The sequence below is a fragment of the Marinospirillum celere genome, assembly GCF_900112235.1.
Taxonomy (GTDB): Bacteria; Pseudomonadota; Gammaproteobacteria; order Pseudomonadales; family Halomonadaceae; genus Marinospirillum; species Marinospirillum celere.
In genome coordinates, this window is record NZ_FOLH01000004.1 from 115,003 (window position 1) to 172,673 (window position 57,671).

General features: G+C 51.0%; 54 protein-coding genes (2 of these 54 only partly in view). 29 read left to right on the top strand and 25 right to left on the bottom strand.

Translation table 11 applies throughout. From position 1 onward, the window contains the following. Positions 1-110, top strand: the 3' end of a protein-coding gene (gene zapB / locus BM185_RS10165) for a cell division protein ZapB (RefSeq protein ID WP_091963051.1). It extends 151 nt beyond the left edge of the window; only the last 110 of its 261 coding nucleotides appear in the window; its start codon lies beyond the left edge, outside the window; the stop codon is at positions 108-110. On the opposite strand, the gene BM185_RS10170 is transcribed toward zapB, so the two are convergent. From BM185_RS10170 to BM185_RS10180, 3 genes are read right to left on the bottom strand one after another with little or no spacing between them, the layout of a single operon-like run. Further along, positions 111-569 carry a GNAT family N-acetyltransferase gene (locus BM185_RS10170; RefSeq protein WP_177203529.1) on the bottom strand — a complete coding sequence of 153 codons (459 nt, stop codon included), beginning with the start codon at positions 567-569 and terminating at the stop codon, positions 111-113. Between the two features lie 11 nt (positions 570-580). Continuing rightward, a complete protein-coding gene (locus tag BM185_RS10175; protein WP_091963055.1) occupies positions 581-1,297 on the bottom strand; it encodes a hypothetical protein in 717 nt (238 codons plus the stop codon). Between the two features lie 10 nt (positions 1,298-1,307). Next, entirely contained in the window at positions 1,308-2,855 is a 1,548-nt protein-coding gene (locus BM185_RS10180) for a 2-isopropylmalate synthase (RefSeq protein ID WP_091963058.1), read from the bottom strand. 372 nt (positions 2,856-3,227) lie between these two features. On the opposite strand from BM185_RS10180, the gene BM185_RS10185 reads away from it, so the two are divergent. The 7 genes from BM185_RS10185 (at position 3,228) to BM185_RS10215 (ending at position 10,237) form a co-directional block, all read left to right on the top strand. Continuing rightward, positions 3,228-3,440: a hypothetical protein gene (locus BM185_RS10185; RefSeq protein WP_091963061.1), complete on the top strand. Its 213-nt coding sequence runs from the start codon at positions 3,228-3,230 to the stop codon at positions 3,438-3,440. A gap of 24 nt (positions 3,441-3,464) precedes the next feature. Beyond that, positions 3,465-6,317, top strand: a complete 2,853-nt coding sequence (locus BM185_RS10190) for a molybdopterin-dependent oxidoreductase (protein ID WP_091963063.1) — start codon at positions 3,465-3,467, stop codon at positions 6,315-6,317. A gap of 17 nt (positions 6,318-6,334) precedes the next feature. Next, positions 6,335-6,973 (top strand): formate dehydrogenase FDH3 subunit beta, encoded by a 639-nt coding sequence (fdh3B, locus tag BM185_RS10195; protein ID WP_091963066.1) that lies wholly within the window; start codon positions 6,335-6,337, stop codon positions 6,971-6,973. Between the two features lie 2 nt (positions 6,974-6,975). Beyond that, positions 6,976-8,031: a formate dehydrogenase subunit gamma gene (locus BM185_RS10200; RefSeq protein WP_245751748.1), complete on the top strand. Its 1,056-nt coding sequence runs from the start codon at positions 6,976-6,978 to the stop codon at positions 8,029-8,031. Between the two features lie 155 nt (positions 8,032-8,186). After that, positions 8,187-8,510, top strand: coding sequence for a DUF1244 domain-containing protein (locus BM185_RS10205; RefSeq protein ID WP_091963068.1), 324 nt, complete (start codon positions 8,187-8,189; stop codon positions 8,508-8,510). Continuing rightward, positions 8,510-9,031: a molybdenum cofactor biosynthesis protein B gene (gene moaB, locus BM185_RS10210; protein ID WP_091963071.1), complete on the top strand. Its 522-nt coding sequence runs from the start codon at positions 8,510-8,512 to the stop codon at positions 9,029-9,031. The genes BM185_RS10205 and moaB overlap by 1 nt, the downstream gene beginning before the upstream one ends. A gap of 12 nt (positions 9,032-9,043) precedes the next feature. Beyond that, positions 9,044-10,237, top strand: a complete 1,194-nt coding sequence (locus tag BM185_RS10215; RefSeq protein WP_091963074.1) for a molybdopterin molybdotransferase MoeA — start codon at positions 9,044-9,046, stop codon at positions 10,235-10,237. Positions 10,238-10,309: 72 nt separating this feature from the next. Here the strand turns inward: BM185_RS10215 and BM185_RS10220 are convergent, their stop codons facing one another. Next, a complete protein-coding gene (locus BM185_RS10220) occupies positions 10,310-11,248 on the bottom strand; it encodes a LysR family transcriptional regulator (RefSeq protein ID WP_218149429.1) in 939 nt (312 codons plus the stop codon). A gap of 60 nt (positions 11,249-11,308) precedes the next feature. Here BM185_RS10220 and BM185_RS10225 point away from each other — a divergent pair, with 60 nt between their 5' ends. Further along, positions 11,309-11,875 (top strand): cytochrome b, encoded by a 567-nt coding sequence (locus BM185_RS10225; protein WP_091963079.1) that lies wholly within the window; start codon positions 11,309-11,311, stop codon positions 11,873-11,875. Positions 11,876-11,878: 3 nt separating this feature from the next. Beyond that, complete coding sequence (locus BM185_RS10230; protein WP_091963081.1) at positions 11,879-12,460, top strand: YceI family protein; 582 nt, start codon at positions 11,879-11,881, stop codon at positions 12,458-12,460. 34 nt (positions 12,461-12,494) lie between these two features. On the opposite strand, the gene BM185_RS10235 is transcribed toward BM185_RS10230, so the two are convergent. Both BM185_RS10235 and BM185_RS10240 read right to left on the bottom strand, forming a co-directional pair. Further along, positions 12,495-13,130: a metallophosphatase domain-containing protein gene (locus BM185_RS10235; RefSeq protein WP_091963084.1), complete on the bottom strand. Its 636-nt coding sequence runs from the start codon at positions 13,128-13,130 to the stop codon at positions 12,495-12,497. 9 nt (positions 13,131-13,139) lie between these two features. Next, positions 13,140-15,005: a methyl-accepting chemotaxis protein gene (locus BM185_RS10240; RefSeq protein ID WP_177203530.1), complete on the bottom strand. Its 1,866-nt coding sequence runs from the start codon at positions 15,003-15,005 to the stop codon at positions 13,140-13,142. 265 nt (positions 15,006-15,270) lie between these two features. On the opposite strand from BM185_RS10240, the gene rapA reads away from it, so the two are divergent. Then, positions 15,271-18,219, top strand: coding sequence for an RNA polymerase-associated protein RapA (gene rapA, locus BM185_RS10245; RefSeq protein WP_091963090.1), 2,949 nt, complete (start codon positions 15,271-15,273; stop codon positions 18,217-18,219). A gap of 79 nt (positions 18,220-18,298) precedes the next feature. Here rapA and BM185_RS15015 read toward each other — a convergent pair whose 3' ends face one another. From BM185_RS15015 to BM185_RS10270, 5 genes are all read right to left on the bottom strand, one after another. Further along, on the bottom strand, positions 18,299-19,663 hold the full coding sequence (locus BM185_RS15015) for an ATP-binding cassette domain-containing protein (protein WP_091963095.1): 1,365 nt from the start codon (positions 19,661-19,663) through the stop codon (positions 18,299-18,301). 17 nt (positions 19,664-19,680) lie between these two features. After that, complete coding sequence (locus BM185_RS10255) at positions 19,681-20,439, bottom strand: ABC transporter ATP-binding protein (RefSeq protein WP_091963098.1); 759 nt, start codon at positions 20,437-20,439, stop codon at positions 19,681-19,683. Further along, the gene (locus tag BM185_RS10260) at positions 20,436-21,443 is read right to left on the bottom strand and encodes a branched-chain amino acid ABC transporter permease (RefSeq protein ID WP_091963102.1); all 1,008 of its coding nucleotides are present in this window, start codon (positions 21,441-21,443) and stop codon (positions 20,436-20,438) included. Before BM185_RS10260 ends, BM185_RS10255 begins: the two co-directional genes overlap by 4 nt. Further along, positions 21,443-22,318: a branched-chain amino acid ABC transporter permease gene (locus tag BM185_RS10265; RefSeq protein ID WP_091963105.1), complete on the bottom strand. Its 876-nt coding sequence runs from the start codon at positions 22,316-22,318 to the stop codon at positions 21,443-21,445. The genes BM185_RS10260 and BM185_RS10265 overlap by 1 nt, the downstream gene beginning before the upstream one ends. 82 nt (positions 22,319-22,400) lie before the next feature. Then, a complete protein-coding gene (locus tag BM185_RS10270; RefSeq protein WP_091963108.1) occupies positions 22,401-23,555 on the bottom strand; it encodes an ABC transporter substrate-binding protein in 1,155 nt (384 codons plus the stop codon). Positions 23,556-23,950: 395 nt separating this feature from the next. Between BM185_RS10270 and paaX the strand changes: the two genes are divergently transcribed. Further along, positions 23,951-24,874 (top strand): phenylacetic acid degradation operon negative regulatory protein PaaX, encoded by a 924-nt coding sequence (gene paaX, locus BM185_RS10275; protein WP_091963111.1) that lies wholly within the window; start codon positions 23,951-23,953, stop codon positions 24,872-24,874. 141 nt (positions 24,875-25,015) lie between these two features. Continuing rightward, a complete protein-coding gene (locus BM185_RS10280; RefSeq protein ID WP_091963114.1) occupies positions 25,016-26,953 on the top strand; it encodes a methyl-accepting chemotaxis protein in 1,938 nt (645 codons plus the stop codon). 33 nt (positions 26,954-26,986) lie between these two features. On the opposite strand, the gene BM185_RS10285 is transcribed toward BM185_RS10280, so the two are convergent. The 10 genes from BM185_RS10285 to paaN form a co-directional block, all read right to left on the bottom strand. Beyond that, a complete protein-coding gene (locus BM185_RS10285) occupies positions 26,987-27,274 on the bottom strand; it encodes a hypothetical protein (protein WP_091963116.1) in 288 nt (95 codons plus the stop codon). Positions 27,275-27,308: 34 nt separating this feature from the next. Next, positions 27,309-27,611, bottom strand: coding sequence for a type II toxin-antitoxin system RelE/ParE family toxin (locus BM185_RS10290; protein ID WP_091963118.1), 303 nt, complete (start codon positions 27,609-27,611; stop codon positions 27,309-27,311). Next, a complete protein-coding gene (locus BM185_RS10295) occupies positions 27,599-27,856 on the bottom strand; it encodes a type II toxin-antitoxin system Phd/YefM family antitoxin (protein ID WP_022990189.1) in 258 nt (85 codons plus the stop codon). The genes BM185_RS10290 and BM185_RS10295 overlap by 13 nt, the downstream gene beginning before the upstream one ends. 216 nt (positions 27,857-28,072) lie before the next feature. Then, on the bottom strand, positions 28,073-29,536 hold the full coding sequence (locus BM185_RS10300; protein ID WP_091963120.1) for a hypothetical protein: 1,464 nt from the start codon (positions 29,534-29,536) through the stop codon (positions 28,073-28,075). A gap of 91 nt (positions 29,537-29,627) precedes the next feature. Continuing rightward, the gene (locus BM185_RS10305; protein ID WP_091963122.1) at positions 29,628-30,221 is read right to left on the bottom strand and encodes an MltR family transcriptional regulator; all 594 of its coding nucleotides are present in this window, start codon (positions 30,219-30,221) and stop codon (positions 29,628-29,630) included. Positions 30,222-31,247: 1,026 nt separating this feature from the next. Continuing rightward, positions 31,248-31,733 (bottom strand): potassium channel family protein, encoded by a 486-nt coding sequence (locus BM185_RS10320; protein ID WP_091963128.1) that lies wholly within the window; start codon positions 31,731-31,733, stop codon positions 31,248-31,250. Between the two features lie 325 nt (positions 31,734-32,058). Then, the gene (locus BM185_RS10325; protein WP_091963130.1) at positions 32,059-33,351 is read right to left on the bottom strand and encodes a methyl-accepting chemotaxis protein; all 1,293 of its coding nucleotides are present in this window, start codon (positions 33,349-33,351) and stop codon (positions 32,059-32,061) included. Between the two features lie 209 nt (positions 33,352-33,560). Then, the gene (locus BM185_RS10330; RefSeq protein ID WP_091963132.1) at positions 33,561-34,346 is read right to left on the bottom strand and encodes an enoyl-CoA hydratase-related protein; all 786 of its coding nucleotides are present in this window, start codon (positions 34,344-34,346) and stop codon (positions 33,561-33,563) included. A 10-nt stretch (positions 34,347-34,356) separates the two neighbouring features. After that, a complete protein-coding gene (gene paaY, locus BM185_RS10335) occupies positions 34,357-34,956 on the bottom strand; it encodes a phenylacetic acid degradation protein PaaY (RefSeq protein WP_091963134.1) in 600 nt (199 codons plus the stop codon). A 270-nt stretch (positions 34,957-35,226) separates the two neighbouring features. Beyond that, positions 35,227-36,897, bottom strand: a complete 1,671-nt coding sequence (gene paaN / locus BM185_RS10340; protein WP_091963137.1) for a phenylacetic acid degradation protein PaaN — start codon at positions 36,895-36,897, stop codon at positions 35,227-35,229. A 462-nt stretch (positions 36,898-37,359) separates the two neighbouring features. On the opposite strand from paaN, the gene paaF reads away from it, so the two are divergent. The 13 genes from paaF to paaE all read left to right on the top strand — a co-directional run bounded on the left by paaF (position 37,360) and on the right by paaE (position 50,158). Continuing rightward, complete coding sequence (gene paaF, locus BM185_RS10345; RefSeq protein WP_091963140.1) at positions 37,360-38,133, top strand: 2,3-dehydroadipyl-CoA hydratase PaaF; 774 nt, start codon at positions 37,360-37,362, stop codon at positions 38,131-38,133. Between the two features lie 34 nt (positions 38,134-38,167). Then, complete coding sequence (gene paaG / locus BM185_RS10350) at positions 38,168-38,959, top strand: 2-(1,2-epoxy-1,2-dihydrophenyl)acetyl-CoA isomerase PaaG (RefSeq protein ID WP_091963143.1); 792 nt, start codon at positions 38,168-38,170, stop codon at positions 38,957-38,959. Between the two features lie 2 nt (positions 38,960-38,961). Beyond that, entirely contained in the window at positions 38,962-40,488 is a 1,527-nt protein-coding gene (paaH, locus tag BM185_RS10355; protein ID WP_091963146.1) for a 3-hydroxyacyl-CoA dehydrogenase PaaH, read from the top strand. Positions 40,489-40,535: 47 nt separating this feature from the next. Further along, positions 40,536-40,985 (top strand): hydroxyphenylacetyl-CoA thioesterase PaaI, encoded by a 450-nt coding sequence (gene paaI / locus BM185_RS10360; RefSeq protein WP_091963149.1) that lies wholly within the window; start codon positions 40,536-40,538, stop codon positions 40,983-40,985. Beyond that, entirely contained in the window at positions 40,982-42,208 is a 1,227-nt protein-coding gene (gene pcaF / locus BM185_RS10365) for a 3-oxoadipyl-CoA thiolase (RefSeq protein WP_091963152.1), read from the top strand. The genes paaI and pcaF overlap by 4 nt, the downstream gene beginning before the upstream one ends. Positions 42,209-42,363: 155 nt before the next feature. Further along, on the top strand, positions 42,364-43,671 hold the full coding sequence (paaK, locus tag BM185_RS10370) for a phenylacetate--CoA ligase PaaK (protein ID WP_091963154.1): 1,308 nt from the start codon (positions 42,364-42,366) through the stop codon (positions 43,669-43,671). 221 nt (positions 43,672-43,892) lie between these two features. After that, the gene (locus tag BM185_RS10375; RefSeq protein WP_091963157.1) at positions 43,893-44,918 is read left to right on the top strand and encodes a hypothetical protein; all 1,026 of its coding nucleotides are present in this window, start codon (positions 43,893-43,895) and stop codon (positions 44,916-44,918) included. A gap of 104 nt (positions 44,919-45,022) precedes the next feature. Then, a complete protein-coding gene (locus BM185_RS10380; RefSeq protein ID WP_091963160.1) occupies positions 45,023-46,069 on the top strand; it encodes a 2Fe-2S iron-sulfur cluster-binding protein in 1,047 nt (348 codons plus the stop codon). A gap of 322 nt (positions 46,070-46,391) precedes the next feature. Beyond that, complete coding sequence (paaA, locus tag BM185_RS10385) at positions 46,392-47,384, top strand: 1,2-phenylacetyl-CoA epoxidase subunit PaaA (RefSeq protein WP_091963163.1); 993 nt, start codon at positions 46,392-46,394, stop codon at positions 47,382-47,384. A gap of 14 nt (positions 47,385-47,398) precedes the next feature. Further along, a complete protein-coding gene (gene paaB, locus BM185_RS10390) occupies positions 47,399-47,680 on the top strand; it encodes a 1,2-phenylacetyl-CoA epoxidase subunit PaaB (RefSeq protein ID WP_091963166.1) in 282 nt (93 codons plus the stop codon). Between the two features lie 10 nt (positions 47,681-47,690). Next, positions 47,691-48,455, top strand: coding sequence for a 1,2-phenylacetyl-CoA epoxidase subunit PaaC (gene paaC, locus BM185_RS10395; protein WP_091963170.1), 765 nt, complete (start codon positions 47,691-47,693; stop codon positions 48,453-48,455). Then, positions 48,439-49,020: a 1,2-phenylacetyl-CoA epoxidase subunit PaaD gene (paaD, locus tag BM185_RS10400; protein WP_091963173.1), complete on the top strand. Its 582-nt coding sequence runs from the start codon at positions 48,439-48,441 to the stop codon at positions 49,018-49,020. Before paaC ends, paaD begins: the two co-directional genes overlap by 17 nt. 61 nt (positions 49,021-49,081) lie before the next feature. Further along, on the top strand, positions 49,082-50,158 hold the full coding sequence (gene paaE, locus BM185_RS10405; RefSeq protein WP_091963176.1) for a 1,2-phenylacetyl-CoA epoxidase subunit PaaE: 1,077 nt from the start codon (positions 49,082-49,084) through the stop codon (positions 50,156-50,158). 37 nt (positions 50,159-50,195) lie between these two features. Here the strand turns inward: paaE and BM185_RS10410 are convergent, their stop codons facing one another. After that, complete coding sequence (locus BM185_RS10410) at positions 50,196-51,083, bottom strand: TIGR01777 family oxidoreductase (protein WP_091963179.1); 888 nt, start codon at positions 51,081-51,083, stop codon at positions 50,196-50,198. Positions 51,084-51,196: 113 nt separating this feature from the next. Here BM185_RS10410 and BM185_RS10415 point away from each other — a divergent pair, with 113 nt between their 5' ends. The 3 genes from BM185_RS10415 to phrB all read left to right on the top strand — a co-directional run bounded on the left by BM185_RS10415 (position 51,197) and on the right by phrB (position 54,552). Then, positions 51,197-52,153: an NAD(P)/FAD-dependent oxidoreductase gene (locus tag BM185_RS10415; protein ID WP_091963182.1), complete on the top strand. Its 957-nt coding sequence runs from the start codon at positions 51,197-51,199 to the stop codon at positions 52,151-52,153. A gap of 72 nt (positions 52,154-52,225) precedes the next feature. After that, positions 52,226-53,089, top strand: a complete 864-nt coding sequence (locus BM185_RS10420) for a MerR family transcriptional regulator (protein WP_177203531.1) — start codon at positions 52,226-52,228, stop codon at positions 53,087-53,089. Next, complete coding sequence (phrB, locus tag BM185_RS10425) at positions 53,089-54,552, top strand: deoxyribodipyrimidine photo-lyase (RefSeq protein ID WP_091963189.1); 1,464 nt, start codon at positions 53,089-53,091, stop codon at positions 54,550-54,552. The genes BM185_RS10420 and phrB overlap by 1 nt, the downstream gene beginning before the upstream one ends. On the opposite strand, the gene BM185_RS10430 is transcribed toward phrB, so the two are convergent. From BM185_RS10430 to BM185_RS10440, 3 genes are all read right to left on the bottom strand, one after another. Beyond that, a complete protein-coding gene (locus BM185_RS10430; RefSeq protein WP_091963192.1) occupies positions 54,542-55,906 on the bottom strand; it encodes a Fic family protein in 1,365 nt (454 codons plus the stop codon). The genes phrB and BM185_RS10430 overlap by 11 nt on opposite strands. A 104-nt stretch (positions 55,907-56,010) precedes the next feature. Next, complete coding sequence (locus BM185_RS10435; RefSeq protein ID WP_091963196.1) at positions 56,011-56,349, bottom strand: zinc ribbon domain-containing protein YjdM; 339 nt, start codon at positions 56,347-56,349, stop codon at positions 56,011-56,013. A gap of 25 nt (positions 56,350-56,374) precedes the next feature. Beyond that, positions 56,375-57,671, bottom strand: the 3' portion of a protein-coding gene (locus BM185_RS10440; protein WP_091963198.1) for a hypothetical protein. The gene runs 833 nt beyond the window's last position; 1,297 of the gene's 2,130 nt are visible here — the last part of the coding sequence; its start codon lies off the right edge, out of view — the gene reads right to left on this strand; the stop codon is at positions 56,375-56,377.

Below are 57,671 nucleotides of genomic sequence, written 5' to 3' on the forward strand. Positions count from 1 at the left end.
TATTGGGCAAATTCAGTGAGCTGGAAACAGCAGCCCAGCAAACCGAAAACTTCAGTGAAGAAACCCCAGCAGACGAAAATGAAGAACAGCGGGTTTCTAGCTGGTCCTGATCAAGTCTGCAGCTGCAAAGACATAAGCAGCGCATCCTCCCTGCCAGTCGGCGATGACTGGCAGGTGTAATAACCTTTACGCCGTCCATCCAAAGCAAAACCCAAGTGCTGATAAAGTAAGCAGGCCGCCTGATTACTGGCCCTGACTTCCAGGAGCAGCCTTTCCGCTTTTTCCTGTTGAGCTCTGAAAATTGCCTGTTTCAACAGTTGCTTTGCCAACCCCTGACGCCTGAACTGGGGAGCCACCAACACATAAAGCACTTCCGCTTCCAAATAACCCCAACCCAAAACCAGGGCGGCTTGCAGTTCACCAGCTGCTGCATGCAGCCCCCAGACTTCATCTTGCTGCAAACTGGCCAGCCAGCCCGTCTCCTGCCAAGCTTGGGGATCGCTGGCTGCCAACTCCAGCAAAGGAGCCAAGTCATCTTCATTCAAAACCCTTAGCCGAGAGTCACTCAAAAGCTGACCTCTCAAAGCAACAAGGGGCTACTGGCAAAACGGGCTCTCAGCCCATTTTCACCCGCCTGTTGCCAAAAGTGCTGTTTAGCTTCAGATCTGTTGATCAGGTCATCCAATGCTGGAGCCGCATAGACTTCTGGCAGGCTCAGGGCTGCTTCTCTGGTTAATAGGTCACTGGCGCGGGAACCAAAAACCAGCAGGCCCGAAAGCCGCTGTCGGAATTGAGCGCCAGTAAGGAAAGCACGCAGGCTCAGGTTAAGTTCTTCCTCATCACCCGCTTCAACAGGTACGCCTGGTAAAGGCCACTGAAAACGATGTTGAGACAAAATACCCAAACCACCGGGGTAGAAAGCCGTCAACAGACTTTGCAGCAGGGACAAGGTTTGCTGAGTCAGGGGCTGATTTGCTTGCCGCTCCATAACCAGCTGCCAACCATTGGCCAGCAGCCAGACATCAGCAACCAAAGGCAAGGCCTGCTGCTGGGGCGGAGACTCCAATACAGGAGCCAAGGGCACTTCCTGGGCAGTGATTTCGGGAGCCTTCTTAGGTTCGGGCTGCGGCTGAATTTCAGCACGTAACTTTTCCCTGGCACTGACCTGGGGCTCGGGCGCTGGCCAGTCACATAAGACACTGGGCTGTGCTCCCACTAAGCGCTTGCGGGCAACCCAGAGGGTCACCCCCAGGTTCTGAAGGGTGGCGTAGCGCTGATGAGCAGTTAGTTCCGGCATTGAATTAAGATCAAACCCCTTCTTTTTGTGGATGCGTCCGCTCAGTCTGATTGGTCAAGGCATTCAATGCATTGATGTAAGCCTTGGCCGAAGCAATCACTATATCCGTGTCGGCACCCAAGCCATTGACGATGCGCCCGCCTTTGGCAAGGCGAACCGTCACCTCACCCTGAGAATCCGTTCCCGAAGTAATGGCGTTAACTGAGTAAAGCTCCAAGGTGGCATGGCTTTGCACAACACTTTCAATGGCCTTATAGACAGCATCAACCGGGCCTGAGCCTTCGGACTCAGCTTTCAACTCTTCGCCTTCAACATTAAGCACCAACTGAGCAATCGGCGTTTCGCCCGTCTTGGACTGAACCTCCATCGCTACCAGCTGCACATGCTCGGCTGCCGCTGCGGCCCGGGTATCGGTGACCAGTGCCTGCAGGTCTTCGTCATAGATTTCATGCTTCTTATCAGCCAGCTGTTTGAAAAGCTGGAAGGCGGTATTCAGTTCCTGTTCGGTTCCAAAGTTGATACCCAACTCCTGCAAACGGGTACGGAAGGCGTTACGGCCTGAGTGCTTGCCCAACACGATAGAGTTGGTGTGCCAACCCACATCCTGAGCCTTCATAATTTCATAGGTTTCACGGTGTTTAAGAACGCCATCCTGATGAATCCCTGATTCATGGGCAAAGGCATTTTTACCGACAATGGCTTTATTGGGCTGCACCGGGAAGCCGGTTACTGTGGAAACCAGGCGTGAAGTCGGCACAATAAACTGAGGGTCGATACCCGTTTCCACTTCAAAAGCATCGGCACGGGTGCGTACTGCCATCACCAGTTCTTCCAGTGAAGCATTACCGGCACGTTCACCCAAACCATTAATGGTGCACTCAACCTGGCGGGCTCCAGCTTGCACAGCTGCCAGCGAGTTGGCCACGGCCAAACCCAAATCATTGTGGCAATGGACGGAAAAGATGGCTCTATCGCTGTTGGGCACCCGCTCAATCAGCTGGCGTATCTGTTCGGCATAGAGTTCGGGAATGGCATAGCCAACGGTATCGGGGATGTTAATGGTGCGGGCTCCGGCATCAATAGCAGCCTCAACAATACGACACAGGAAATCGATATCCGAACGCCCGGCATCCTCGCAGGAGAACTCAACATCATCAATAAGATTACGTGCTTGCTTGACGGCTCGCACCGCCTGTTCAACCACTTGATCCGGCTCCATTTGCAACTTGTATTTCATATGAATGGGGCTGGTGGCAATAAAGGTATGAATACGCCCCAAGGCTGCTGGCTTTAAGGCTTCAGCTGCTCGGTCGATATCGGCTGGCATGGCACGCGACAGGGAGCAAACACGTGATTCTTTAACGGCTTCAGCAACGGCTTTGACGGATTCAAAGTCACCCTGACTGGCAATTGCAAAGCCTGCTTCGATGACATCAACACGCATTTTTTCCAGCATCTTGGCAATACGTACCTTTTCATCCTTGGTCATGGAAGCACCGGGGCTTTGCTCACCATCGCGCAAAGTGGTGTCAAAAATAACTAAATGTTCTTTGCTCATGTTGGGTCTCCTCACAAGTGCTAACTCAACGATTAGCAGACGTGTTTTTATTCATAAATGACCAGTAAAAAGGCAGGACTGGCTGCTCGTTGCAACCAGCTAAAACGCTGGGCTGGAAGTTGATCAATATCAATTCTGACTATAACCAGCTTGAAGCCTTTTGCCAAGGGCGCGGGCCTGGCTGCTCTAGTGCGACAAAAAGCCATGCTAGTCATTAGGACTTAGACAAAATGACCCACCCTGATAAACAGGGCTTCTCTGAAATGGATTTTAAGGCACTTTTTCACCCATAAAGGAGTTTTCGTTTCTGGCCTCTTGCTTGCACTAATAACCAGGTACTCAGTTGTTCAACCAACAAGATGGACAAGAACCATGCAAAACAATAACTCCTCACCCACATCTCAAGCTGAGCGCCGCCGCTTTTTAAAAAGCATGGCTGGAGCGTCAGCTGCTGTAGGTCTGGCTGCTACGGCCGGTAATGCTCTGGCAGCAACGGATACCTCATCAGAAATAGATACTAAAGATCAGGCGCAGGGATACCGTGAAACTGATCATATTCGTGCCTACTACGCAAGCTGTCGCTAAGCCGAACACCAGGAGAACCTATCCATGCGTTTAACAAAAAAACAAACTGCTGCTGAACAGCAAAAAGAAGGTCTGGGTGTTAGTCGCCGCGGCTTTCTGAAGGGCACTAGTGTTGCTGCTGGTGGTCTGGCCGCTTCCGGCCTCTTGGGCAAAGGCATGATGCAAAAAGCCGAAGCTCAGACGCCCAAGTCTTCAGCACCTGTCGAAGTCAGTCGCACCATCTGTACTCACTGCTCGGTTGGCTGTGGTGTTTACGCCCACACCCAAAACGGTGTCTGGACTTACCAGGAGCCTGCTTTTGACCACCCCATTAACAAGGGTGCCCACTGTGCCAAGGGTGCTGCCCTGCGTCATCACGGCCACTCCAGCCGTCGCTTGAAGTACCCCATGAAACTGGTCGGTGGCAACTGGCAAAAAATGTCCTGGGATGATGCCATCAACGAAATTGGCGACAAGGTTCTGGCCATTCGTGAAGAGTCCGGCCCTGATTCGGTTTACTGGCTGGGCTCCGCCAAGTTCAACAATGAACAAGCCTACCTGTTCCGAAAATTTGGCTCTCTATGGGGCACCAACAATGTGGACCACCAGGCACGTATCTGCCACTCCACCACTGTAGCTGGCGTAGCCAACACCTGGGGCTATGGTGCCATGACCAACAGCTACAACGACATGCAAAACAGCAAGTCGATTCTGTTCATAGGTTCTAATGCTGCTGAAGCCCACCCGGTTTCCATGCAGCACACCCTGATTGCCAAAGAGCGCAATAATGCCCAGGTAGTCGTTGTTGATCCTCGCTTTACCCGTACTGCTGCTAAAGCCAACCACTACACACGTATTCGTCCTGGCTCTGATGTTGCCTATATCTGGGGTCTTTTGTGGCATATCTTTGAAAATGGTTGGGAAGATCAGCAGTTTATCAATCAGCGGGTTTACGGCATGGATGAAATTCGCCGTGAAGTTCGTGATTTCCCACCTGCGGTTGTTGAAGACATTACCGGTGTTCCCGAAGCTGAAGTTTACAAGGTCGCCAAAATTCTGGCCGAAAACACCCCGGGTTGTATTGTTTGGTGTATGGGTGGCACCCAGCACACGACTGGTAACAACAACACCCGCGCCTACTGTATTCTGGAGCTGGCTTTAGGCAATGTCGGTAAATCAGGTGGTGGTGCCAACATCTATCGTGGTCATGATAATGTTCAGGGCGCTACTGACTTTGGTGTCCTTTCCAACTCCCTACCCGGCTACTATGGTCTGGCTGAGGGCTCTTGGCGCCATTGGGCACGCGTCTGGGAAGTCGACTATGAGTGGATTGAAAACCGCTTTGACTCGGCAACCTATGGCGGCACCAAGCCCATGAATGCAACAGGTATCCCTGTTTCTCGCTGGGTTGATGGTGTTCTGGAGGATTCCAGCAAAATACAGCAGAACGACAATATTCGCGCCATGTTCTACTGGGGTCACGCGGTTAACTCCCAGACCCGTGGCCCTGATATGCGTGAAGCCATGAAAAAGCTGGATATGATGGTTATTGTTGACCCTTATCCCACAGTCGCTGCAGTTATGCACGATCGCAATGATGGCGTTTATCTGCTGCCTGCTTGCACCCAGTTTGAAACCTACGGCTCGGTTACCGCTTCCAACCGCTCCATCCAGTGGCGTGACAAGGTTATCGAACCCCATTTTGAAGCCAAGTCTGATCACGAAATCATGTACTTGTTTGCCAAAAAACTGGGCTTTGCCGACCAACTGGTTAAAAACATCCAGGTCAATGGCAACGAGCCGCTGATTGAAGACATCGTACGTGAGTACAACCGCGGCATGTGGACCATAGGTTACACCGGTCAAAGCCCTGAGCGTCTTAAATATCACCAGCAAAACTGGCATGCCTTTGACTTCACCAGCCTGCGCGGCGTAGGTACCGAAGCTGACGGTGAGTTTTATGGCCTGCCCTGGCCTTGCTGGGGAACCCCGGAAATGAAACATACCGGCACCCATGTTCTCTATGACCCCAGCATCCCGGTTAGCCGTGGTGGCACTGGCTTCCGTGCCAACTTTGGTGTGGAGCGCAATGGTGAGACTCTGCTAGCTGAAGGCTCGGCACCAGTTGGTAACGAGATTGGTGATGGTCACCCAGAGTTTACTGCTGATCTGCTTAAGCAGTTGGGCTGGTGGGATGACCTGACTGCTGAAGAAAAACAGGCTGCGGAAGGCCGTGACTGGAAAACCGACCTTTCTGGCGGTATCCAGCGCGTTGCCATCAAGCATGGCTGCGCACCCTTTGGTAACGGCAAGGCACGTACCGTGGTTTGGACCTTCCCGGATGCTATTCCCAAGCACCGTGAGCCGCTTTACACCACCCGTCGTGATCTGGTTGCCAAGTACCCAACCTTTGATGACTTCGACTCCTTGATGCGTCTGCCTACCCTGTATAAATCCGTACAGGAAAGAGACACCTCGGGCGAATTCCCCATTATCCTCACCTCTGGTCGTTTGGTGGAATACGAAGGTGGTGGTGATGAAACCCGCTCCAACCCCTGGCTGGCTGAACTTCAACAGCACATGTTTGTTGAGATCAACCCTTACAACGCCAACACCCTGCGTATTCGTGATGGTCAGGATGTTTGGGTTTACGGGCCAGAAGGCGGTCGAGCCAAGGTCAAAGCCAAAATTACCAACAGTGTCGGACGCAATGTGGCCTTCATGCCTTTCCACTTCGGTGGCGAGTTCCAGGGCGAAAACCTCAGGCATCGTTATCCAGAAGGCAGTCAGCCCTACATCTCCGGTGAAGCGGTCAACACAGTAACCACCTATGGTTATGACCCCGTCACCCTGATGCAGGAAACCAAGTGTACCGTTTGCCGTATTGAAGCAGCCTGATAACTGAGGAGATAACCATGGCTCGTATGAAATTTTTGTGTGACTCAGAGCGCTGCATCGACTGTAACGGCTGCGTCACTGCCTGTAAAAATGCCAATGAAGTTGAGTGGGGTATTCAGCGCCGTCGCGTTGTCACCCTGGATGATGGTGAAGTCGGCTCAGAAGTTTCCATTTCTGTCGCCTGCATGCACTGTTCAGACGCCCCTTGCATGGCCGTCTGCCCAACCGATTGCTTCTATCCAACCGAAGAAGGCTTGATCCTGCATAACAAGGACACCTGTATTGGTTGTGGCTACTGCCTCTATGCTTGTCCTTTTGGTGCCCCTCAGTTCCCCAAACAGGGAGCCTTTGGTGCCCGCGGCAAGATGGACAAGTGTACTTTCTGTGCCGGTGGTCCCGAGGAAGATCCAGCACTCGAAGAGCAGAAGTATGGTGCCAATCGTCTGAAAGACGGCAAGCTGCCACTCTGTGCTGAAATGTGCTCCACCAAGGCCCTACTGGCTGGTGATGCAACTGAAGTAGCGGATATCTTCCGTGAAAGGGTTGTTTACCGCGGTCACAAAAATGGTGCCTGGGGTTCCTTGAACCAAGAGCCTGGATTGACTGATCTGGCTCAACAGGCTGCTGAACTGGCAACTGATGCTGCGAGAAGCTAATCATGAAAACATGCAAGCGTAACCCTGGCTGGTTCGGCCTGGTTGCGCTGCTGCTGGCAGGCTGTTTGCTCAGCCTGCCCGTAGTGGCTCAATCGCAAGGGGGACCACCTGCTGATGCCAGACAGGAATTAATGCAGGCTCTGCCTGGTGTCACTTCTGACTATTGGCGTGATGTTAAAGGCGGCGTTTCAGGAACCACCTCTTCCACTAGTCCCGGTGCCGACACCCTAATCATGGTGGAAGGTGAAACCTGGCGCGAATGGCGTAACAACTGGATTTCCCCCGGTGGTTTGATTGCCTTGGGTGGCAGTGCTTCAGCCATTTTCCTGTTCTGGTTGCTGGTAGGGCAGGTCAAACTGGACAAGCCCCGCACCGGCCGGAAAATTGAACGCTGGTCGCGTATTGACCGCACCATCCATTGGTATGTGGCCAGTCTCTTCATTATTCTTGCCGTTACCGGCTTCTTGCTGCTCTATGCAAAATGGTTCCTTGCACCCATTTTGCCAAACAGTCTCTGGGCCGGTTTTATGATCGCCGCAAAAAATATTCACAATTATCTGGGTCCCTTGTTTGCTTTGGGGCTGCTGGTAATGATCATCAAGTGGATGCGTCACAATGTCTTTAATCGTGTCGACCTCAAATGGTTTGCAAAAGGCGGCGGGATTGTAGGCAAAGGCCATCCTTCAGCTGGTTTTTTGAATGGCGGTGAAAAGGTTTGGTATTGGCTGGTTACCTTCCTGGGCCTGACCGTAGTCATCAGTGGTCTGGTACTCGACTTCCCCAACTTTGGGCAAAGCCGTGAAACCATGCAAACCACACTGATCATTCATGCCATAGGTGCCTTGATTCTGATGGCAGCTTCCTTCGGCCATATCTATATAGGTACGGCTGGAACGGAAGGTGCTTTCGAAGGCATGAAAACAGGTTATGTTGATGAAGCCTGGGCTGAACAGCACCATGACCTCTGGTATGAAGCCGTTAAACATGAAGCGATCAGTGAAGAGGAGCTGGAAGCTCTAAAAGCTGGTCAACCTGCTGCAGCGGAAGCCAAAACCTGACCCCTCCAGAAGTTGGCTAACGCTTTTTCTTGGGAGGCCTAGCCTCCCTTTTTTCATCCTGTTACTTGATCCGAGTGATAGCTATTTCCAGGTAGTCTCGCTAGGATAGCAAGAAATTGACTGAACCCCTCTTCAAGTTTTCTGGAGACTTTGCAATGCAAACCCTAGACCCCCAACAACAAACTGAAATTGAAGCAGCTGCCTTTCGCCGACTCCTTAAGCATCTGGATGACAATAAAGATGTTCAGAATATTGATCTGATGATTTTGGCTGATTTCTGTCGTAACTGTCTGGCCAAATGGATGATGGCTGCAGCCAAAGAACAGGGCGTAGAGATGGATTACGATGAAGCCAGAGAGCGCGTCTATGGTATGCCCTATTCCGAGTGGAAAGAGCTTCATCAGCAACCGGCGACTCCTGAGCAGCTGGCCGCCTTTGAAGCTCGTGAAGCAGAACGCAAGGCACGGGGAGAAGCCTGATGAGCCAGGTCGAAACACCCCTGAATATTGCCGTACTCACCCTCTCAGACAGCCGCACTCTGGCTGAAGACAAGTCGGGCGATTACCTGGTGTCAGCTTTGGAAACAGCGGGCCATCAACTGGCAGACCGTCAACTGATTCCCGATGATGTTTATCAAATGCGTGCTGTGGTCAGCCAGTGGATTGCTGATCCAGCCATTCAGGTCATCCTGACCACTGGCGGTACTGGCTTTACTGGCCGGGACTCAACACCTGAAGCCCTGCGGCCACTGTTTGATACCGAAATCGAAGGCTTTGGCGAAACCTTTCGTCAGGTTTCCTATGCGGAAATAGGCTCTTCCACGGTTCAGTCACGCTGCCTGGCTGGCCTGGCCAACGCTACGGCCATTTTTTGTTTGCCTGGCTCCACCGGAGCCTGCCGAACCGGTTGGACAAAGATCCTGCATGAACAGTTGGACAGCCGCCATCGTCCCTGTAACTTTGTTGGTATTCTCTTGCATGGTAAGCAACTACATTCTTGATCGAGCTGCTTTATGAATTCCTTGCTGCCGCCACATCTGGCTCTGGAAAAAATGCTGGCCAGCATCCAGCCCATTACTGCCCAAGAAACACAACCTCTGGGCCGTCTGGTCGGTCGTATTCTGGCTGAAGATCAACTAGCTGCGGTTGATGTTCCTCCCGCAGACAATTCAGCCATGGATGGTTATGCTCTGCGCTTGGCCGATCAGGGGCAGCCTCTTGGCATTTCACAACGCATTGCTGCCGGTCAGGCGCCCCAGCCGCTAGAAGCAGGAAGCTGTGCACGCATCTTCACCGGCGCTGAAATTCCACCTGGGGCTGATTGTGTGGTGATGCAGGAAAAGGTCACTCTTGATGATCAGGGCAGGGCTGTATTTCCAGATCAGTTGCAAGCTGGTGACAATATTCGTCCTTGTGGTCAGGATATCCAGGCGGGCAGTCTCTTGCTAACCGAGGGAACCCAACTGGATTACCGCCATCTGGGCTTGCTGGCCAGTGTTGGTTTGGCTGAAGTACCGGTGTTCAGAAGGCCCCGCGTTGCCCTGCTGGCAACGGGTGATGAACTGGTCACCCCTGGACAACCTTTAAAACCAGGTCAAATCTACAATTCCAATCGCCCCTTGCTCACCGGCCTCTTGCAAAGCCTGGGCGCTGAAGTGATTGATTTAGGCCCGATTGCCGATACCCGCGAAGCAACAGAAGCAGCCTTAAGCCAGGCTGCCGAAGAAGCCGATCTTATTTTATCCACAGGGGGTGTTTCGGTTGGCGAAGAGGATCACATCAAACCTGCGGTGGAAAGCCTGGGAGAACTCAGCCTCTGGAAGCTGGCCATGAAACCTGGCAAACCCGTGGCCTTTGGTCAAATCGGTTCAGCGGCTTTCTTGGGGCTGCCCGGTAACCCTGTTTCTGTCTTTGTCGGCAGCCAGATATTTCTTCAGCCTTTGTTAATGCATTTATCAGGCAATCAGAAGGCTTGGCAGCCACGGCTCTTCACGGGACAGGCTGAATTTAGCGCCCGCACCCAAATTCGCCAGGAATACCTGCGTGTCCGTGCCGAAAAAACTGCAAAGGGCTGGCAACTAGCCTCTTTTGCCAATCAAAACTCCGGTGTTTTGAGTTCTGTCGTCTGGGCCAATGCTCTAGCTGTTATTCCTCCTGAAACTGAAATCCAACCCGGTGATCCAGTGGATTTTTGGTTCTACATTTAGCTTTTATCTAATAGCTACATTTATCGTTCTCACTACCAGTGCCGATGAAGCAATAATTAAAGCGGTTTTGTATCAGGGATGTTCCAAAGCAGCAAAAAACTGTTCACGAATCCACAGCATCTTGGGATCATGATGATGACGACTGTGCCAATACAAATAAAAGCTGACCGGTGAAGGCTGAAGGGTATCCGGCAACTCACGCAGGCAAAGCCGTCGGTTGCGTACCACCCTTTCAGCCAAGCGCTGGGGTAACGTAAAAACCAAGTCGGTATCTTCACAGAAATCGGCAACCGACATAAAACTGGACAAGCGCAGCATCACCTGACGCGTCAGCCCCAACTGAGCCAGAACCTTATCCATACTGCCCGGCCCTCGACCGGTAATGGAAACCAAGCCATGGGCGGCGGCTGCATAGCTGACCGGAGTCAGGGGCTGAGTCGCCAAAGGGTGGTTTTCAGCCATGACACAAAGCAAAGGCATGGTATCGATCACCCTTCGATGTAAACTGTTTTCAGCAGAAGCTGGCTGCAGACCACTCAGGCTGAAATGCACTTCATCCCGGTCCAACATGGAGAAGCTATCTTCTTCCTGGCGTACGGTTTCCAAGCGAAGCCCGGGAACCAGACGTCTTAGATGCTTCACCAGACGCGGGAAGTAGATCGCCAATTCCAGGTCCAATCCCGTCAAACGGATCAAGCTGGTATCTGTTGCCGGGTCAAACACAGGGGATTGAACCAAATCCGTCAGCTGCTGCAGTAGTGGGCTTAGCTGGGTTTGAATTTCCTGAGCCCGACTGCTTAGATCAAAACCGCGGGAGGTTCTTACCAATAGAGGATCACCCAGTTCGCGACGCAAACGTGCCAAGGCCCGACTCACTGCTGGCTGACTCATTTCCAACTGCTCTGCCGCTCTGGAAACATGGCGTTCTTGCAACAGCACTTGGAGAATCGGCAAAAGATTTAGGTCCAAGCCTTTTAAATTCATTTCACGCATAGCAATTATCACACTCATGCATTAGACGCATAGAGCTTAGTGCTACACAATCTGGAAAGCAATTCAGGAGAAAGAGAGATGGCACTTGTTAAGCGTTTGACCAATTCGCGCCAGCAGTATGGCTGGGTCAGCATTTTGCTGCATTGGCTGGTTGCGTTAACGGTAATAGGGATGTACCCGCTGGGTCTTTATATCGTCTCTCTGAGCTACTACGACCCAGGTTATCGTTTCTATCCAAATTTACACCGCAGCTTGGGTCTGCTCTTGGCTTTTGTGGTTCTGGTACGCCTGACTTGGAAGCTGGCTAACACCAGCCCTCAACTTCTCGTCGAGAAATCCTGGGAAAAGCTGGCTGCCAAAGCAGGGCATCTTTTTCTCTATCTGCTGCTGCTAACCGTTCTTATATCCGGCTACCTGTTGTCGACAGCCGATGGCCGCAGTATTCAGGTGTTTGACTGGTTCAGCGTGCCCGCCATTCCCTGGCTGGCTACCCGTCAAGAAGAACTGGCTGGCAGTATCCATTTTTATTCAGCAACAGCCTTGGCTGTACTGGCCGGCATCCATGCACTGGCTGCCTTAAAACATCACTTTATTGATCACAACTCAACGCTCAAGCGCATGCTGGGCATTCAATCGGAGAAATAAACCATGCAATTCAAATCAAGTTTAAAAGGCTTGGCGTTAGCTACTGCTTTTGCAGCAAGCCCTGTAATGGCCGCTGACTATGTCATCGATACTCAGGGCGCTCATGCCTCCATCAACTTTAAAATTGACCATCTGGGTTTCAGCTATGTTGTCGGCCGATTTAATGATTTTGAAGGCAGCTTTACCTGGGACTCTGAGCAACCCGAAAACTCCACAGCAGAAGTGACCATTCGCACCAACTCGATTGACAGTAATCATGCTGAAAGGGACCGCCATATTCGCAGTGATGATTTTTTGGATGTACGCCGCTTCAGCGAAGCCAACTTCACCAGCACCGGCTTTGAGTACCAGGGTGATGGCAAAGGGCTGCTAACCGGCGACCTGACCCTGATGGGCGAAACTCGCAGTATAGGTATTGAAGTAGAACACTATGGTGAAGGCGAAGACCCCTGGGGTGAGTACCGCGCTGGCTTTACCGGCACGACCGAGCTTCATCTTCCTGACTTTGGTATCAAGTTCAATCTGGGGCCAGCTGCTGAAACTGTCTACATGGATCTGCATGTCGAAGGTGTTCGCCAGCGGTAACGCGAAGGGGTAGATCCAGGTTTCTTTTTGAAAACTACCAATCCCAAACCAGGGGCGGGTTGAGTCCTGGATCTGCCCAGCGACAACTACTGGCGTTAATACTGGCATAGGCTCTTCGACCAGAGGCCGGAAAGCTGCCATAGCCTTCGTGAATATGCCCGAAAACATGCAGCTTCAATTCAGGCAAAAAGGGCAGGCGATCTGCCAGAGCCTCACACCCGGCATGGGTTCCCAGACTGGTAAGATCACCCAGACCCTGAGGTGGACCATGGGTAATCAAGAGTTGCGTTGTTGCAGGAATTCTCGCCCAACGCTCAGCCAGAGGCTCGCCCCTTTCCAGCATAAACGCAAAATCAAAAAACCGGGGTGTCCAGGGGCTGCCATAAATGGAAATACCTTCCAGCTGGCAGGCTTCATCCTGAAGGTAGGTCGCCCAGCCGGCAAAGAGTGCGCGCCCATCTTCAGGAAAGCTTTCCAAAAGCAAATCATGATTGCCTGCGATCAGCAATTTATGTTGGTGAGGTTGTGAATGCAGCCAGTCTGCAAATTCTGTTAATTCATCCCAGCACTTGCCAGAGCTGAAGTCGCCAGAATGAATCAGCAGGTCTCCATCAGGCACACTGAGCTCCTGGTGACGTCCATGAGTATCACTAATCATCACCAGGCGCATCTTTTCTCCTTACACTTTAAATTTGTCAGTCAGTTCACGCAGGCTACTGACTCGACCACGCAGATCCTGGGTTCGTTTCTTGGACGCTTCAGCCTGTTCAGCCAGTTCATCAGAGACACCTCGAATTTTCTCAGTATTACTACTAATCTCTGACGTTACCGCATTCTGTTCTTCAACAGCGCTGGCAATTTGTGAGGCCATATCACTGATATGATTATTGGCTGCATCAATATTTTGCAAACGTTCACTGGCCTGCTCACTGCCCTTCACACTGTTAGCGGCCTGCTGATGGCATTCTTGCATCCGCTGAACAGCCTGCTCTGTGGAGGCCTGCAGGGCATTAATCATTTCCCGGATTTCTTCTGTTGCGGCCTGAGTCCGCTGCGAAAGTGAACGCACCTCATCAGCAACCACTGCAAAGCCCCGGCCATGATCCCCTGCACGTGCGGCTTCTATGGCTGCATTCAGTGCCAGTAAGTTGGTTTGCTCAGCAACCCCCTGAATGGTCACCAGGATTCCGGTAATTTCCTGTACCTGACCATCCACTTCTTCAAGACTCTTCATGCCTTCTGTCAGCTGATTGGCCAAGCCAGTGGTTGCTTCGCGGTTTGCTTCAACCAATTTCAAGCCTTCACGAGTTGAGCTGGCAGCTTCCTGGGCCTGACTGGCAGTACTTTCGGCATTGCCCGCAATCTCACTGGTTGCCATTGCCATTTCATGGGCCGCACTGGCCAACTGGGTAATTTCCATTTGCTGACTGGCCAACTGCTCCAGATTGCTTGTCACCTGCTTGTGGCTTTGCTCTGCATCCTGATCGATTTCACGCGTTAGGCTGGCCACTTGGGTAACTAGTTGCTGCAAGCGCTCAATAAAGCGGTTGAAGGCCAAACTCATACGGCCAAACTCATCATCCTTATCAGCATCCAGACGACGGGTCAGGTCCGCTTCCCCTTTAGAAATAGTCTCCAGGGCATTTGCCAGACGCTTTAAGGGCCTTAGTTGATAACGAATCATCCAGTAAAGAAGGACGCTACTGGCTGCAATAATCAATATTGAGAAGAGAGCAACCTGCCAGGCCAAGCTGACCAGGCCAGCTTCGGCTTCATTGGCATCCACCAGCAACAAGAAAGTCCAACCAGCTTCTGGCAGGCTAATACTGGACGCAAACCAATTACGGCCCTGATAAACAACTTCAGTTAGCTCACCCTCCGGTGGCAGGCTCTGGCTATTAAGGTGCTCAAGCGCATCGGTTTGCACATAGTCAGCATCAGGGTGAGCCAGGATTTTCTGGTCAGCATCCAACATCCAAATTTGCGATGTCCAACGCATCTCGGTGGCTAAAAGCTCTTGAACCACATCTGCGATCATCAAGTCACCGGCCAGCACATGACGATCATTGACTTGCAAAGGCACCGCCATAGACAACACCAGATTGCCGCTGCCAGCATCAATATAGGGTGGTGTTATCACCATTTCGCCAGCTTCTCTTGCTTGTTGATACCAGGGACGAACACGCGGATCAAAACCCGATGGTAAATTAACTTCAGGCCTGGATTGAATCATTTCACCCTGTTCACTCCCCACATAAACCAGTTCAAAACCACCGGCTTTACGGGCAATAGTCAAGGCATCAGGCCAACTTTGGGTATCATCGGCAAGCTCTTCAGAGGAGGCCTGTAAAAGATCTGATTTGCCTTCAATCCAGCTGTTGGCCAGACTGGAAGTGAGCTTTAGGTTATTAGTAACTTCACTATGTACTGCTTGGCTAACTTCACGCTGTAAAAGATTACCAGCCAGGAGGCTAAGTACACCCAGTGCAACCAGCAACAAAGCAGCCACTGAAATCAGAAGTTTGTTCTGAAAATTGAGGTTCATGGTTATCGCCCTGAAAATCATGAGGAGCGCATCCCTTTCTCTTGGCCCACTGAGCCTTAAAGGGTCAGTAGCTAGTGACCACTTTTCCAAAAGTAGTAATTTAAGGGATAGTCTAAAACTTTAGTAATAACAATGTAAAACACTAACTTTCAAGTAAGATTAGATACAAGCCACCAGGAGTACTTGGGTCCACTGCAGCAATCCGCTAAGATAGCGCCCCCTTTAGATGCTGCTCCTTCTGTTCTATCCACCAAGAGGTTGATTAATGTCCACTACTGCTACAGCCCCCTTAAGTTTCATTCCTGGTCAACGTTGGATCAGCGATGCAGAAATCGATTTGGGACTGGGCACCATTTTGCAGAGTGACCGGCGCAGCATTACCCTGCTTTTTCCTGGCAAGGGAGAAACCCGAGTCTACTCAACCTCAACAGCACCACTCACCCGGGTTATTTTCAGTGAAGGAGATACACTGACTCATCAGGATGGCTGGCAGATGAAGGTTGAAGACACCAAAGAAGTGGATGGACTCCTGGTGTATCTGGGGGAAGACAGCCAGGGTGAATTTCTGGAAGTGCCTGAAACTCAACTGGACCCGGAAATCCGTTTTCAAGGCCCCCGTGAACGCTTGCTAACCGGCCAAATTGATCGCAATAATGAATTTCACCTTCGTGCCCTGGCCCGTCAGGCCCAGACTCAGTTGGCTAAAGACAGCCTCAGAGGTTTAAGGGGTCCACGTGTTGGCTTGGTCCCTCACCAGCTTTATATTGCTCATGAGGTCGGGCAACGTCTGGCCCCGCGCGTCCTTCTCGCGGATGAAGTGGGTTTGGGTAAAACCATTGAAGCCGGGATGATTCTTCACCAGCAACTGGTTACCGGACGGGCGCAACGCGCTTTGATTCTGGTTCCGGAAAGTCTTTGTCACCAGTGGCTGGTTGAATTGCTGCGTCGTTTCGGATTGCCTGTCACCCTAATGAATGCTGAGCGCTGCCAAGACCAGGAAACGCCTTTTGCCGATGCTCAGATTGCTCTAGCCAGTCTGGACTGGCTGGTTAAAGATGACCAGGCTTACACTCAGGTCCAGGAAGAAAGCTGGGATCTACTAATTGTCGATGAAGCCCACCACCTGGGCTGGTCACCTGCTGCAGCCAGCCCCGAATACTTAAGAATTCAACAACTGGCCGAACAAATTCCCGGCCTCTTACTGTTAACCGCAACACCGGAACAATCAGGTGAAAGTGGATTCTTTGGTCAACTGCAACTCTTGGACCCAGCACGCTACCCCAGCCTTGAAGCCTTTCAACAAGAAGAGGGAGGCTACCGCCTTTGTGCCCAGGCCATAAATCGTCTGGAACTCAAACAACCGCTGGACGCTGAAGAATTAAAAGCGCTGGAAGCCCGTCTCAGCAACGACAGCCAAAAACTGCTCACCCTGCTAGAACACCCTGAAACCAGTGACGAACAAAGAGACCAGGCCCGCCAACAACTGATTGACCAGTTGCTGGACCGCTATGGCACTGGCCGGGTGCTCTTCCGCAATCGTCGCGCCAGCGTACCTGGCTTTCCTGGCAGGGAAGTTCACCCGGTTGGCTTGGATTGCCCCGAGGCCTATCTAGACCTGCTGGAACAGTTCAATCAGCCGCATCGTCAAATGATGGCTGAAGCCATGACCGGCATCGCCTGGCCTTTTGCCGCCCTCTACCCAGAGCGCCTCTATGCTTCGGGTAATCAGTCCGCTGGGGACTGGTGGCAATTTGATCCACGTGTTGACTGGCTGCTCGACAAACTGGAAGAACTAAAAGAAGAAAAGGTCTTGCTGATTTGTGCCCATGCAGAAACAGCCTTGGAACTCAGTGAAGCCTTGAGACGCCGCTCGGGCTTATTGGCTGCTGTATTTCATGAAGACATGGATCTTTTTGATCGTGACCGGGCGGCCGCCTGGTTTGCCGAGGAAGCAGAAGAAGGTGGCGCGCCTTTATTAATCTGTTCAGAAATTGGTAGTGAAGGACGTAATTTCCAGTTTGCACATCACTTGGTGCTCTTTGACCTGCCCAGTCATCCCGATCTCCTCGAACAGCGTATCGGCCGCTTGGATCGCATCGGTCAAAACCAAACCATTCAGCTCCATGTTCCCTATCTGGAGACCACCGCTCAAGCCGACTGGCTCAGCTTCTGTCATGAAGGGCTGGAACAGTTCACGCGGCCTTGTGCGGTTGGTGCCAGCCTTTATCAGGAATACCAAGATGACCTGCTGGCCCTCCTGAGCGGTGAAAAAGCTACTGACGATTTAATACCGCTAATCCAATCCAGCCGGGATGCGGCTGAAATTGAATTGGAAGCGGGCCGCCATCGTTTATTGGAACTGGCTTCTCACCGGCCCGAGGTCAGTGGTCAATTGGTTGCACAGCTTGCTGAAGCCGACCAGGACAAGCTGTTGCGGGAATTTTTGGAAGTGGCTCTGGATGTTTATCGTATCCAAAACGAAGACCTGGATGAGCACACCTGGTATTTGAAACCGGGCAAGGAGTCCGATACCGCCGTCTTTACCGATGTGCACTTTGATATGGAAGAAGGCAGCTCTGCGACCTTTTTAAGGGACAAGGCCATGGCCAGGGATGACCTGCATTTCCTGACCTGGGAGCACCCTTTAACCCGCAACTGCCTGGAAGCAGCGACCACCACCGTCAAGGGCAATACAGCAGTTGCCCTGCTTAAAAACCCGGCACTCCCCGCAGGCACCCTACTGCTGGAAGTCTTTTTCCGCCTGGATCTACCCGGTCTGCACCAGCCTCTTGCTGAGCGCTACCTGCCTTCACTCAGCCTGCGCCTGTTATTGGATGGTCAAGGCAACAACCTGGCACCCAAGGTTGGCTTTAAAGGCCTGTCCAAACAGTTGGTAAAAATGAAGAAGGGCCTAGCCCGGGATGTTGTGAAGCTTCGTGTCGACCAGCTGCGCGGTTTGATGGACAAGGCCGAAAGTGAAGCCGCCAGCCATCTGCCTTCCTATATTGAAGAAGCCCAAGAGCGGATGCGCCAACAACTGGATCCGGAAATCGCTCGCCTTCAAGCCCTGGCGGAGCACAACCCTGCGGTAAAAGCTGAAGAAATCAGCCAGCTTCAGCAGGTGCGTCTCGAACTGGACACTCAGCTCAACCAGGCCACTTTGAAAATGGATGCCTTAAGAGTCATTGTTGCTGCTGGTAGAGATGACGGCTGAAGCAACTAGACTCAACTCCAACGACAAAAAAACCCGGCATTAAGCCGGGTTTTTTTAGGGTAAGTCAACGAGTTTGGGCTTACATACCCAAATAGGCCTCACGTACTTTTTCATTACTTAGCAGTTCTTTACCTGTACCCTCTATCACAACACTGCCAGTTTCCAGTACATAGCCGCGATCGGCCAAGGCTAGGGCCTGGGAGGCATTTTGCTCAACCAGGAAGATGGTGATGCCTTCCTTCTTGAGGTCTTTGATGGTGTTGAAAATTTCTTCAACGATCAAGGGTGCCAGACCCATACTTGGCTCATCCAGGAGCAGCAAACGTGGCTTGGCCATCAGTGCACGACCCATTGCCAGCATCTGCTGCTGGCCACCTGAAAGCTCACCAGCCAGGTTGTGACGTTTTTGGCGCAAAATAGGAAACTTGGAGTACATTTTCTCCAAATCATTTTCCACTTCTGGACTCATGCCACGTGTATAAGCACCCAGGAGCAGGTTGTCCTGAACACTTAAGTCTTTAAAGACCTGACGGCCTTCAGGAACCTGAACGATCCCCTCAGCAACCCGGCGGTCACTGCCGACCTTACTGAGGTCCTGACCCTTATAGGTCATGGTTCCTCTATCCAGAGGCTGAAGGCCGGAAATGGTCATCAACAAAGTTGATTTACCAGCACCGTTTGCACCAACCAAAGAAACAATTTCACCCGAATTAATGGTGATATCGACTTCATGCAGGACTTCAATCTGTCCATAGGAAGTCACAGCACCCTTGATGGAAAGCATTTCCTGCTGGTCGTCACGCGCAGTTACTCGTGAAGAGTGAACCACGCCCAAACCACCCAGATGCTCAGGGGTCATGCTGATAATTTTATGGCGCAGCTCACGGAATTCTTCACGAACGCGTTCGCCAAACAAGGGGTCTTGGGTCTGATCCCGAGCCTCGGCAATCATCTCCCAGTCTTCTTGGGTCAGGGTTTCCCGTGCACGGGGAATAACCACCCCTTCTTCTTTCTTAATGTGCTTGCGCAGCGCCTGAGTAAAACGGGTCAGGGCGTGGCTAAAAGCTTCACGTCCGTCAGGCCATTGACTCATGCAGTCGTGTAGTAGCTGGCGGAGCTCCTTGAGTCTTTGGTGACCCAGCACATAACCTTTTTCAAGCTTAGCCAGCAGCTCTGCAGTTTCCGGCGCTTGTTCACGCAAGCGCTTATAGAGCATGATTTCTTGTGGCTGGCTATGGACCCGCTTGGAAAAATGCTCAATGTAATCAAAAATTGTTGTGAACAGCAGCTCATCAGGCTGGTTGGCGTTTACATTCATATCCTGTTGAAGCTGATCCAACAGATCAATGATCCGCCACAGGCCCTGATGTTCCTGAACGATGGTGCGTATGACCTGGTCACTGCGCGACCGGGCAGGAGCTGCCTGTTTTTCTTCTTGCGTCATAAACCTTGCCTCCGCACTCAGCCGCCCAGATAGGCAGCAATAACATCGGGATTATTACGTATCTCTTCCGGTGTCCCTTCAGCCAGTTTTCGGCCGTAGTTAATCACCAGAATATGGTCCGAAATGCCCATGACCATTTTCATATCATGTTCTACCAGAACCACCGTTATGCCCTGAGCCGCAATCTTTTTCAGCAACTCTTCCAGCTCAGCGGTTTCTACACTATTCAAACCAGCAGCCGGTTCATCCAGTAGAACAACCTTAGGTTCAGCGGCCAAGGCACGGGCAATTTCCAAACGTTTAAGAGCACCGTAGGACATAGCCGAGGCTTCAGTTTCAATATAATCACCGCAGCCTACGAACTTCATCAGTTCTATCGCATGATCCCGACAGTCCGCTTCATCTTTAAGCAAAGAGGGTAAGCGCAGCAAGGTAGTGAGGAAGTTACTTTTCAACTGCAGATGACGGCCCAGCATGACATTTTCAAGCGCGGTCATATTCATACAAATCTGCATCTGCTGAAAAGTTCGACACATGCCTCTTTCGGCTAACTTATTCGGCGGTATGTTGACTATATTTTCGCCATTCAACTTAATTTCACCAGCAGTTGGCGTATAGAGCCCGGTAATCAGGTTAAACAGGGTTGTTTTTCCCGCACCATTAGGGCCAATTACTGAATAGATTTGTCCAGCCTCTACGGAGAAACTCAAGCCTTCTATGGCATGAACACCGCCGAAGGCTTTGTCTAGCCCTTTGACTTCAATCAGTGCACTCATGCCTTATCCTCCGCTTTTTTATGCAGCTTTTTGCGAATAAATGCTTGGGTGGTAGGTAGCAACCCTTTAGGCATAAAGATCATGGTCAGCATGAGAATCAAGCCAAACATCATCATTTCATAGTCATGGAAGTCTGCAAGAAGCTGAGGTAGCAAGGTCAAGAGAGCAGCACCAAAAATGACGCCAAGAGTTGACCCCATTCCACCCAAAACGACCATGGTGACGAAAATAATGGACTCCATGAAGCCTGCTGACTCAGGAGTGATAAAGCCTTGGAAGTGAGCATACAGGCTACCCATTAAGCTGGCATAGATTGCTGAAACCACGAATACCAGATTTTTAAATTTAGGCGTATCCACACCAACAACGCTGGCAGCAACTTCTGAACCATGCACCGAGCGCAGAGCACGACCGATAGGTGAATCAATCAGGTTCTGGGCAATCCACACACCAAGAATCAGCATCACACCCATCAACCAGTACCAAGCGAGCGAGCCACTAATTTCCATCCCTAAAAAAGAATAGGTATTGAAGGTACTTAGCTCCCAACCAAAAATACTCAAGCCAGGTACCGGCATGCCATCGGGCCCACCAGTCAGCCAGCCTTCATTATTAAGGGTAATGTAAATAATGAAGCCCATTGCCAAGGTAGCCATGCCCAGGTAGTAGCCCTTCAAGCGCAAAATTGGGCGACCGACAATGTAAGCAACCAGACCAACCAGGGCAGCACCCAAAATAAGTGTCGGAACGGGTGACCAGTCAAAGCGGCTGGTCATCACAGCGCTAAAGTAGGCCCCCATGCCAAAAAAGCCAGCATGACCCAAACTGATCTGGCCAGCGTAGCCGACCAGTAGATTTAGCCCCACCACGGTGGTGGCATAAATCAGGACCAAGGTGGCCATATCATATTGAAAAGGATTGTTCAGAAAAGCGGGTACTAGCAAGATGATGATTGCCAATAAAGCCAGCCCGCTTAAACGATGTTGAGTCAAGGATTTGAGCATTACACACGCTCCACAACACGAGCGCCCATAAGGCCTCTGGGCATAAAGAAGAGCACCAGAATAATTACCCCGAAGGCCGCCGCATCTTTGTAGTCTGAAGAAATATAGCCAGCTGTCATGGCTTCAACGATCCCCAGCGTCAAACCACCGACAATCGCGCCCATACCACTACCTAAACCGCCTAGAGCTGCAGCCACAAAACCCTTCAAGCCGAGCATGATGCCAATGTCATAAGAGGTAAAAGTAATAGGGGCCACAATGATTCCCGCTATGGAACCTAAAACGGCTGACAAAAGGAAAGCCAGCATCAGAACCATATCAGTTTTAATACCCACTAGGCGGGCTGCCACTTTATTCATGGAGGTTGCAAGGATGGCTTTACCGATCATGGTTTTGGTAAAGAAAAAGACCAGACCGGCAACCAGAACAGCGGCTATACCGACAACCCAGAAGGTTTGAGTGTTGACCACAGCGCCGCCAATTCTTACCGGAACATCACCACTGAAGTTAGGCATGGAGTGATAACCACGGCCCCAAACCAGTTGGGCAATACCCCGAATAAAGATGGCTGCACCGATAGTAATAATAATGAGAGTGACCGGATCAGCTTGCTTGGCAGGCGCTATAGCAAAACGTTGCAAAGCTATCCCCATCAATGCGGCTAACAGGATGGCACCAACCATGGCCACGGGTAACGGAAATCCTAGTCCAATAAGGGAAACAGTAGCCATGCCACCGATCATCAAAAACTCACCCTGAGCAAAATTAATGACATGGCTGGCGTTATAAATCAGGGTAAAACCCAGGGCAATCAGTGCGTAGGTCGCACCGATAGTAATACCTGTAAAAAGGTACTGTAAGAATTCAGAAAACATGGTTAGAGTCCCGTCAGACAGAGGCCAGGGCAGATACCTTTTAGCTGGTACCTGCACATGGCCCTTTAGGAAGAATCAGAGGTTATTCAATCAGCTTCCAGCCACCATCAACGACTTCCAGAATGCGGAAAGAGTCCGCAGCCAGACCGTTGTGATCATTCGGTGACATGTTAAAAATACCGGTTACGCCAACATGGCCCTGGATATTTTCAAGCGCTTGGCGAACAGCCTCACGATCTGTGGAGCCCGCTTCTTCAATAGCTGCTACAGCCAACATCAGACCGTCGTAGGCATAGCCACCAAAAGTGGATACTGACTCATTCCAACGTGCTTCATAGGCATCGACGTAGGCTTGAACAATCGTCTTTTGTGGATCGTCATCAGCCAAGGAATCGGGTACCAGAATTGGTGATGCTGGTAGGCGTAAGCCTTCAGCAGCACTACCCGCTAGATCCAAGAAGCTGTTGGAAGCAACACCGTGAGACTGGTAGAAAGGGCGATCGATACCCAACTGGGCAAAGTTACGGGTTACGATGGCTGGGCTTTGGCCAAAACCAAAGTTAAATACTGCCTCAATATCCTGGTTATTACGGATACGAGTCAGCTGAGCCGTCATATCAGTATCTGAAGGACTGTAGGTTACATCTTCCAGGATTTGGATACCCATAGCCTCAGCAACTTGCTGTGTTTGCTCACGACCTGAGCGACCGAAGCCACCAGTACCGGAAATAAGACCAATTTTAGTGATCCCTCTTTCCTGCATATCCTGCATAACACGTTCAGCTGCAAGACGGTCAGACTGGGGTGTTTTAAATACCCAAGGTTTAACAGGATCGGTAATAACGACCGCGCCAGCCAGGGAAATAAAAGGAGTCCGTGATTGCTCAATCAGAGGTACGGCTGCCATGGTAGCGCCGGTAGTACTCCCGCCGACAATGATATCGACTCGGTCAGCACGTACTAAGCGGCTGGCATAGTTGCGTGCATTAGAGGCGTTACCTTCATCATCGTAGTGCACCAGTTCTAAGGGACGCCCCAGAACACCGCCTTCTTCGTTGATTTTGTCAACGTACATGCGCAGGGTCTTTAACTCGGGATCACCGAGAAAAGATGCGGGGCCAGTAACGGAAAGGAAAGAGCCTATTTTGATAGGATCAGCAGCCTGAGCACCGGAGAAAATACCGGCGGCCAGGGTTGCGGCCAGCAGGCCGCCACGACGTAAGAGTTTCTTACTCATTGTTTTTGTACTCCCAAATTGGGGCAATGACTGCCCTCGGTTTTATTGTTGTCTAACAAAGCAAAACAGATTCACCGCTTAGATGGGTGCATGCTGTATCACTTAAGCCTCAGTATAGCCAAGCCTCCCAGCATGAAAAGCTTCAATTGTCAATGCGAAGCCATTCACTCCCAACTTTCTTGTCATCAAAAGCGACACATTTGATGAGCTAGATCAAAAACTATTGTATCATAACGCTCGTGTCAACCAGTTTCATTGAATAGACTGGATGTAAAAACAACAAGAAGAGGTCACAAAAACCTGGCTTTCTTGATCTGTAAGGCTTTACCTCAAGCCTTACAGGAGGATAATAGCCAGCTTGCTTTTTGTGTCTTGCCAGGATTCAAGTTAAACCTATGACCGCAAAAAATCAGCTCGATCAGCTCGTTTGCAATTTTCAAAAGAAGCGCCCACTTCGCGCTGGCTCCTTGATCATCACTGTTTATGGTGATGCTATCGTTCCTCGTGGTGGCACCGTCTGGCTAGGCAGCCTGATGAAGCTTTTAGAACCTGTCGGTGTAAGTGAGCGCCTGGTGCGTACTTCTGTTTTTCGTTTGACCAGAGAGTCCTGGCTGCAAGCGGAAAAAGTGGGGCGCTGCAGTTATTACAGCCTTACCGGGCCAGGTCTACGCCGTTTTGAACAGGCTTTTCGTCAGGTTTACAACATGGCCACTGAAGAGTGGACGGGTAACTGGTGCCTGGTCTTTTTAAACCAGCTGGAAAATGGCAAGCGCCGCTCGGTCAAAGAAGAGCTGGAATGGATGGGTTTTGGGAGCCTGGCCCCCGGCGTCATGGCTCACCCCCGCATGGAAAGAGCCGAACTCCTGCCCTTGCTACAAGAGCGCGACGCCCTGGATGAAACCATTGTTATGCAAAGCGAACCCCAGGAGCTGTTAACCTCTAAAGCTCTGCGTCTGCAGGTTCGCGAAAGCTGGAACCTGGATCACCTTGGCGAACGCTACACCAATTTTTTGAATCAGTTCCGCCCGCTTTGGAATGAACTGAAAATTGAAGATAGCCTTTCACCTGAAGACTGCTTCATTGCCCGCACTCTGCTGATTCATGAATACCGTAAGGTTCTCCTGAGAGACCCGCTGCTACCCGATGAACTTCTTCCAGGCGACTGGGAAGGGCGTAGTGCCCGCCTGCTCTGCCGGAACCTCTACCGGCGCATCTCCGCACGTGCTGAAGAATGGCTGGATACCACCCTTGAAAATGCATCCGGCCCCTTGCCTGCACCCAACCCCAGTTTTTATAGGCGCTTTGGTGGGCTCGACTAAAGTTGCAAAAGCGACACAGAAAAACGACCAAGACAAACATTTTATTATCACATCTCACTGGTCATTACGACTTTCGTTCAGTATAGTCAAACTCAATATGTCTTCCTCCCAGCGCCCAATTACAAAAACGGGGAGAGCCTCATGCTTTCATTTGTGCGCAATATCTCTATACGTTACAAGCTATTATTGCTTGTTGTACCACCCTTAGTGGGGATGCTCGCCTATGCAGGCTTGAGTACGCGTAATGACCTTCAGCTTTTTTCCAGCCTGCAAGAGCAGCAGCAACTTGCTGAAGCTAGGCAACAACTCAGTCAAGCCTTCAGCAGCTATAACCAAGTACGCCAGCAGGTTATTCAAGGCCAGGAAGTAACCGCTGACTTAAGCCGCGCCCTTCAACGGCTTAGCGAAGAATCCGCAGAGTTACCCAGCGAAATCAGAGCCACCCTGAACGATTTGGACGGACTTGCTCAAGAGCTGGTAAACAGCGAACCCGAACTCGAAACCCTGCTTGACCCTGAAGCCAGTCTCAACAAGCTTGCTCAGCGTCTTGAGCTTTTCTCCACCCAGTTGTCAGGACAGGCTGGCGGCATTACCACTCGCTGGCATTCGTCACATCATGCACTGATGCAGGCTATCTCCCGCCTTCATGAAGAGCAGTTGTTGCTAACACTGGCCTTTGAAGCCACCTACTTCCCAGAAGGTGCCTATCCACGCTTTATTCGCCTGCTGAGTGAGCAAAATGTCTTTCTTAACTCTTACAACAACCACCTTCAAGATGCCCCAGATCTCCGGCTCGACACCTGGCTGGATAGTGATACATATCGTCAAATTGAAGAAATTCGGGCCATGTCTGAGCAAATTTACCTGGATGGTAACTTTGGTCTCAGCACCCCCAGTGATGAATGGCAAGCCCTGACTGCTGAGTTACTGGAAAGGCCAGAGGCTCTGCAAGACGAAGTCCTCGACACCCTGTTAATGCGCGTTGAAAATGAACTGGCTTCAGCTCGCCAACGCTTGTTGATAATCTCCAGCTCAAATATCTTCCTGGTACTTCTTGGTATTCTGATTGCCTGGTTTATTTACCGACAAATCAGCATCCCCACTTTGCAACTCACGCGCAGCATGGAAGCCGTCGCTAAGGATCTGGATTTAACCCGTCAATTGGCCGTAGTCGGTAAAGATGAAACGGCTCAGGTTGCCAAAGCCTTCGATCAAATGCTCAGCCAGGTTCGTAAGCTGTTGCAAGAAGTCATAAGTGCAACCGACGAGGTAGCAACCAGCTCCAATCTGGGCAAACGGGTTGCCAACAACCTGGAAACTCAGGTTGGTCAAGGCATGCAAAGCCTGGAAGCCATGTTAAGCAGTGTCGAAGAGCTGCATGCTGCCATTAATGAAGTGGCCCATAATGCCGAATCCAGCCAGGATGCGTCACAGAATGCCAGTCGTCTGGCAGCCAACGGCAGTGAGCTGGTCAACAACCTGCAAAGCCATAACCAGTCGCTTGAAGAAAGCCTTAAGGCATCAGGTAACAAGGTCACCGAACTCGCTGAACACAGTGCGAAAATCGACAATATTCTGGAAGTGATCAATGATATTGCCGAACAGACCAACCTGCTGGCCTTGAATGCGGCCATAGAGGCGGCCAGGGCTGGCGACGCTGGACGAGGCTTTGCTGTCGTCGCCGATGAAGTCCGCTCTCTGGCCGCCCGATCCAGAGAAGCCACGGTAGAAATTAGTCAGCTGCTGGAAAGCAACCGCTTAGCCGCACAGGAAGCGGTCGACCGCATGCAATCCAGTCTGAGCCAGGCGGATGAAGTGAGTCATTACTTAACCCAGGCTGGGCAATCCCTGCAAGAAATCAATGCCGCAGTTGAAGGAATACACCAGGCCAATGTTGAAACTGCATCGGCCGCCAACCAGCAAAACACAGCCGTTGAACACCTCAGCGAAAGCGCCAACCTGATGCACCAGCTGTATCAGGAAACCAGCAAGGAAGTGGAAGAATTGGAAAACAACAGCAGCAGCCTGGAAAAACTGCTTCAAGGCTTGGAGAAGCAGCTAAAGCGCTTCACCACCTGATAGAGGTATCTTTTTTTGTACTAAATTGGCGATTCAACGTGAATTCTGGAGCACTTTTTCATCACCAGAAACTCCAGAATTTACGTAGGAGCGCGGAAGGGCTTGTGCCGGATTCAAGCACTCATTAAGGGCCTCTAACAGCCTACCTTTGCATACGCCACTTGTGCGGATGAGGTGCTCATTGGCCTTTCTGACCTGCGGAAGGTCGGGAAATATCAAAAACTTTTGACATTGCTGCGGAAAAATATTGGCCTTCTTCTTTCCTTCCATCAGCGACTTTACATCTTTCTCAATGCCGTGACGTTGAGCGGATCCGTACACTGCGGCCTCTTGACAGGCAGAAGGCTCATAGGGGTTAGCTGTTCCCAAGCATGTAAGCACGAAGCTGCCGCTCCTCTCGCATGACATAAAGCACGAGAACCCGCTTCTTATCCTCACGATAAAAAATACGGCACGGTGGAACCACTACCTCCCTGTATACCGAATTAGGGAGTTCTGGAGGAATCCGTCCGGATTGGGGAAAATCTTCCAAACGCTCGGTCTTATCGAAAACCTCTTGGACCAGATGACTTGCAGCAACAGGATTATCCAGAGCAATGTACTCAGCGATGTCATCAAGTTCTTGAAGCGCAGGTTCCGTCCAGATTACTTCAGCCATTTACTCATTTTCTCCCTGGCCTCACTTTGGCTGTACGTTCTTCCTTCAAGTACAGCACGCTCTCCCCGTGAGAGCCCTTCAAGCAACTCAAGGCGACGTTGCATGAACTCGTAATCCTGAACATCGACAAGGTATGCAGATGGCTGACCATGCTCGGTAATCAGTACCGGCTCTTTAGACAGGTGCAGGTCAGCCAGGATTTTTGTGGCTTGGCGCTTAAGGTTTGTAACAAGCTCAACTTTCATGGGTTCACCCTGAATCAGACCAATAGTGTCACTATAGTATCACTTTTTGAGAGTGGCAATACCTGCTAACGCCGAGCACTTGAACTCGTTGCTGTACCTGCCACATTCTTTACTGAGTGTCTTTGGCACCTTAGATCTCCTCGGGCTGAGCTGGAGCCAGGTGTCCATTTTATGGGTGCAAGATCACAGTCCGACAGCAGCCGCTTGTTATGTTCATTATTTGGCTTCCGTAACTACTAATGTGATTGAGCCAAGTACATCATAGGGCTGATGATACCCGTGGAAGCCTTCATCTTCTGAGTAGAAAATGTGGCTAATGTCGGAGAAAGCATTCGGATCTAAAGGGTGCTTCGCATTCGGGTTGTGAAACATTATAAGTCCATCTGACCAAGACTCTTCATAATCCGGATCATCCAAATCTTTGGAAAATGGTATAGGATGAATTGCTTCAGGATCTGGATTGTATAAGAAGCCATTTCTGATCATCTTCACATCCGCACTGCCCAAACCTGCTATTTTACCCATACGATTAAACTTGGGTATTGTCGCTTGATTGCTAAAAAGAACAGCGCTAATATTTTCAGCGTCATTCTGATAGAAGAATCCAGAAGCTATTTCTTTTCCTTCCCAGCTATGTTTTTCAATGCTCTCTACAAAAGGCTCCCCATTAACAATTCTTGTTCTTATGCCATAAAGATACTCCGATAAAGCTGTTCGTGACCAAGTCATAGCATTATCGTTATGGTAATCATGTATTGCCAAAACAATTGGCTTTCCTGCTACATGCTCTTTTTTCCAGTATTTCTTCTGCAGCTTACTGTACAAGGGGCTTCCAAATTTAATGGGCATAAAATCATTGAGTCTTTCCTCAATCTCTTCATGTGTCTGAGGTGGAGGTAAATCAGGGCGTTTAACATTCTCAGATGGATTAACTGTCACTGCCTCAATGAATAACTTTTCCCCAAAGTGAGAAACTTCAAAATCTGGCACTGCGTGATTATTTTCTACTAACAGTCCAGCATTATGTATGTATATGTGTAAATACAACTCCCACAATCTAGCTTGGAAGTTTCCAGACTGAAACTCTCGTTCGAAATGACCATCATTGTCTACAAACGAATTTGCGATTTCTGAAATAATATTTCTCGCCGCTTCAAATCTAGGCTCGTTCTTAAGTATTTTATAGCCATGATGTTGCTCATTTTCAGGGATAGCATCTGTAAATAGATCAAATCCCGCGTCAGCTTCATCGTCTTGTGGGTATATATCTTGAACTTTCCCTAAATAATCTTGATAAATCTTCCTCGCCAATGCTTTCCGCGCCATTTCTGGGGTAGCATGAAATTCGCTTCCAACCTCAATGCAACGGAATAACCTTCTCGCATCTCTGCCTAGAATAATAAACCCGTAATCATTATCTGTTACATCTCTAATCACGATGCCCAACAGCTTATTTTCAAAAAGCGAGTACCATTCGATCTCATCCGCTGTAAAGCGAACCAAGGGCATTCGACAATAACAATATGCGTCAAACTGTCTTCGAGTTAAGCTTTTTCCAAATCGAAGAATATTCTCTGCTAGTTTTCGTTCACGATTCCTATCATGTACCGCACGGCGAGCAGCCTTAGCCTTGGCTTTTCTCTTCTGCTTTCTTTTTTCATTCTTTAAAGGCTTCGCCATAGTTCACAATCCTGGAAGAACATAACGCCCGCCATAAACGGCGCGAGGAACGAGCGTCCGGCGACCGAAGGGAGCGTATTTAATGGCTTGGTTATGTTGCATCTTTACCAACCTTTACCGGATGTAGCCCAATGAACCCAGCGCCTTCTGGAGGGGGATTTTTGTTGGTGTCATACCACCTTGAATCCGGCACCCACTTCTTAGGCTCCCTCCGCTCCTTCTCCACCCATTCCGGACGATAGTACAAACGAAGCACAACGCAGAGAATTGCGTTAATCAGCCTGAATCTAGCCGAGTTTGTGTCATACGTTCCCCCATCCGGCAGCGGTGATTTAAGACTCGTACATAAGCCGCTTATTCTATTGTTTGCAAACGAGGTGCCGTGCTTTGAATGAGCAAATTCATTGCGTATCTTTCGAATTAGCGCAATTTCGGAGTATTCGAAGTCGTCGATGAGGCCAAGAGCATAGCAAGCTTCAGTTCTAGCAGAGAAGGTTGATAACGGTGCATTACCAGATGTGAGCAATCGTTCAGAGCATTTTCCGCTTTTGACAAAGAAAGCCTCTAGGGTGCGCAGCAGTTTTTCATCAATCAGTGCTGCGCCCACGAGCGGCAATCCTCGATCAGTTTCCTGTTGGAGTTCGGAGAGAAATGCGGACAAGTCTTCTGCGTGTTCTAATAGCACCTATGTCTCCTTTGCAACATAACGCCAAGCTCACGCGAACGAGAGCGACGACCGTTTTTGTGTAAAATTGAGCGCAGCGAAACACAAAAACGGGCTAGCGTTAGTGTCGCGTGCAGCGCCTTGTTATTGCAAGAAACAGCAAAAAGAATGCTAAAAGCTGCGAAATTGCCGAAAATAGAAAACTTGGATTAAAGCCGCGCCACTCGATCCTGGCACACTATTTCTGAGTGGGGCCAACAGAATGCAACCAACTCAAACCTGAAAAAGCTGGCAGATCGGGCGGTCTGGAAAATCTGCCAAGTACAGCAACGAAGCGACTCAAACAAAGCCACCGCTTGCCGCACTTGAAGACTGAGCCTTCATTTTAAAGCCAGCAAGAGCAGCCCGATAACGAAGGCGCGGCACACTATTCAAAGGCCAAACCTGACGAAACCCTGCTAGAACAGCGCCTCGATCTGCTGCGGCGACCTGACTGCTATCCCGAAACAACCTGCCCCAACCGACGCAACCAAGCCAATGCAATAACGCCAAGCTCACGCGAACGAGAGCGACGGCCGATTTTGTGTAAAATTGAGCGCAGCGAAACACAAAAACGGGCTAGCGTTAGTGTCGCGTGCAGCGCCTTGTTATTGCAAGAAACAACTAAAAAGAAAGCTAAAAGCGGCCAACGTGCAGCAAATGAAAAGCCAAGGTTAAAGCCAAAAAACCGACCTTCCGCCCACAAAAAGCTGGCAGATCGGGCGGTCTGGAAAATCTGCCAAGTACAGCAACGAAGCGACTCAAACAAAGCCACTGCTTACCGCACTTGAAAACTGAGCCTTCATTTTTAGACCAATGAGAGCAGCCCGATAACGAAGGCGCGGCACACTATTCAAAGGCCAAACCTGACGAAACCCTACTAAAACAGCGCCTCGATCTGCTGCGGCGGCCTGCCTACTATCCCGAAACAGCCTGCCCCAACCGACGCAACCAAGCCAATGCAATAACGCCTCAAACATGAGAGCCGGGCTCCGGCTTCTCATGCTTTTATTTGTTAGGTAATTCATATTTTTGTAGAGTAAATACTATTGCTGCCAACAACAAAGGAATGAAAAGTGTGCCAAGCATTGCTTGAAGCGCAGCCAATAGTCTGACGGTTTCTACTGGTTGAAAGTCACCGTAGCCCAACGTAGTCCATGTAACAATAGAAAAATATAGCGCATCCCAAGGCTCATGAGTAACTACACCAGATTCAACTAAACCGCTTTGCCGATACAGCGTTGCAAAACCAAATATAGAGACATAGACGGCTAGCAACATCTTACCAATTTGCGGACCCAATCTATAATCTCTAAGTCGAGTAAATACATTCCAGAATGAAGTAGCAAATATAGAGATTACTGAAAAAATAAGTACGCCGGCCCCAAGGCTACTATTCGGGTTGAACAAGGTGGCCGTGTACCCTATAGGTACCCCAACAAAAACAATAACCGCCCAGAGCTTCCATAATATTTCGTATAGTCGGTTTGCCATATATCCAGCTCTATCTCTTTTCTACCTAACATTTTGTTAGTAGGCATGCGGGTTTCGCTGCTTTCAATAGCTGCCTACTTTTTCTTCTAACCTACCGGACTTTCTCAGCTTTTTCCAGAACTCAGGTCAAGCTTTCCTGACAAACCGTGCATGCCGCCTATCTTGAATAGTTGTGCGCACTCTATCCAATTTTATCTTCTTGTAACAGTTTGATTTTGCTTTGTTGGTGAGTTGATCTAAATGACAGAACGCGCATTTGATCTGGAAAAACGAGCATCACTTTTTGCCTCAATGGAAATAGACTGCATATCCATACAGAGTGGTGTCAGCCCAGCTTAAAATCACTTACCAAACCCTTTAACCTCTCAGCCCGCCCTGCCAGGTTTTGGTTGACCTGTTCGGTTTCTTCCATGGCCTGGGCACTCTGGTCGGCTAGTTGGTTGATTTTTGTCATGCTGGCACTGATATCTTCAGCCACGGTGCTTTGTTCTTTAGCCGCCTGTTCAATTTGCATGCCTCTTTCTGTTACCTGACGAACACTTTGGCTTATGGCATCCAGCGCTTCACCGGCTGCCTGGGCTTGGCGAGCACAACCTTCTGCTTCTTCACTGCCCTGGGTAATGGCTTCGGAAACATCCCGTGCAGCTGATTGAACTTCAGCAATAATCTGATCTATTTTTCCGGTAGCATCCTGAGTACGGTTAGCCAGCTGTCTTACTTCATCAGCCACTACCGCAAAGCCGCGCCCCTGTTCACCCGCTCTGGCTGCTTCTATGGCAGCATTCAGCGCCAGCAAATTGGTCTGCTCGGCAATTTCGGTAATGGTGTTGATGACCTGGCCAATATTGCGACTACCGTCATCCAGGCGTTCAATAACCTGCAACAGCCCCTGCATTCGGCTGGCCAGTTTGCCAATTGAACTGATGGTTTCCGCAACCACTTGCTGGCCCTTGTCGGTCTGCTGCTGAGTCTGTTCAGCAGCACCCAGCGTTGCTCCGGCATGTTCGGAAACCTCACTGGAAGATGCCGCCATTTCGGTGGTTGCCGAAGCAACCTGGTCAGTTTCATTTTTCTGCTGCACTGCCATACGTGCACTTTGCTGACTGACATTAAGTACCTGATTGGTGGATGCAGCCAGGTCTTGGGAGGTTGCCGCTACTTCGCGCAGTACGCTGCTTAGGTCGGCAGAGTTACGATTGAAGGCAGCAAACAATTGGCCCAGTTCATTTTTTTCACTAGCTTGTAAACGCAGGCTTAAGTCTTTGTCGGCTCTGGCCAAGCGGGCGGCATTGACTGTTAAAGGATTTACAACGCTTCGCTGCATGATGAAGGCAAAAAAGAGCACCATTAACACCCCGATAGCTGCCAGCGCACCTATTCTCACTGCCAGCCGCCAAAACTGGGCACTCACATCATCAATATACACACCAGTTCCCACCAGCCAGCCCCACTTTTGGTCTGTCGTAACATAGGAAAGCTTGGTATAGCGCTCCTCAGTCACCCCGCCACCGGCTAAAGGCTTGGGCCACTGGTATTCCACAAACCCTGAGCCATAGCGGTTAACCGTCTCTACAAAAGCAGTAAAGAGATTTTCATTACCCAGCTTCTGGCTAGCCAATCAGGGAGACAACTGGAATGATCTTGAGGCGCAGCCCCAGACTATAGATATTAAACATCCTTTTACTCCTTCTTTATTGTTGTTGTTATCCGTGCCCTGGATAGGCACTGGCAACCGACAGGAAAGAAGGTGGAGTCCGGCTTTCCTTGTCCGGGTTTGAAGAGCATTCTAGTGATAAAATCTGTTAATGACTATTGCGCAGTCTCTAATTAACGATTGTTAAAGTCGGGTTTGCGTTTCTCGACAAACGCCTGCATACCTTCCCTGCGATCTTCAAAAGCAAAGCTGCTTTGGAAGGCGCGGCGCTCAAAACGCAGACCTGCACTCAAACTGGTTTCATAAGCCTGATCCACAGCTTCACGGATCATCAGGGTGACAGGCCGTGATTGTGCCGCTATGGCCTTGGCTGTTTTCATTGCCTCAGCAAAGAGCTCAGCCACTGGCAGGATACGACTCACCAGGCCTGCACGTTCAGCTTCCTCCGCATCCAGCATCCGCCCTGTCAGGCACATTTCCATGGCCTTGGCTTTACCGATGGCCCGGGTCAAACGCTGAGTGCCGCCAGCACCCGGCATAGTCGCCAGCTTGATTTCCGGCTGACCAAATCGGGCCGTATCACTGGCCAGAATAAAATCACAAGCCATCGCCAGCTCACAACCGCCACCCAGCGCCATACCGGATACAGCTGCAATCATGGGCTTGCGACGCGACTCCATAACCTCCCAGCCATCACCACGCAGGTAGGGGAAGTCGGATTTGAACAAATCAGCATAATCTTTCGAGGCCATCTCGGAAATATCTGCGCCAGCAGCAAAAACTTTCTCGCTGCCTTTGATCAGAATACAGCCGATAGCTTCATCTTCTTCAAAAGCCTTTACCGCCTGACCCACTTCACTGATCAGTGCCATGGACAGGGCATTGTGCACTTGGGGGCGATCAAGGGTAATCACTCCCACTGCTTCTTGGGTTTCAACTTGAATATTTTCGTAGGACATAAGGTTTCTCTTATTTCTTCGGCGCATGCAGAGGTTGGCTGTTACCGGCATCCAGTTGCGGGCGGTTAGGCTCTATTTCGGTTAGCGGCTCACATTCTTCCAGGCTGGCATGGCAGCGTTCGGTCAGGCGCTGATATTCTTCTGTGCCTTCCTGCTTCCATTTGATTTCATCAGCAGAAAGCTGGCGGTGCACTTTGGCCGGTGAGCCGATAATCAAAGATTCAGGTTCACAGGTGAAACCTGCTTTAACGAAGGCTGTTGCAGCAACGATAGAGCGGGGTGCAATGCGGGCACCATCCATAATCACCGCATTCATGCCCACCAGGGCATCTTCTTCAATCACACAGCCATGCAAGACAGCACCGTGACCAATATGCCCATCTTTTTCGATGATGGCATCCATTCCAGGAAAAGCATGCATCACGCAGGTATCCTGGACGTTGGACCCTTCCTTCAAAACAATTCGGCCAAAATCACCGCGCAAACAGGCATGAGGGCCAACGTAACAGTTAGGACCCACTTCCACATCACCAATCAGCACAGCCGTTGGGTGCACATAGGCAGTGGGGTGGATGACCGGCACCACCCCTTCAATTTTGTAGCAGGGCATGACTTGCTCCTTGGGATTGCTCTAGGTAGTCATCTGGATGCAAGGACTACTTGTCAGGACGCGTGAATACTTCCCTGTAAGCTCTGACTGCAACTTCCTGTTGCAGACAGCCTGACATAGCAGCCTCTTGCACCCCCTACGTATCAGTCGCGGCAAGGTAGTCTGCGAAAAACGACGCAGGGAATGCGCAGTGCGGCGCTTGAGGCAGGAAAGCCGAACGCGCCGAAGAGCAGACTACCTTGCAATAGCGACCCTGGTAGACAACTTTTCTTATACGTGCCGACGGCTCTGAACGACTACAAAACGATTAACCACAAAGGCTGTGTCGGTCAGGGAGGCATTGGCTGCCGGGTTGCCGCCTGTGGCGTGGAAGTCACTGAAGGCTGCCGATTGGTTGACGAAGACACCACCGTCCAGGTTGTTAGACAGGGCAACTTTGACATCCATTGCCAATTCTTCTGCCTGGTTCAGGCGATCGGCATCGGTGGAGTAGAAGCCCAGGGTAATAGCACCCTGTTCATTCAGGACTTCACGGGCCAGACGAATGGAGTCGTCGGTGCTTTCAGTGGCAATCAGGAAGGAAACCGGACCAAAGCGCTCTTCTGAGTAGGTTGCCTTGTCCTTACCATCCACCTTGAGAATCAGCGGGGTGTGAATACGCGCTTCGGGGAAGTGAGCATGTTCGCGCTGTTCACTGTCCAGAACGATTTCACCCAGCTTGCGACATTCATCAATCCGCGCTGCGGTAGCTTCTGATTGAATAGCACCCAAGACCATACAAGCACGATCATTGTCCGACAGAAATTTGCTGGTCGCCGTTGCCAGCGCCTGAGCAAATTCATCAAAGCTGATTTTGCCTTCTGGTGTGTTGATTCCATCTTTAGGCAGATAAATCGCCTGGGTGGTGGTACACATCTGGCCGGAGTAGAGGCTTAGAGTGAAGGCCAGGTTTTTGGTCACTGCCTTAAGGTCAGAAACACTATCAATAATGATGGAGTTAACCCCAGCTTTTTCAGTAAACACGCGCGCCTGGCGGGCATTTTCTTCCAACCAGTTGCCAAAGGCACTGGAACCGGTGAAGTCGATAACTTTCACTTTCGGATTCAGGGCCAGCTCCTTAGTGATGGGTTCGGCTTGGGTATCCGGTACCAGGCTGACCAGGCAAGCAGGCAGGCCAACTTCTTTCAAGACTTCCTGAGCCACTTTCACAGTCAAGGCAGCAGGCAGGATGGAGCCAGGATGAGGCTTTACGATGACTGGGTTACCGGTCGCCAGGCTGGCAAAAAGACCAGGATAGGTGTTCCAGGTGGGGAAGGTGGAGCAACCAACCACCAAGCCAATGCCGCGAGGCACGATATGGAATTTCTTGTCCATCACCAGCGGGTCCATTTTACCCTGGGGCTTTTCCCAGCGCGCTGACTCAGGAATCCCCTTCATTGCATCCCAAGCATAGGCCACTGCTTCCAGGCCCCGGTCTTGAGCATGAGGTGCGCCAGCCTGGAAAGCCATCATCAGACCCTGACCACTGGTGTGCATTACTGTTTGGCCAATCAAAGGGCTCATTTCATTCAGGCGATGTAGGATTTCGGTACAGACACCAACACGCCCTTGAGCACCCACATCACGCCACTGGGGAAGCGCGGCTTCCATGGCTTCAGTCAGGGCATTAAGGTCCGGCTGGTCATAGCTGATACCCAACTCAAAACCATAAGGGGAGCGTTCACCGGTAACTTTTTGGGTAGGCTTAATGGTTTCCAGCTCAAAATGCTGGCCGCACAAAGCTTTGAAGTCGGCACTGGCTGACTTCACTTTATCTTCCGCGTATTTTTTCATGTTCTCCGAATAAGGAGACCAGTATTCGCGGGTGTGGATTACTTCGACCGCTTTCTCAATAAGCGATTGATGACGCTCAAAAAGCGCCTTAGGTGTAGTAGCTGACATGGGGAAGTCTCCAGATTATTCAGTTGTAGAATAGAGAGAGCCTTCGCTGACCAGGCCAACATGGCGACAACAATTCAGAACAAGACCCTCTTTTTGTATCATATTCATGCATCAAAGCAAAGCAAAGCGGCCTGTTAATGGCGTTATTTGGGTAAAATTTGTGACTCGCACGTTTCCTTCCATTATTCGCTAACCCCTTCAACTTACAAGATATACTTCACAATTCCTCGCTATTTCAAAGGCTTGCGAAGAGGCCTGAAAAAGCATCGCCAAAAGCGATACACAATTTTGAGATTCTTTTCTTGATGAGTGTCAAATTTTAGATATACTCCAAGTCAGAATCTTCGCCCTCGCCAACATGGCGAAACAATTAAGACAAGACAAGGCGAACCGCCTGGGCCAGTTAATTCAAGGGCTCAGCATTGGCAAATATCTGGACCTAGAACAAAACAAAGGTTGCTTATGCCGCAGAATCTGCTCCTACAAGGGCCTGATAAAGGGGTGCGCGTCCTTACACTGCATCGCCCTGAAGCCCTCAATGCACTGAATACCGCTCTCCTGGGTGAGCTGGCAGCCGAGCTAGAAGCTGCCGATGCCGACCCGGAAACCCGTGCCGTCGTCTTGACCGGAAGCCAGAAAGCCTTTGCTGCAGGTGCCGACATTAAAGAAATGGCCTCCCGCGATCTGGTTGGCATTCTTGAAGACCCCCGCTTGCAATCCTGGCAGCGTATTTCACGGTTCAGTAAACCTATCATAGCTGCTGTTAACGGTTTTTGCCTGGGTGGCGGCTGTGAGCTCGCCATGCATGCCGACCTGATGATCGCAGGTGAAAATGCGCGTTTTGGTCAACCTGAAATTAACCTGGGCATCATGCCAGGTGCCGGTGGCACCCAACGTCTGCGCCGTGCTGTGGGCCCTGCTTTAACCATGCAGATGGTCCTGACCGGTGAACCCATTTCGGCTCAGCGTGCTCTGGAAGCTGGCCTGGTTAGTGAAATCTGCCCACCAGAGCTTACCGTTGAACGTGCCATCCAGCTTGCTGAAATCATTGCCACTAAGGCTCCTATTGCAGTGCGTTTGGCTAAGGAAGCTGTCCACAAAGCCGGTGATACCGATTTAGCGACCGGCCTACGCTTTGAGCGCCATGCCTTTACGCTGCTCGCTGGAACCCAAGACCGCCAGGAAGGCCTCAAGGCTTTTCAAGAAAAGCGGAAACCCGAATTTAAGGGTTGCTAAAACCCCTAACCTAAAAATAAAACAGGAAGCTGCCATGACTCAGCCCAGCATTCTCCTCGAAATCGATCAGGGTGTTGCCCTGTTGACTTTAAATCGTCCCGACAGCCTGAACAGCTTTAACGCTGACATGCATGCCGAGATCCGTAATGCCATCAGCCAGGTTCGCAAAAATGCCGAAGTGCGTGCCCTGGTTATTACCGGCTCAGGCCGCGGTTTCTGTGCTGGCCAGGATCTTTCCGACCGTAATGTTGCTCCCGGCGCAGAAGTGCCTGATCTGGGTGAATCCATTGAAAAACGCTACAACCCGCTGCTGCGCTCTATCCGTGAACTGCCAATGCCCGTCATCTGCGCGGTTAATGGAGTAGCTGCCGGTGCCGGTGCCAATATTGCCCTGGCCTGTGATATCACCCTGGCGGCCAAGTCAGCCAGCTTTATTCAGGCGTTCTGCAAAATTGGTTTGATTCCTGATTCGGGCGGCACCTGGTCACTACCCCATCTGGTCGGCATGGCCCGTGCCAAGGGTATGGCCCTATTAGGTGACAAGATAAAAGCTGAGCAGGCTGAAAGCTGGGGTCTGATCTGGCGTTGTGTGGAAGATGACCAACTGATGGAAGAAGCCATGCAATTGGCTCGCCATCTGGCAACCCAACCCACCAAGGGCTTGGCACTGATTAAGCGCGCCCTGCATGCCAGCACTAACAATACCTTTGATCAACAGTTGGATCTGGAGCGCGACCTTCAACGGCTCGCCGGTCGCACTGAAGACTACCGTGAAGGCGTAGGTGCTTTCATGGAAAAACGTACACCCAAGTTCAAAGGCCAATAACCATGCAAGCTTTAGATACTCAAGTGAAGATTGCCGTCGTAGGTGCCGGTGCCATGGGCTCAGGTATTGCTCAGGTTGCTGCCCAGGCAGGCCATGAAGTTTTTCTATTTGATCAAAGCCTTGAGGCCGTTGAGAAAGGCAAGGCAGGCATCGCCAAGCAACTTCAGCGCCGGGTCGACAAAGGCAAGCTGCAACAGGCCGATGCCGATGCCGTAGTTAAGCGTATTCTTCCCGCCAGCCAGCTCAGTGAACTGGCTTCTGCCGGCCTGGTGATTGAAGCTATCGTTGAAAACCTGGAAATCAAACAAAAGGTTTTTGGTGAATTGGAAGATATTTGTGGCGAAGAAGTGATTCTCGCTACCAACACCTCTTCTCTTTCTGTAACTGCACTGGGCTCGACTCTCAAGCGTCCCGAGCGCCTGGTGGGCATGCACTTCTTTAACCCGGCTCCGATTATGGCTCTGGTGGAAGTGATTTTGGGTCTGGCAACTGATCAAAAGATTGCCGAACAGATCCATGCCACGGCTGCCGCCTGGGGCAAGAAACCCGTTTATGCTACCTCCACACCTGGCTTTATCGTTAACCGGGTCGCACGTCCTTTTTATGCTGAAAGCCTGCGTCTGATGCAAGAGCAGGTTGCCGAACCACAAACCCTGGACGCACTGCTACGTGAAGCGGGCAATTTCCGCATGGGGCCCTTTGAGCTGACCGACCTGATCGGTCATGACGTCAACTACGCGGTCACCTGCTCTGTCTTTGATGCCTACTATGGTGATTTCCGCTTCCAACCTTCGCTGATTCAAAAAGCCTTGGTCGATGCCGGTCGCTTGGGCCGTAAAGCCGGTCAGGGTTTCTATTCTTATGCAGAAGGCGCCGAACGCCCTCAACCCCTGACAGCGGCTGACTGCACCAGCCCGGAAACCCAGGTGCTGATTGAAGGCGATCTTGGCATTGCCCGTAGCCTGCTTGAGCGCTGCCGTGAAGCGGGTTTGGAAGTCATCGAACGCGAAGGCAGTGGTCTAATCCGATACGGTCAGGCCACTCTGGCCTTAACCGATGGCCGCATGGCAACAGAAAGAAGCGTGGCCGACGGCTTGCATAATCTGGTGCTCTTCGATCTGGCCAAGGATTATGCAACAGCAACCCGTATCGCTGTGGCCGCTGCCGAACAAACAGAAGAAGCAGCAGTCCAGGATGCACTGGCCTTCTTCCAGAAACTCGGCATAGCTGTCAGCCCACTTGAAGATGCTCCCGGCCTGGTGGTGATGCGCACCCTAGCCATGTTGACCAATGAAGGCGCCGATGCTGTTCTTCAGGGTGTCGCCAGTGCTGCAGATGTTGATTTGGCCATGAAGGCAGGTCTCAACTACCCCGAAGGGCCGCTGGCCTGGAGTGACCAACTGGGTCAGGGTGTTGTCCATCAGGTCTTAACCAACATTCAGCAGAGTTACAACGAAGATCGCTACCGGCCTTCACTGCTGCTACGCAAGAAAGCCTTTGCTAAAACCGGTTTTTTTACTCAGAACTGAAAAAATAGCAGCGCCAGCACAAACCCAAGAATAATAGAGATGAACAAATGACCACTGAACTGACACCCCAGCAACTGGCTGAAGCCTGTGCAGAATCCATGTTCTCACGCGATCAGGCCAGTCAAAAGCTGGGCATGAAAATCGAATCCGTTGCACCAGGCAAAGCCGTGCTCACCATGACTGTGGATGAACGTATGATCCAGGGTCATGGTAACTGCCACGGTGGCTATCTGTTCACCCTGGCTGATTCGGCTTTTGCCTTTTCTTGCAATACCTATGACAAGGCCACCGTTGCCTCTGGCTGCAGTATTGAATACATGCGCCCAGCACGAGTTGGCGACCAATTGACGGCAACCGCTGAAGAACGTAGTCGGGGTGGCCGCACCGGTGTTTATGACATCACCATCACAAATCAGGACGGCAAAACTGTTGCCCTGTTCCGTGGCAAATCCTTTGAAGTCAACGGCAGTGTCCGCCGCCTGGAGGAAAACGCATGAAAGACTTAACCAATGCTTATATTATTGATGCTATCCGTACCCCGGTGGGTCGCTATGGTGGTGCTCTATCTAGTGTACGTGCCGATGACCTGGGTGCCATCCCCATTAAGGCTCTGATGGAACGTCACCCCAGTCTGGACTGGTCACAGGTTGATGATGTGATCTACGGCTGCGCCAACCAAGCCGGTGAAGATAACCGGGATGTTGCTCGCATGTCTTCACTACTTGCTGGCTTACCAATCGACGTTCCTGGCAGCACGATCAACCGCCTTTGTGGGTCGGGTATGGATGCCGTGGGTACAGCTGCTCGTGCCCTGCGTTCAGGTGAAACCGACCTGATGTTGGCCGGTGGCGTGGAATCCATGTCCCGCGCTCCTTTTGTTATGGGTAAAGCCGACTCTGCCTTCAGCCGTCAAGCCGAAATCTTTGATACCACCATTGGCTGGCGTTTCGTCAATCCGCTGATGAAAAAGCAGTATGGCATCGATTCCATGCCGGAAACGGCAGAAAACGTTGCTGAAGACTTCAAAATTTCCCGCGAAGATCAGGATGCTTTTGCCTTACGCAGCCAGGAAAGAACGGCAGCGGCTCAGGCCAATGGCCGTCTGGCTGAAGAAATCACGCCAGTAACCATTCCCCGTCGCAAGCAGGACCCCTTGATTGTTGATAAGGATGAACATCCACGTTTAACCAGCCTGGAAAAACTGGCCGGCCTGCCCACACCCTTCCGTGAAAACGGCAGCGTTACCCCTGGCAATGCTTCAGGCGTCAATGATGGTGCCTGTGCTCTACTGATGGCCAGTGATGAAGGCGTCAAAACCCACGGCCTCAAGCCTCGCGCTCGTGTGGTGGCCATGGCTACTGCTGGTGTGGAGCCGCGCATCATGGGCATTGGCCCAGCACCAGCAACCCGCAAGGTTTTGGCAAAGGCAGGCCTCAAGCTGGAAGACATGGATGTCATTGAGCTTAACGAAGCCTTTGCTGCCCAAGCCCTGGCCGTGCTGCGCGACCTGGGACTTCCCGATGATGCCGCCCAGGTTAACCCGAATGGCGGCGCTATCGCCCTGGGTCACCCCTTGGGCATGAGCGGTGCGCGCTTGATCACCACCGCCCTGCACGAACTGGAAAAACGCCATCGTGAAGGCCAGAAAGCCCAATACGCTCTCTGCACCATGTGCATCGGCGTCGGCCAAGGCATCGCCTTAATCATTGAGCGTGTATAAAAACTTATGACAGGGATGGAGCAGGCTTTGCTTCTCAGGCTGTCTGCAACAGGAAGTTGCAGTCAGAGCTTACAGGGATGTATTTACGCGTCCTGAGAAGCAAATGCCTGCTGCAAGCCCGCCCATTGATCTGACAAAAATAACAGGAAATCACCATGACCTTGCCCCTACAAAAACTCGGTAAGCTTGATCCTCTGGAAACAGCCAGTCTTGATGAGCTGCGCAATGTCCAGTTGCAACGTCTGCGCTGGAGCCTGAGCCACGCTTATACCAATGTACCCTTTTACCGCAAAGCTTTTGATGACAAGGGTGTGCATCCTCTGGAAATCAATAGCCTGGAAGATCTTGCCAAGGTGCCTTTCACAACCAAGGCAGATCTGAGAGACAACTACCCCTATGGTATGTTTGCCACCCCCATGCGTGATGTGGTGCGTATTCACGCTTCCAGCGGCACCACCGGCAAGCCCACAGTCGTTGGCTACACCAAAAACGACATCGACACCTGGGCCACGGTTGTTGCGCGCTCGATTCGCGCTGCGGGCGGCCATGCTGGCGACAAGGTTCATGTTGCCTATGGTTACGGCCTTTTCACAGGTGGTCTGGGTGCGCATTACGGTGCCGAGAAACTGGGCTGTACCGTGATCCCCATGTCCGGCGGCCAAACCGAGAAGCAGGTGCAGCTGATTCAGGATTTCCAGCCAGATATCATCATGGTCACACCTTCTTACATGCTGAATATTGCTGATGAGTTGGACCGCCAGGGTGTGGACCCTCACAAGTTGCCTTTGCGTATCGGTATTTTCGGTGCCGAACCCTGGACAGACTCCATGCGTAAAGAGCTGGAAGAGCGACTGGGCATTCAGGCTTTGGATATTTATGGCCTTTCTGAAGTCATGGGACCCGGTGTAGGCCAGGAATGTGTTGAAACCAAAGACGGTCCAACCATCTGGGAAGATCATTTCTACCCAGAGATTATTGATCCCAATACCGGTGAGGTTCTGCCGGATGGTGAATATGGTGAGCTGGTGTTCACCTCACTCACCAAAGAAGCCCTGCCTATCCTGCGCTATCGTACCCGTGACCTGACCCGTCTGCTGCCGGGCACCGCCCGTCCTATGCGCCGCATTGACAAGATCACCGGTCGCAGCGATGACATGCTGATTATTCGCGGAGTTAATGTCTTCCCCACCCAGATCGAAGAACAGATCCTAAAAGTGTCACAACTTGCGCCTCACTATGAGATAGAAGTGTATCGTGATGGCAATCTGGACTGTGTGGAAGTACGCACCGAACTCAAGCCCGAAGCCAGCGCAACAGATTCAGAAGGGCGCCAGAAGCTTGCCAATGATTTGCAACATCACATTAAATCCTATATCGGCATCAGCACTCGAATTGAAGTCTGTGAGCCAGGTCGTCTGGCACGCTCAGAAGGCAAGGCCAAGCGAGTTTTCGACCGCCGCTAATGCCTGCCAGCCTTAATTGCTAGCCCTTTTGCCCTGCTCAATGCAGGGCTTTTTTTCGCCTTTATGAAGCCTTTTTGTTGACCTTAATCAAAACAACTTGTGATACGCAATTACAACTATTGATAGTTTATTTCGTGTCATTTAAAAAGAAAGGGTGGCTGAGATTCAGCCATCGAGAACTTAGATTATACAAAAAAAACAAGCTAAAGAGGTCACAGAACATGGCTAAGAATGAGCAACTCGCCAAAACCATGGAATTCCCGCCAGAGACGCCCCAGCCGAATGTCTATCCGCTGTCCTGGCACTCGCAAACCGAGAAAATGGAAGAAGTTTGGGATGCCGCCCAACGTGAAAACTGGGACCCTAAAGAGCTACCCTGGGATACGCTGGACGTTGAGTCCTACTCCTGGGAAGAGCGTGAAGCCATCGCCTACTGGTGGACGCTGCTATCTGTGTTTGATGCTTCTGCACCCCCGGTTTTTGCTGAAGCCTTCATCAAGACCTATGAAGTTCACGAAGAAGATGCTGTACGTCGCTGCTTCTTCTCAGTAACCCGTGACGAGCAGAATCACGAGCAGATGTGCGGCCTGGCCATCACCAAGTTTCTGGAGCATCCGGACCCCCTGACTTACGAACCCAAAACTGAACTGGGCAAGCGTCTGCAGAAAAATGCCAAGTGGCTTTACTACAACGGCGGTCGCTACTGGAATGGTTACAAGCAAGCGGTTCCTAAGTACTCACTGGCTGTTCTGTTCAGCTCCTTCCTGATGGGTGAAATTGCTGCGGCCACCATCTTCAAACAGATGCACGACAATAGCCGTGAGCTTGTATTCAAGGAAGCCTTCAAAAACATCGGTCGTGACGAAGGTCGTCATATGGCGATTTGTATGGCCCTGATGGAGCGCGACTACCCAGGCCTAGCTGACGAAGATCGCGCCATGGTCACCAAGCAGATTCGTGCAGGCTACCTCTTCCTGTCAGCGGTTCTTTTCGAACCTCCCATGGAATTCTGGGACCTGCCCGATGACTTCATCGACAGCCAGCGTGAAGCTGAAGAAGTCGCACGTGGTGCCGGTTTTGGTGTACCCAGCTACGACGCCAAGAAAGAGAACTGGCGTAATGCCATGCTTAACCTGAAGGGTGTGCTGGATCGCTACAACATTCCTTTCCCTGCCATTCCTGAAGTAGGTATCAGCGGCGAAGAGGTTTCTGACGTAGATATGCAGGACATTATTCCTGTTTTCTAAGAAACCCTAATAACAAGGGTCACGATGGCTAACCTATCGTGGCCCTTTGCTGTTGAGCGGCCTTTAACCGCCTTCCCTTAAACAACCTCATCAAGAGGCAGGTTATGCAAAAAATTCTCCTTCATCCTTCAGGCAAGGAAGTTGAATGTAAGCCAGGTGATACGGTTTTGGCCGCCCTGGAAAACTCCGGCTACGCTCTGCCTAATAACTGCCGCGCAGGCGCTTGCGGCGAATGCAAGGTCAAAGTGGTTTCTGGCCAGTTTGACCAAGGCATGGTATTGGACATGGCTTTGAGCCAAGAAGATCGCCGCGAAGGCTATGGCCTCATGTGTATGGCCAAGCCCATCTCTGAAGAGCTGGTTATTGAATGGGGCACCGATGATGCCAAGCCCAAGCTTTTCCCACCGCGTGAAAATCAGCGTTACATGGTGACTGAAATCACCCAGTGCACCCCACGCATCAAACAACTGCGCTTACGCCCCTTGGCGGCACCTATGCGCTTCTGGCCAGGGCAATATGTCACTCTCGGCGATCCTCGTGCAGGAGCCCCTGAGCGCTGCTACTCGATTGCCAACGCCCCACGCCCTGACGGTGAACTGGTACTGCAGATCACCCGTGTTGAGGATGGCAAAACCAGCAACTGGGTTCACAAGCAGCTGGAAATTGGCAGCATGGTCAAACTCAATGGCCCTTATGGCACCTTTATTGGTGATCCAGCCATGGAGACGCCAGTACTTTGTTTAGCCGCAGGTTCCGGCTTGGCACCTATTCTCTCTTTAGCTGAAGCGGCCTTGAAGCGTAGTTATCGCAAACCAGTCACTCTGATGTTTTCAGCGCGCACTGAAGAAGATCTTTATGAGCTGGGCAGCATGAAATACTGGGAAGCCAAGCATCGCAACTTTAACTACAAGCCCACTCTGACTGATGAAGAGAAAGAAGGCTACCTGCATGGCATCCTGCCTGATGTACTGCCTCAGCAGTTCAAGGATCTCTCCGAGCACAGCATCTTTATTTCCGGCAGCCCAGGCTTTGTCGACGCCTGTATAGAAGCCGTCAAAAAGCTGGGTGCCAAAGATGAAATGCTGCACACCGAAGGCTATTTTGATCAAGCACAACCACAAACCGCACCCGCAAGTCATCTGGTTTCTTGATCAACCAGCGGCTTCACCTCCGCTTTTCTGCCCGGCAACTGCCGGGCTTTTTATTCTCACTTGATGCACCGCACAAATCTATCAACCTAACTAGATTTTCTGTATCACGTTATTTCATTGATTCTAATCAATGAGCCTCCCTCAACCCCATTGACTATAGTCAATGAACTTTTTTTGGATTTTTATGCCTAAAATAACGTGATACACAAAATCAAGGGTTGCTATTCTTTTAAGTATCATATAAAACTAGCAACCAGCCTGGTCAGTTTAAGCAGGCCAACTAAACTTACAAGAAAACGTGAGCAAGCCCCGGAGGCCGAACATGTACGCTCAACTCGTAGAAACCGGCGTAAAACGCATTAAGACCTTGGAAGAAATGTCGCCTGAAGAGCGCAACTTTCAGGAAAAGATCGATGCCGAAGTCAAGATAGAGCCCAAAAACTGGATGCCCGAAGCCTATCGCAAGACACTCATCCGTCAAATTTCCCAACATGCCCACTCTGAAGTGGTTGGCATGCTGCCAGAAGGCAACTGGGTGACTCGCGCACCCACCCTGAAGCGCAAGCTGCAACTGATGGCTAAAATTCAAGATGAAGCCGGACACGGTCTTTATCTGTATAGCGCCATGGAAACCCTGGGTGCCAGCCGTGATGAAGAAATTCAAAAGCTGCACGAAGGCAAAGCCAAATACTCCAGCATCTTCAACTACCCCACCCTGAACTGGGCTGATATGGGTACTGTTGGCTGGCTGGTCGATGGTGCCGCTATCGTTAACCAGGTGGTTTTACAGCGGACGTCCTATGGCCCCTATTCACGCGCCATGATTCGTATCTGTAAAGAAGAAAGCTTCCACCAGCGTCAGGGCTATCAAATCCTATTGGACCTGATGCGTGAAGGTACGGAAGAGCAAAAACAAATGGTTCAGGATTCCATCAACCGCTTGTGGTGGCCTTCACTGATGATGTTTGGTCCTTCTGATGATCAATCACCCAACTCTCAGCAGTCCATGGCCTGGAAGATTAAACGCAAGAGTAATGACGAACTGCGTCAGATGTTTATTGACCAAACCGTTCCTCAGCTCGAATTCCTCGGCTGCACAGCGCCTGATCCCGATCTCAAGTGGAACGAAGAACGTGGCCACTATGATTTCGGTGAAATCGATTGGCAGGAATTCTATGACGTGCTCAAGGGCAACGGCCCCTGTAACCGTGAGCGCATCGAAACCCGTAAAAAAGCAATCGACGAAGGCACCTGGGTTCGCCAGGCCGCTAAAGCCTACGCCGAGAAACAACAACAAAAGCAGCAAGCTGCCTGATTTGGAGAAAAATAATGTCTGAATGGCCACTTTTTGAAGTTTTCGTCCGCAGTAAGCACGGTCTTAACCACAAGCATGTTGGTAGTGTGCATGCTGCCGACTCCCGCATGGCACTTGAAAATGCCCGCGATCTTTATACCCGTCGCAATGAGGGGGTAAGCATTTGGGTTGTACCTTCCAATAACATCACAGCCTCTTCGCCTGATGAAAAGGAGCCCTTGTTCGACCCTTCCCACGACAAGGTTTATCGTCACGCTTCTTTTTACAAGCTTCCTGACGAAGTCAACCAGATGTAAGGAGCCCTTTATGGACCAGCAACACGCTTTACAAGAATATCTGCTGCGCCTGGGTGACTCATCCATGATTCTCGGCCAGCGCCTCTGCGAGCTTTGTGGCAAAGCCCCAGCCGTAGAAGAAGAAATGGCCCTGATGAACGTGGCTCTGGATTTGGTCGGTCAGGCACGCAACTGGTATGAATATGCTGCCGAGCTGGAAGGCAAGGGTCGCAGTGCCGATGACCTGGCTTTCCGTCGTGACGCCCATGAATACCGCAACCTGCTGATGGTTGAGCAGCCTAATGGTGACTATGCCGTGACCATGGCGCGGCAGTTCTTCTATGACACCTGGCACTACTTCACCCTTCAGGGTCTTGCCAACTCTGCCGATGAACGGATTGCTGGCATTGCCTCTAAAGCCCTGAAAGAAGTGACCTATCACCTGCGCCGTTCCGCTGAATGGATCAAGCGTCTGGGCGATGGTACCGAAGAAAGTCACCAGCGCATGCAAGATGCTGTTGAGCTGCTCTGGCGTTTTACCGGTGAATTGACTACCGCTGATGAGGTGGATACCTCTTTGGAAGCTGCCGGTATTGCTCCCAACCAGCAGCAACTAGCCAGTGACTGGCAAGGCATGGTTAAGGAAGTGCTGACTGAAGCCACTCTAGAGCTTCAGCCTGAAGATGCCTGGATGTATATGGGCGGCAAGCAGGGCACGCACACCGAACACTTGGGCTTCATTCTGGCAGAAATGCAATTCCTGCCAAGGGCTTATCCCGATGCTACGACCTGGTAAACAGGCTCCTAAGCCTGCCGCTGTTCCCGGAACTGGCCACCTGCTGGCCAGTGACCGGTTACCGATGAATGCGTCCAGCGAACGCCTGACTGAGGACCAGCTGCTGGCTGTTCTTCAGGAGGTCAAAGACCCAGAAGTGCCTGTGGTCAGCGTGCTGGAGCTAGGTATCATTCGCAAGCTGGAATGGCGGGAAGAACAGCTGCGCGTGGAGGTCACTCCAACCTACTCCGGCTGCCCTGCAACCGAGCTGATTGAACAAATGATTCAACAGGCTCTGGAACAAGCAGGTGTTCGCCAGGTTGAAGTGGTCAGCGTACTGACGCCTGCCTGGACAACAGATTGGATCACAGAGGAAGGCCGCGAGAAACTGCGTGCTTACGGGATAGCCCCACCTCAAGGCAGCGCCAGCAAAATGAGTCTGCTGGGCCACTCGGAAGAGATCGTCTGCCCTCAGTGTGGAAGCCACAATACCCGGCAAATCAGTGAGTTCGGTTCGACAGCCTGCAAAGCGCTCTACCAGTGCCAGGATTGCCAAGAGCCTTTTGATTACTTTAAGTGTATCTAAGGCTTTAGCTGTATCTGCTATATCGGCTTGCGAGCACAACAACTATTTTAACGAGATGACTATGAGCCAATTTCATTCATTGACTGTAAAAGAGGTCAAACCGGAAACCCGGGATGCCGTATCTCTGGCTTTTGACCTGCCTGAGAGCCTGAAGGAAGACTTCAAGTTCATTCAAGGCCAGTACCTAACCCTTAGAACTGAGATCGATGGTGAAGACGTTCGCCGTAACTATTCTATCTGCACTGGTGTCAGTGATGGTGAACTGCGTGTTGCTGTTAAGAAAGTTCCCGGCGGCCGCTTTTCTACCTTTGCCAATGAGCAGCTAAAAGCGGGCCAGACGCTCGACGTCATGCCGCCCCAGGGTAACTTTTATACCCAGCTGAACCCTGAGCGTGAGGCCAGCTATCTGGCTGTTGCTGCAGGCAGTGGTATTACACCCATACTATCGATCATCAAAACCACTCTGGAAACCGAACCGAAAAGCAGCTTCACTCTGTTTTATGGTAACCGGGCCACTGGTGCAGCGCTTTTCCGTGAAGAACTGGAAGACCTGAAAAACCGCTATATCGATCGCTTCAACCTAGTCTTTGTATTCACCCGTGAGCAACAGGATATCGAGCTTTACAATGGCCGTATCGACAGCGACAAGTGTGATGCTCTTTTTGACCATTGGTTGAAAGCTTCTGATCTGGAAGCTGCCTTTATCTGTGGCCCTCAGGCCATGACCGAAACTGTGAGCTCTTCACTTGAGCGCCATGGCTTGGATAAAGCAAGAATCCATTACGAGCTCTTCACACCAGCAGGTGGTGCGCCGGTTGCACGTAAAGACCGTGCCGACATTCAGGTAGATCCTTCAGCTATCAGTAAAGTTACCGTGATTGCTGATGGCCGTGCCCTAGAGTTTGATCTGACACGCGATACCCAGAGCATCCTGGATGCAGGTAATGAGCAGGGAGCAGACCTGCCTTACTCTTGTAAAGCTGGCGTTTGCTCAACCTGCCGCGCTAAAGTTGTTGAAGGGGAAGTGGAGATGGATGCCAACCATGCCCTGGAAGACTATGAAATCGAAGCAGGTTATGTTCTTTCCTGTCAGTGTTATCCAATTTCTGACAAGGTCGTCCTCGACTACGATCAGTAACATCTTGGTAGCAAGCGGCCAGGGAAGGCCGCTGACTTCAATGAAATATCTTTGCCAAGGCCTGTTCCAACCGGGGGTAATGAAATTCAAAACCCGCCTGTTGCAAGCGCTTCGGCAACATCCGGTCACTGACCAACAACAGCTCCGCCATTTCTCCAAACATCAGTTTTAACACTGGCGCTGGCATAGGCATAAACGCGGGACGTTTCAGCGCCTTGCCCAAACAGCGGGTAAATTCAGCGTTGGTTACCGGCTGAGGCGCACTGGCATTAAAGACACCCTGCTGCTCTGGGTTTTCCAACAACCAGAGGTAGATACGCGCCATATCTTCCCGATGAATCCAGGGAAACCAGTGCTGACCTGAACCCAGAGGGCCACCCAGGCCCAGTTTAAAAGCAGGCAACATTTTTGCCAAAGACCCGCCACCCTGATCCAAAACCACGCCGGTTCTAACCAAACAAACACGCGCACCCAACTGCTCAGCTTCCAACGCTGCTTTTTCCCAGGCAGCACATAGATCATGGGTAAAACCGGAGGTAGGCGGGGTTTCTTCAGTGACTTCCCGATTACCCTGTTCACCGTAATAACCAACAGCTGAGGCTGAAATCAGCACTCTGGGCGGCTTATCCTGAGCCGTCATCCACTTGACCAGTTGTTGCGTTGTATTAACGCGTGAAGAGATCAGTTCTTTCTTGCGTGCCTCACTCCAACGCTTATCAGCTATGCCTGCCCCGGCCAAATTAATCACCGCATCGATTGAGTTTTTTTCTATCTCACTCAGTTGATTCACAAAGTGAGAAGTACCTTCGGGTAGACGTGGCTTAAGTTGGCGCGTCCAGACCCAAGGTTCATGCCCCTGCTCAACAAGTAGACGACAGAGCGTCTGGCCAATAAAACCTGTTGCGCCACTCACTAAAACTCGCATAATTTTTTCCCCTTCAATTTATACCCTAACTATACAATACTTGAACAAATGCAAAAGCACTACTAAGATAGGAGTATTCTTTCACTATAGCTGAAAAGGCTGCTACCCAATCCATGACTCCTGCTTCTATTGCCATCATTGGTGCCGGCCTGGCTGGCCTCTCCTGCGCTCAGCAGCTGACTGGCGCCGGTATTAAAACCTGCCTGTTTGATAAGGCGCGAGGGCCTGGCGGTCGACTTTCAAGCCGCAGGCGGTCAGAGCTAACCTTTGATCTGGGCGCTCAGTACTTAACGGCTAGCAGCACAGCTTTCGAGCAACAGTTACTGGAATGGCAGCAACAGGGCTGCATCCTGCCCTGGCCAGTAACAAGTCAGCAGCCAGCTTGGGTTGCAACACCTCGGATGAGCGCACTTAGCCGTCATCTCAGCCAAAGCCTGATATTGCATACCCAAACCAGAATTCAGCGTTTGCTCGCTCAACCTGAAAATCTTTGGGTTCTCGTTGATGAAGCCAATAACCATTGGGGGCCTTTCACGCATTTGGTGATTGCAACACCAGCAACTCAAGCCAAGGCTTTGGTCGTGGATTTCCCCGAACTAACGGCAACACTGAGTGACGCTGAAGAAGAGCCAAAGTGGGTCGCTTACTTTGCTCTAACTGAGCAATTAACTCCAGAGCACCCCGTATACCAACCCCATGAGGGGCCCTTGCAACGCGCCACCCTGCTCAATGCCAAGCCAGGTCAGGCAACCAATTTACAGCGCTGGGTTGTCGAAGCCACTCCAGAGTGGAGCCAGGAACAAGTAAACGCAAGCCCAGAAGGGGTTGCTGAGCTTTTGTATAAGGAATGGCTTAAGGAACTGAACCTTAAAGCCCCTGAAAAACCCTTAATTCTTGAAGCACATCGCTGGCTATACGCACAGACCCAAAAGCCACTTGAAAAAGATTTTCTAGTAGCAGATAACCAGCAAGTCTTTGTTTGTGGTGACTATTGTCGAGGGCAAAGCCTGGAAGCAGCCTGGCAGTCAGGAACACAACTGGGAAAGGTCTTGCGAAAGACTATACAATAGTTATACCCTTGATATCTGAAGGGATAGTAACTTAAATCCGAGTAAAGCCTTATGAACAAACAGGTAAGCAGCATGACACTAGCCGAAGAACAGGGTGCCAGCCCTCTATACCCGATTCGCGAAGTCTCGCGACTGACCGGCGTCAACACTGTCACCCTGCGCGCCTGGGAAAGACGCTACGGCCTAATATGCCCGCAACGCACTCCGAAAGGGCACCGCCTTTATTCCGGCGAAGACATCGATACCATTCGCAAGGTGCTTCAATGGCTAGATAAGGGTGTCGCTGTGAGCCAAGTCGGTGATCTGCTAGACCAGCCTCTGCAAACATCAATGGAAACTTCAGTTGAAGGAGACTGGGCCGATCTGCATAGCCAATTGATTCGCTGCTTGGAACAGCAAGATGAAGAGCAGCTGGATCAACTCTATTGCCAGCTTTTGTCCAGTTGGTCGGGCAGTCAACTGAATCAGGAATTGCTGATACCTTTGGCTAAACAATTAGCACCCACTTCAGCTGCCGCCGCCCTGCTGGCCCGCTATCTACGCACACGCCTAGGCGAACGCTTTTATCATCGCCGCACCAGCCTGGCTGGTTCACGCATCCTGCTCTTGCCGTTAAGCCAAACCCCTACTCCTGATTGGAATCTACTCGGTGCTCTCCTGGCCTTAGTTGATCTGGATTTCAAAGTTTCCTGGCTGGATACAGTAGTTGACCAAAAAGCCATCCTGCAACTTCTGAATCTGCACAAACCGCGACTGCTGTTGGTCACCAATCCCGAGGCAGCCGAAACCACCTGGCTTCAAAAAAGCTGTTGTGAGAAGAACCTGCCTCTGGCTCAGATTGGCGGCTCCACGAGTGACCAACTGCCCTGCCTTGAAAAGCCTGATTCCCACCAGCTGCATCTATTGATTCAGGGTAAACAGGTTGATGAGAGCTAATGCCCAAGCAGCTGATCTGGTTTCGGGCTGACCTGCGTTGTCATGATAACCCGGCTTTTTGGGAAGCCGCGCAAGCTGCCCGAGAAGCACAACAACCACTCCTTGCCGTTTTTATCATCACCCCTCAGCAGTGGCTCGCTCATGGCCTGGGCAGCAACCAGGTTGGCTTTTTACTGCGCAACCTTGCGCAGCTAGGCCAACAGCTCTCCCAGTTGAACATTCCCTTAAAACTTCTTAATACACCGGATTTTTCCAGTCTGCCCAAATGCCTTGTCGACTTCTGCAAGGAACAAGAGGTGCAGCGGGTCTATTATAATCAACAGCTGGAGTGGAATGAGCGCCAGCGCGATCAGGCCGTTAATCAAAGCCTGCACCAAGAGGGGATTACTTCAGCCAGCTTTGAAGACCAGGTTATTTTTCCACCGGGGCAACTACGAACCGGCAAAGGGGATTACTACACTGTTTTTACTCCCTTCTACCGTAAATGGCTCGGCCAACTTAACCCCCAGCAGCTAACAACTCTGCCTTGTCCAGCGCCTCAGCCCCAGACGCATCTAACCAGTGACCCTGTGCCTGAGCAGCTCGAAGAGTTTCCGCCCCATCCCTATTACCAGCAGGTGCAAAGCCTTTGGCCCGCTGGAGAAGCCGCCGCACTCCAGCAGCTTGATGACTTCATCAACCAAGCGCTTGATCACTATGCTCAAGCCCGTGACTTTCCTGCCCAGCCCGGTACGAGCAGTCTTTCACCCTGGTTAGCCCTAGGTGTTCTTTCTGCCCGCCAGTGTCTCGCTGCTGCCTGGCAGGCAACCCAAGGGCGCCTTGCCAGCAAAGATACCGGAGCAGGTGTTTGGACTTCGGAACTCATCTGGAGGGAGTTTTACCGGCATCTTCTGGTTGGTTTTCCACGCGTCAGTCGAGGCCGCGCCTTTAAACCCGAAACCGAAAAGCTGGCCTGGCGTTCTCTGAATAATCCCGAAGTCCAGCAGCAATTTCAGGCCTGGCAAGAAGGACGCACTGGGTTTCCACTGGTCGATGCCGCCATGCGTCAACTGGTAGCAACCGGGTGGATGCACAACCGTTTGCGCATGCTGACAGCTATGTTTCTGAGCAAACACCTACTGATCGACTGGCGTGAAGGTGAAAGCTTTTTTATGAAGCAGCTGATGGATGCGGACTTAGCCAGCAACAATGGTGGCTGGCAGTGGGCCGCTTCAACCGGTACCGATGCCGTCCCCTATTTTCGTATCTTCAACCCTTACAGCCAATCCAAGCGTTTTGATCCTGAAGGGGATTTTATTCGCCACTGGCTACCTGAACTCAAGCACCTCAACAGCAAGCAGATCCATCAACCTCCTGTGGATAAAGCAGACCTCTTTACCGAATCCAGTTACCCACAACCCATCATCGACCTCAAATCAGCCCGAGAAAGAGTCCTGCAGGCTTTTCAAGCGATCAAGAACTGAGCTTGCCTGTGGTAATCTTTGATCTTAAATCTGCTGGTGCAATAAAAACATCCTTCTTACCCAGGCGCACTCTGCGCAACAATCGAAAAGGTTCTACCAGGGTTAGCAAATCCGTTCGGGCGGTCTGGTAAACCACGGCATGAGCCTGTTGGTGTTCCTTGATGGTGTACTCATGCCCTGGGTGTTTAAGTGCATGCTCCAGAAGTGCCAACTGCCGGGAATTCAGCTGACCTTGTAGACGTGAGCCTGTCAAAACCTCTTCAGATTCACGCAGTGCCTGCATTTTTTCGGCCAGCCAAGCGTGCAGATCCGTAATCGCCTGTTGGATCACCGTCAACTGATGATCCATAAAATAAGTCAAATCCAGATCATCCGTTTCCGTATAGAGATAGGCTTTCATATACTGACCTGGAGCCTGCTTAATGACTCGGGAAATGGAGACATACTCCATCAGCCAATAATCTGCTCGCGCCATTACCCAATAAAACAAGGCTCTGGCAGTACGACCATTACCATCCACGAAAGGATGGTCATAGCCAACCATAAAGTGCACGATAATGGCGCGCAGAACGGGTGGAATATATTCATCCTCGGCTTCGCCTTCAGCATTGGCGAAAGCACACAAAGCCTTCAACCTAGCTTCCAGTTCACCAGCAACTGGAGGCACATGAAGAAGCTGATCATCCTTCGAGAAAACACAAATATCATCTTCAGATGATCTGAAGCGTCCAGCCTTATTCTGATCATCCTCTTCCAGGGTTCCTTCGGTCAAAATGCGGTGCAGTTCGAAAACCAGGGATGGGGTCAGGGGTTCATCACGATACTCACGAATAAAGCGCATGGCCTGATAGTTATTGATGATCATCTGTTCCGAAAGGTCTTTTGCTTTACGTCCGCTGCGTAACAGCTCCTTGGCAACCCGTCGAGTGGTCGAAGCACCTTCCAGTTGACTGGAATTGATGGACTCTTCTATCAGGCTGTTGATCAAATACTGCTGGCGGGTTTTAGGATCCCGCACCCGTGAGTCCCCTTCAATCGAACCTGTCGCCTGCTCACTGATCCACAAAAGCCTGCGCATCAAAGTTTCAGGAATACAGAAGACAAAGGGCTGGCCTGCTTTATCTTTTAGTGGGATAGGACGATAGAGCCGCTTTCGAGTCTGTTTGATAGCAGCCCAATAGACTTCGGGTGTCATGCCCTCCGGGGGCACCAGATGCCTGAGCTTATCCCAGTGCAAATAACGGCCTTTTACATCACCTGGCCCCAAGGGCTTGGCAACCAGTTGCATGAGCTGAGATCCACTCAAGGCCGGAAGCAGCACATTCAGATCAGGAGGAGGGGAAGGCAATTTCATAACCAGACACTCTCTTATACTAAAAATTATAAAATTAGTATAAGAGAGCCGCCTCGCTCTTGCTACTAAATTTTATTAAATTAGTAGCAAATGAAAGCCGAAAATCAAACCTTCTTGACGAACTCAGATTTCAGCTTCATGGCACCCACGCCATCAATTTTGCAATCAATATCGTGGTCACCCTCAACCAGGCGAATGTTTTTGACCTTGGTGCCCACCTTGACCACGGATGAAGAGCCTTTGATTTTCAAATCTTTGATGACGCTGACCGTGTCACCATCTGCCAGTGGATTACCATTGGCATCCTTAATAACTTTCACTGCTTCAGTAGTAGCCACTGCATCCTTGGACCATTCATGGCCACATTCAGGGCAGACATATTGGATGCCATCATCATAGGTGTATTCAGACCCACATTCGGGACAGGCTGGAAAACTGCTCATAAAGTAAGCCTTATAGGTTGAGTCACTAGGCCGGAAGATCCTGTTGGTTATGTTGAAACAGGGATCGCCAGTAATAGTTTTCATTGGACAGGATATTGGTGGCTGCTTCTACCAGCTCTCGTAACTGTTGGGTTCTTTGCCAGTTGGATGCTCTGGCAGCCAGGTGTTCGTGCAGCTCAAAAGCTTCTTTTAAGGTAGTCAGCTCTCGCCAGACTTGAGCAGCCATAGAGGAAACCCGCACCACCTCATTCTGACTGAGAATCCCATGAATGGCCGCACCCCAGGCTGGGAAGAAAGCCGTAAAAATCAGGATCGCTGGCAGAGTCAGGAAAAAGTGCACAGTGACTGCAACAAAAGTCAGGGTGAAAAGACCAAAAGCCAGACGGTGTAGATAGGTATGCTCGCGATGCAGGTGATGATAACTACTGTGATAATAGTGGCGATGTTCTTCCAGCACTGCGCGGATGTATTGCAGCGTCTCGGTATTATGCTCGGTCATCGCGTAAATGGGTTGGCCTGATGCACAGCGTGGCAGGCCCTCGGCAATTAACACCCTTTGCAAAATCCAGGCTTCGGCTGACTTGAGTTTTATCTCTCTGCGCCCCTTTTCGACCACCGGCTCCCAAATAGGCGTGGAATAACTGGAAGGCAAAACCAGCAGTGGGTAACCCAGACGCAGATAGCGCACCTGTTCAGCAATAAAGCGAAAACTCATCCAACGCCCATGAAAATTACGGAAACGTGATTGCAGCACCCGACGCACGATGAAATGTAAAAGAATAAATTCCAGAAATACCCAGATAAAAGGCACGCCGCTACTGGGCGCTGGCCAAAGATGAATAGCACCGGCCACAGCACAAAAAACCGCAAAGGCAGCAGCATAGTAAATCAACCAGGTATCATCTCGATAGCGGGTGGAAAAAACCCTGGCCTGGGTATCTGACCAATTAAAAATCTCTGCCAGATCCGGCTCTTTAATAGGGTTGCTGGCATCGGTCAGCCCTTCAGAGCTGATTCCTTGATAACCCTGATTGCAAGGGGGTTGAAAGAGGGACCTGATAGCAGAACCCAGATCCAGCTTGGCAAGATTGGAAAAAAAACCATGAGCGCGACTGACGATGCGCTCCTGACGGCTATAACGACGTACCTCGGTATGCAGAATTTCCACCAAGCGCAGCGGCTGACTTTTTTGCGGCGGGTTGAGCATAATATTCAGCCACAGCCAGCTGCCCTTGATCCATTCCATAACCGGGAGCGGGCGTTCCGAGGCTTGCTGACGCCAGCCACGCTTAAAACACCACCAGTAAACCCATTGCAAAAGA

What these genes read in the sequence shown, in the direction of transcription:
- BM185_RS10175 (WP_091963055.1), bottom strand. Translation starts at nt 1,297, where the DNA reads ATGCCGGAACTAACTGCTCATCAGCGCTACGCCACCCTTCAGAACCTG.
- BM185_RS10180 (WP_091963058.1), bottom strand. Translation starts at nt 2,855, where the DNA reads ATGAGCAAAGAACATTTAGTTATTTTTGACACCACTTTGCGCGATGGT.
- BM185_RS10185 (WP_091963061.1), top strand. Translation starts at nt 3,228, where the DNA reads ATGCAAAACAATAACTCCTCACCCACATCTCAAGCTGAGCGCCGCCGC.
- BM185_RS10190 (WP_091963063.1), top strand. Translation starts at nt 3,465, where the DNA reads ATGCGTTTAACAAAAAAACAAACTGCTGCTGAACAGCAAAAAGAAGGT.
- fdh3B (WP_091963066.1), top strand. Translation starts at nt 6,335, where the DNA reads ATGGCTCGTATGAAATTTTTGTGTGACTCAGAGCGCTGCATCGACTGT.
- BM185_RS10200 (WP_245751748.1), top strand. Translation starts at nt 6,976, where the DNA reads ATGAAAACATGCAAGCGTAACCCTGGCTGGTTCGGCCTGGTTGCGCTG.
- BM185_RS10205 (WP_091963068.1), top strand. Translation starts at nt 8,187, where the DNA reads ATGCAAACCCTAGACCCCCAACAACAAACTGAAATTGAAGCAGCTGCC.
- moaB (WP_091963071.1), top strand. Translation starts at nt 8,510, where the DNA reads ATGAGCCAGGTCGAAACACCCCTGAATATTGCCGTACTCACCCTCTCA.
- BM185_RS10215 (WP_091963074.1), top strand. Translation starts at nt 9,044, where the DNA reads ATGAATTCCTTGCTGCCGCCACATCTGGCTCTGGAAAAAATGCTGGCC.
- BM185_RS10220 (WP_218149429.1), bottom strand. Translation starts at nt 11,248, where the DNA reads ATGAGTGTGATAATTGCTATGCGTGAAATGAATTTAAAAGGCTTGGAC.
- BM185_RS10225 (WP_091963079.1), top strand. Translation starts at nt 11,309, where the DNA reads ATGGCACTTGTTAAGCGTTTGACCAATTCGCGCCAGCAGTATGGCTGG.
- BM185_RS10230 (WP_091963081.1), top strand. Translation starts at nt 11,879, where the DNA reads ATGCAATTCAAATCAAGTTTAAAAGGCTTGGCGTTAGCTACTGCTTTT.
- BM185_RS10235 (WP_091963084.1), bottom strand. Translation starts at nt 13,130, where the DNA reads ATGCGCCTGGTGATGATTAGTGATACTCATGGACGTCACCAGGAGCTC.
- BM185_RS10240 (WP_177203530.1), bottom strand. Translation starts at nt 15,005, where the DNA reads ATGAACCTCAATTTTCAGAACAAACTTCTGATTTCAGTGGCTGCTTTG.
- rapA (WP_091963090.1), top strand. Translation starts at nt 15,271, where the DNA reads ATGTCCACTACTGCTACAGCCCCCTTAAGTTTCATTCCTGGTCAACGT.
- BM185_RS15015 (WP_091963095.1), bottom strand. Translation starts at nt 19,663, where the DNA reads ATGACGCAAGAAGAAAAACAGGCAGCTCCTGCCCGGTCGCGCAGTGAC.
- BM185_RS10255 (WP_091963098.1), bottom strand. Translation starts at nt 20,439, where the DNA reads ATGAGTGCACTGATTGAAGTCAAAGGGCTAGACAAAGCCTTCGGCGGT.
- BM185_RS10260 (WP_091963102.1), bottom strand. Translation starts at nt 21,443, where the DNA reads ATGCTCAAATCCTTGACTCAACATCGTTTAAGCGGGCTGGCTTTATTG.
- BM185_RS10265 (WP_091963105.1), bottom strand. Translation starts at nt 22,318, where the DNA reads ATGTTTTCTGAATTCTTACAGTACCTTTTTACAGGTATTACTATCGGT.
- BM185_RS10270 (WP_091963108.1), bottom strand. Translation starts at nt 23,555, where the DNA reads ATGAGTAAGAAACTCTTACGTCGTGGCGGCCTGCTGGCCGCAACCCTG.
- paaX (WP_091963111.1), top strand. Translation starts at nt 23,951, where the DNA reads ATGACCGCAAAAAATCAGCTCGATCAGCTCGTTTGCAATTTTCAAAAG.
- BM185_RS10280 (WP_091963114.1), top strand. Translation starts at nt 25,016, where the DNA reads ATGCTTTCATTTGTGCGCAATATCTCTATACGTTACAAGCTATTATTG.
- BM185_RS10290 (WP_091963118.1), bottom strand. Translation starts at nt 27,611, where the DNA reads ATGGCTGAAGTAATCTGGACGGAACCTGCGCTTCAAGAACTTGATGAC.
- BM185_RS10295 (WP_022990189.1), bottom strand. Translation starts at nt 27,856, where the DNA reads ATGAAAGTTGAGCTTGTTACAAACCTTAAGCGCCAAGCCACAAAAATC.
- BM185_RS10300 (WP_091963120.1), bottom strand. Translation starts at nt 29,536, where the DNA reads ATGGCGAAGCCTTTAAAGAATGAAAAAAGAAAGCAGAAGAGAAAAGCC.
- BM185_RS10320 (WP_091963128.1), bottom strand. Translation starts at nt 31,733, where the DNA reads ATGGCAAACCGACTATACGAAATATTATGGAAGCTCTGGGCGGTTATT.
- BM185_RS10330 (WP_091963132.1), bottom strand. Translation starts at nt 34,346, where the DNA reads ATGTCCTACGAAAATATTCAAGTTGAAACCCAAGAAGCAGTGGGAGTG.
- paaY (WP_091963134.1), bottom strand. Translation starts at nt 34,956, where the DNA reads ATGCCCTGCTACAAAATTGAAGGGGTGGTGCCGGTCATCCACCCCACT.
- paaN (WP_091963137.1), bottom strand. Translation starts at nt 36,897, where the DNA reads ATGTCAGCTACTACACCTAAGGCGCTTTTTGAGCGTCATCAATCGCTT.
- paaF (WP_091963140.1), top strand. Translation starts at nt 37,360, where the DNA reads ATGCCGCAGAATCTGCTCCTACAAGGGCCTGATAAAGGGGTGCGCGTC.
- paaG (WP_091963143.1), top strand. Translation starts at nt 38,168, where the DNA reads ATGACTCAGCCCAGCATTCTCCTCGAAATCGATCAGGGTGTTGCCCTG.
- paaH (WP_091963146.1), top strand. Translation starts at nt 38,962, where the DNA reads ATGCAAGCTTTAGATACTCAAGTGAAGATTGCCGTCGTAGGTGCCGGT.
- paaI (WP_091963149.1), top strand. Translation starts at nt 40,536, where the DNA reads ATGACCACTGAACTGACACCCCAGCAACTGGCTGAAGCCTGTGCAGAA.
- pcaF (WP_091963152.1), top strand. Translation starts at nt 40,982, where the DNA reads ATGAAAGACTTAACCAATGCTTATATTATTGATGCTATCCGTACCCCG.
- paaK (WP_091963154.1), top strand. Translation starts at nt 42,364, where the DNA reads ATGACCTTGCCCCTACAAAAACTCGGTAAGCTTGATCCTCTGGAAACA.
- BM185_RS10375 (WP_091963157.1), top strand. Translation starts at nt 43,893, where the DNA reads ATGGCTAAGAATGAGCAACTCGCCAAAACCATGGAATTCCCGCCAGAG.
- BM185_RS10380 (WP_091963160.1), top strand. Translation starts at nt 45,023, where the DNA reads ATGCAAAAAATTCTCCTTCATCCTTCAGGCAAGGAAGTTGAATGTAAG.
- paaA (WP_091963163.1), top strand. Translation starts at nt 46,392, where the DNA reads ATGTACGCTCAACTCGTAGAAACCGGCGTAAAACGCATTAAGACCTTG.
- paaB (WP_091963166.1), top strand. Translation starts at nt 47,399, where the DNA reads ATGTCTGAATGGCCACTTTTTGAAGTTTTCGTCCGCAGTAAGCACGGT.
- paaC (WP_091963170.1), top strand. Translation starts at nt 47,691, where the DNA reads ATGGACCAGCAACACGCTTTACAAGAATATCTGCTGCGCCTGGGTGAC.
- paaD (WP_091963173.1), top strand. Translation starts at nt 48,439, where the DNA reads ATGCTACGACCTGGTAAACAGGCTCCTAAGCCTGCCGCTGTTCCCGGA.
- paaE (WP_091963176.1), top strand. Translation starts at nt 49,082, where the DNA reads ATGAGCCAATTTCATTCATTGACTGTAAAAGAGGTCAAACCGGAAACC.
- BM185_RS10410 (WP_091963179.1), bottom strand. Translation starts at nt 51,083, where the DNA reads ATGCGAGTTTTAGTGAGTGGCGCAACAGGTTTTATTGGCCAGACGCTC.
- BM185_RS10415 (WP_091963182.1), top strand. Translation starts at nt 51,197, where the DNA reads ATGACTCCTGCTTCTATTGCCATCATTGGTGCCGGCCTGGCTGGCCTC.
- BM185_RS10420 (WP_177203531.1), top strand. Translation starts at nt 52,226, where the DNA reads ATGACACTAGCCGAAGAACAGGGTGCCAGCCCTCTATACCCGATTCGC.
- phrB (WP_091963189.1), top strand. Translation starts at nt 53,089, where the DNA reads ATGCCCAAGCAGCTGATCTGGTTTCGGGCTGACCTGCGTTGTCATGAT.
- BM185_RS10430 (WP_091963192.1), bottom strand. Translation starts at nt 55,906, where the DNA reads ATGAAATTGCCTTCCCCTCCTCCTGATCTGAATGTGCTGCTTCCGGCC.
- BM185_RS10435 (WP_091963196.1), bottom strand. Translation starts at nt 56,349, where the DNA reads ATGAGCAGTTTTCCAGCCTGTCCCGAATGTGGGTCTGAATACACCTAT.